The sequence below is a fragment of the Vannielia sp. genome, from assembly GCF_029212645.1.
Taxonomy (GTDB): Bacteria; Pseudomonadota; Alphaproteobacteria; order Rhodobacterales; family Rhodobacteraceae; genus Vannielia.
Map to the genome: position 1 here is coordinate 1 of NZ_JARGND010000007.1, position 55,086 is coordinate 55,086.

Here is a 55,086-nt window from a genome sequence, read left to right on the forward strand (position 1 = left end):
CCTTTGCTGGTCACGCTTTTTCCTCCTCATCGCTTTCCATCCATCCCTTCAGGATCTCGATGGTTTCATCCTGGCGATCTTCGATCATCTGGCGCAAGCGGGTGACGGGATCGTCGCTCATACCGCCTCCAAAGGCGCCGATGTTTGGCAGGCCGTCATCATCGCCAAATCCAAAATCATCATTCACGACAGCCATATCGGGCAGTTCGATACCGCTGTCGTCTATCTCACCCGTGAGGGCTTCGGGCACTGGAGCATTCTCCAGCGGGCCAGCGGCACTTGCCGCAGGAAGCGCCGGAGCAGGCTCAGCCGGGGGAGGAAGCGCCCGGGCCGAGAGCGCGGGTTTCAACACGAAAAGCCCAAGGCCCAGCGCAACCAAGGCAAGGATCGCCAGTTGAATCAAAGTCATGATATTGAGCCCATCCAGGACGGACCCGCCGGCCGTTGTGCCCATCTGCGCGACCGGTTCAAATTCGAGCGACTTGATGGTGATTTGATCGCCGCGATCCGCATCAAAGCCCACCGCACTGGCAACCAACTCGCGCAAGGCCTCAAGTTGCGGCTCTGGTCGGGCCTCCCATGTAGGGTCGCCGTTTGTATCCTCGCCACGCAACCCGTCGACCAGAACGGCCACGGTGACCCGCTTCACCGCACCGGGGGAGCGCAGCAGTTCACGCTGGGTTTCGTTGACCTCATAGTTTGTGCGCTCGCGGGTTTGCGTTTCCTGGCTTTGGTTCTCGCCGCCGCCTGCGGCTTCGCCGTCTGGCAGGTTGGAGGCCACCGTGACGGCGCTGGGATTAGAGCCCCTCGCACTGTTTGACCGTTCTTCCACCTCCGAACTGATCGCCACGCGGCTTTGCGGATCGAAGGTGCGCTCGATGATCTGTTCGCGGTCGGTATGCGTTTCGACGGACACCTCAACCACGGCGTTGCCGGGTCCCACATGGGCCTCCAGCAACCGCTGCACGTTATGCCGCAACGCCTCCGCACGGTCCGCGCCGACTGGATCGCCATTCTGATCGCCGTTCACCACGGCACCGCTGGCACCATCTATGATCGAAACGCTTTCGGGCTCCAATCCGGCAACCGCACTGGCCACAAGGTTCTTAAACGCCTGCGCTTCGGTCCCGTTGATCCGCCCGCTTCTCGCCGTCACCGAAACACTGGCCGAACTTGTATTTTCACGCCCGAATCGCCGCGCGGCAGGGTTTGAAATATGCACCCGCGCCGCGCGGATACGCGGCGAGGCAAGGATCGTGCGGGCCAGCTCACCCTCTTTGGCACGCCAATACGCTGCGTCAAACATCTGGCTCGTGGTGCCAAATCCGGTGAGGCCATCAAGAATTTCGTAACCTTGGCCCCCTGTTGCCGGCAGCCCCTCGGTCGCCAGCGTCATCCTGAGCGAATCACGCTGAGCGCTGTCCACATAGATCGCGCCTCCCTTGACCTCATAAGCAACGCCGCGCTGGTCAAGTGCGGTCACAACCTCACCCGCCGCCGAGGGATCAAGCCCCGCATAAAGGAGTGTCATACCGGGCGCGGTGGCCATTCGGCTCAGCATAAGCACGGCGAGAAACACCGTAACGCTGGCCAGAATCACGGTGATTCTGCGCCGCGCTTCCAAGCCATTCCAAGTGTCGATCAGGTTTTGCACGCGTATTCTCCGCTAACTCCAGGCTTCTGCCCGTCTCCCCATAAATCGCCGATCCGCCTTAACAATCGGTTAGCCACCTTCGGTCTATTAAAGACAGAGACGGATTGAGCAGGAGAACCGCTGCAATGGCCGATGACGAACAGGCAGCAGAAGCCGCCAAAGGCGAAGAAGCGCCCAAAAAGAAATCAAAGAAGGCCTTTTTGTTTGGCCTGCTCCTCGCGCTCGCGTTGGGGGGAGGCGGCTTTTATGCCACTTTCTCGGGGATGATTCTCGGAACGGGTGAGGAGCATGCCGATAACGGCCATAGCGGAGACAGCGCCGAGGCTGAGCCCTTGCCAGCCATCGCCTTTGTCGCAATCGACCCGATCATCATTGCGATGCGTTCGGAGGGTCGCGCAGCCCATTTGAGGTTTCGCGCGCAGCTCGAAGTTGAGGCGGGCACTGAAGACGACGTCACAATGCTGATGCCGCGCATCCTTGACGTCCTCAATACCTACCTGCGCGCCGTCGATATCTCGGAAATCGAGCGCCCAAGCGCGCTTTTGAGCCTGCGGGCACAGATGCTGCGACGCATCCAGATCGTCACCGGAGAAGGGCGGGTAAAAGACCTGCTGGTGACGGAATTTGTGGTCAATTAGGGAGAACTCTTTGTGATGATAAGCCTTTTTTCCGATATTCTACTAACGCTGGCGGCGCTTGGAGCCGGGGGCTATTGCCTTGTGCTGTCGCGCCGCCTTTCGCGGTTCACCGACCTTGAAAGGGGGATGGGCGGCGCAGTGGCGGTCCTCTCCGTGCAGGTTGATGATCTCACCCGTGCACTGAAGCAGGCTCAAAAAACCTCCAACACTTCTGTCGCGCGTCTTGATGCCCTGAATGCGCGGGCCGAGGAGGCCGCCGGGCGCCTCGATATGCTATTGGCCGCCATGCACGACCTCCCGGATCCCGCCGATGTGTCAGCGCCAAAATCGCGGTCCGTAAAGCGCCGTCGCGCGGGCAAGGCCTCTGAGCAGGAGGCTGCCTGATGGGCAAGAAACGCATCGCCACAGCAGGCCGCCGCCCACGAAAACAACGGTTGAAGGTTCGGCTCGGCAAGGGCCTATTGATGACCCTCAGCCTGCTTTTCCTCGCCTCGGCGGCCTTGCGTTTAACCACCGGCACCGGGGCGGCGATTGCGCGCGAAATGGGTGGCATCCTGCACGACGGGGAGCACGACGAAAGCGCGGTTTCTCTTGGAGGCCAATGCGCGCCGGAACCGGAGATCGCGAACCTTCTCAAAGCACTGAATGCCCGCGAAGCGGCCGTCAAATCTCGCGAATCGGCGGTCTCGGAAGAAATGCTTGCTCTCTCTCGCGCCCGCCAGGAAATCGCTGCCGAAATGGAGGCGTTGCGTGATGCCGAGACCGAGCTCGAAGCAACGTTGGCGCTGGCTGATGGCGCCGCTGAGAACGACCTTTCTCAACTGACTGGCGTGTATGAAGCCATGAAACCCAAGGACGCCGCCGCCCTCTTTCAGGAGATGGATCCAAAGTTTGCCGCTGGGTTTCTTGGCCGAATGCAATCCGCTCGCGCCGCCGCCGTCCTGGCAGGCATGGACCCGAAAGCCGCCTATACCATCTCGCTGATCCTCGCAGGCCGAAATGGCTCGGTGCCCACCGATTGATTGGTCGCGGATCAGGGAAAATTAACATGGTTCTGCCATAGTCCCCGGCGGGCAGGGCACCGCCTTGCGGACCCGAACGTCAAATAAGCGAGTGAGAAAAGCATGATCGGAATCGTTGGCATCATCGTCATCTTTGTGATGGTCTTTGGCGGCTATCTCGCCGCAGGCGGCAAGATGGGGATCATCCTCAAGTCCCTCCCGTTTGAGCTGACAATGATCGGTGGCGCCGCCGTGGGGGCCTTTGTGCTTTCCAACGATATGGCCGCCATCAAACACACGCTCAAGGATGTAAAAAAGGTCTTCAAAGGCCCCCATTGGGAACATGATGACTACAAGGATCTGCTCTGTCTTCTGTTCGAGTTGATCCGCCTTGCGCGCCAAAACCCGGTGGCCCTTGAAGAGCATATCGAAAACCCGGCAGAAAGCTCGATCATCTCGAAGTACGAGAAAATTCTGGCGGATACGGAGGCAATCGAGATGATCTGCGACACGTTGCGCTCCGCCTCAATGAACTATGACGATCCCAACCAGGTGGAAGAAGTGCTCGAAAAGCGCATGGGTGCCAACCTTGAGCATGCCATGCACTCCAGCCACGCCATGCAGACCGTTGCCGATGGGCTTCCTGCGTTGGGGATCGTGGCCGCCGTTCTGGGTGTGATCAAAACCATGGGGTCGATCGATCAACCCCCTGAAATCTTGGGAAAGATGATCGGCGGCGCGCTCGTTGGCACCTTCATGGGCGTGTTTCTTGCCTACGGTTTCGTTGGCCCGTTCGCCGAAAAGATCAAATCGGTGATCGCAGAGGATTCGCATTTCTATACGCTGATCCGCGAAGTCCTCGTCGCCAACCTGCACCAGCACGCCACAAATATCTGCATTGAGGTCGGTCGGCAGAACACACCAGGCCATTGCCGCCCGTCTTTCGCTGATCTTGAGGAGGCCCTGAAAAACCTGAAATCGGAGGCTGCATGAAACGCCTCGCCCGTTTTGCGGCGGTGGTGGTGGCCTCGCTCGCCCCTAGCTTCGCTACCATGGCGGAAACTGTGCGGGTGCAATCTGGCGAGCATGGAACCTTCAGCCGCCTCGCTCTTGTCATGGGCGAGCCTACTGATTGGGATTTGGGCCGGATGGACACCGGCTTTGGCCTCAGGCTCACCCGCGAGAATATCACCCTTGACCTCCAGCGCGCCTTTGATCTGATCCCGCGCACGCGCATTCAGGATCTTCGCTGGAATAACGCAGAGGGCGTGCTGGAAATCACCGCCGATTGTGACTGCCACGTTACCGGGTTCATCCTGGGAAACTCGATCCTCGTTGTTGATGTCGTCGACGGCCCTGTCCCACAAGGTACCCGATTCGACACTGCGCTTTTTGGTTCTGAAACGACCACATCTGCGCCTGCCGCCACCACACCAGTCCTCAAGCTTGAAAGCAAGCGCACGGTCACGGATCCCGATAGCGCCCTGCCTCCGCTGCTTCAAAAAACCATGCGCAATCGCTATGACCGGCAAGTGGAAATTGACCGACCCGCTCGGCTAACCAAGCCCAAAATGCAGCGGCCTGATACCACGGCACAAACCACCTTTGCCGAATCGACGGCCCGTCAGCGTGTGTCGGAAATCGAGGCAGAGTTGCTCAAGCAGCTATCCCGCGCTGGAGCCCAAGGCATGATCCAGCCTAGCGCCGAATTTTCTGGCACCAGCGGCCCCACGCTGCAACCGGATGCCAGCACGTTGCCAAATCCCCATCCCGGCGCAAATGTTGATGCCGTTACCGGGGTAGACCGCGCCACCCCGCCAGACATTCGTAGCGGCACCGTCGAGACCACGCGCTGCCATCCGTCCGGTTTTTTCGAATTTCTCGTGATTGAGCCGAAAACCGACCCGCATGAGATGATTGCAACAGCCCGCCAATCGCTCCTGCGAGAATTTGATGCGCCCAACACAAAGGCCGCCGAAGACTTGGTGCGGGCCTATCTATATCTTGGGTTCGGGGCCGAAGCCCGGCAAGTCGTTGATCGTTTCCTTACGGGCACACCCCAGGCTGACCTCTACCGCTCCATTGCCAATGTAATGGATGATACCCCCAACGCCGAAACTGGTGCATTGGCCGGGCAGTCTTCTTGCCCTGGCCAGGTCGCCTTCTGGGCGCTTTTGGCGCAACCCATCCCCGAAACCCTGTCGCTCAATGCACGCGATTCCGTGCGGGCCACAGCATCTGACCTGCCGTTGCACTTGCGCCGCTGGTTGGTGCCCCGGCTGGCGCAAAAGCTGCTTGCCTGCGGTCACGACGACCTTGCCGCAGCCCTTCGGGACGCTCTGCGCCGTGCCGAGGGGGACCACGGCACCAGCTACACGCTGCTTCAGGCCAAACTGGCCGAAGTGGGTGATTACGCAGCCGGTGGAGATGGCCATCCCTCCAAAGCCAGTCGCCTCGCAGCCGAAGGGCTGCTGGAAGAGGTCGCCGACACCAACGATGCCGAGGCCCCCCAAGCCCTGCTCGATCTCATCCGGCTCGAAACCGTTCGCGGTGTGGTGCCGCCCCCTGACCGGATCAACCACGCTGAAGCCCTTATTTTTGAACATGACGATACCCGGCTCACCCGTAATTTTCACATCGCTCTGGCCCCGGCCTACGCGCTGGATGGCCAGTTTCAAAAAGCCTTCGCTCACCTCGATCAGGCCCTCGCGATGACACCGCCCGCCGATCTGGACGATCCGCTCCCGAATGCGCGAAATTCCGTTGGAATCACGCTGACCTCGGATGCCAGTGATGCCGGCTTTCTGCGCATTTTGTTTGATCCGGAGCGCAGCCAAATTGGTCGAGAGGTCTCTGACGAGACAGCCCATTCCATCGCCGCACGCCTTCTGGCTTTGGGGTTTCCCGAGCAGGCGCTTGCCCAGGCCGAGCATCTACCGCCAGAAGATGCCTATCGCTTTACCCGGATCAAGGCGATGATGGGTTTGGGGCGGTATGAGCGGGCGCTGGCCTCGCTTTCCGGCCTGCAAGGGGCCGAATCCGACAGGCTCCGCGCCGAAATTCTGGCGGCCCTTGGCGAGAATGAACGCGCCCATGTGCTTGGTCAGGTCGCCGGTGATGAAGACATCGCCCGCCGCGCCGCTTGGGCCAGCGGGAACCCGCAGTTGATCGCCGAATCGGGGAGCGCGGGGGAGGCCGGATTCGCTGTGAACGTCGCGGCTGAGGAGCCGCCTGTTGCGCCACCCACGCCATCCCTGGGCGGAACCGTCGACCTGCTGGAAAAGATCCGCACCCGCCGCGCAGCGCTGGAGGCACTGCTGGCAGAAAAATCAAAGGAAACAGGAGAGGTTGGCCCAAACGAAGCCATGCCCCAGAAACCCGGCACTTTTGCACCAGACTCGTAAAACGGAAACCAATTGTAAACCACGTGGCCCTAGGATCGTCTCAAACCAGATCAGCAAGAACTGCGATCCCATATGCGCCAAGATGCTTTAGATTTCCATGGTCCTTTCACGCCGCAATGCGGTGAGCGGCCAGCCCCTCCACTGCCGCCAACGGCTGGCAGATCACGGCTGCGGCTCCTCTTTCTTATAGTCTTGGCGCTGCTCACCCTATTGAGCCTTCCACTTCTGGCCGACACCCGCAGTGCCCTTTGTGAAGCTTCTGCCCGCGAAGCTTCTGCGCGCACAGGCGTGCCGCTTTCAGTATTGCGCGGGCTGATGTTCACCGAATCCGGCCGTAAGATCGAAGGACACATGCAGCCCTGGCCATGGACGGTAAGCGCCGCAGGTCGCCATGTGTGGTTTGAAACCGCCGATGATGCCCGCGCCTTTGCTTATCAACAAATCAAGTCAGGCGAGAGAAGTCTTGCGCTCGGATGTTTCGGCCTGAATTACTCTGAACACGAAAAGGGCTTTGCGTCGCTGGAAGACATGTTCAACCCCGGTCTGAACGCCAGTTTTGCCGCCGTCGAACTGGCCCGCCGCGCGCAAACCGCCGGGGGCTGGGGAGCAGCGGTTGCCACTTGGCGCCCGCTGCCTCCCGATGAAGCCAAAGCCTACCTCGATGCCTTTTACCGCTTTCGCAACAGCATGCGCGGCCAAGACCCAGCCGTTGCCACTGCGATGGCAACCGGCCCCTCCGCGCCGCGCCCACCCGCTGAACCCCGGAGCAATTCCTTCCCGCTTTTGGTCAGCTCGCAAGCTCCGCCCAGCCTTGGCAGCCTGGTCCCTGTCAGCCCAGCGCCTGCCAGCGCAGGCTTGTTTAACCCGCAGGAGCCTTGAGCCATGAAACTGGTCGCATCGGAAATCTTCAAACCGACGATCCTGCTCGCGCTGGCATTGATGGGGGTCATCACCATGATGATCCTCCCCATGCCGTCCTGGGTGCTTGATGTTGGCCTCGCCGCGTCCTTCGCGCTGGCGATCCTCATATTCACAGTAACCCTTTTCATCGAACGCCCGCTCGATTTTTCGGCCTTTCCAACGATTTTGCTGGCCTCTCTCATGCTGCGCCTTTCGCTCAACGTCAGTTCAACAAAGCTGATCATCGGCGAGGGCCATACCGGCACGCAAGCCGCCGGCACAGTGATCGAAGGTTTTGCGATGTTCGTCATGGGCGGCTCGGTGTTCCTTGGCCTGGTGGTGTTTGGCGTACTGATGATCGTGAACTTCATGGTCATCACCAAAGGCGCCGCACGCATGGCCGAAGTGGGTGCACGGTTCGCGCTTGATGGGATGCCCGGCAAGCAGCTTGCGATTGATAGCGATATGTCCGCCGGGGCGATCGACCACGCCGAAGCCAAGCGGCGGCGAGAGACCGAGCAGGCCGAAACCACCTTCTTTGGCTCCCTCGATGGTGCCTCGAAGTTTGTGAAGGGTGATGCTGTTGCGGGCCTTCTGATCACCCTTCTCAATCTCGTGATGGGCCTCGTGATGGGATCTGTGGTGCATGGGCTTGATATCGGCACCGCCTTTGAGACCTATGCCATCCTGACCGTTGGCGATGGGCTGGTCACACAAATCCCGGCCGTCGTCATCTCCATCGCCTCCGCGCTGCTCTTAGCCCGTGGCGGTGAAAAAGGGTCAACCGATCTCGCCCTTGTGGGACAGCTTGGCAAACACCCTGCTGCCCTCGGAACAGTGGCTGTGTTGATGGCGCTTTTTGGCCTCGTGCCCGGGTTGCCGATGGTGCCCTTTTTCGTTGGAGCGGCGGCGCTCGGGGCCGCAGCCTTCTATCGCCACCGTTCCGCCAAAGCCGAAGCCCTTGCCGCTGCCCGCGCTGCTCCTGCCGCCGAAGAAACAACCGCGCCCAGCCGTAAATCCATTGGGGATATGCTTGATCTGGATGATATACATGTCGAATTTTCACCCGACCTGGTTTCGATGGTCCTCGACCCGGCCACCGGCCTTGATGCCCGGATCGAGAACATGCGCGCCCATGTCGCCGGAACCTTCGGGCTGATCCTCCCTGAGATACGGCTTACCGACAATGCCGCGCTGCGACCTGGCACCTATGCGATCCGGATCCATGGCGTTGAACAGGCCCGCAACCGCATTCAGCCCGATCAGATCCTGGCGCTTGTCGGTGACACGCCAGAGTTATTGCCACCCGGCGAGGATTGCGAAGAGCCGGTTTATGGGGCGCCCGCGCGATGGATTTCAGAAGAAGCCCGTGAAGACGCCGCGCTTCAGGGCGCAACCGTCGTAAGCCCCGCCGAGGTATTGGCCACCCACTTGCTTGAGGTCATCAAACGCAATTTTGCCCGCCTGCTCACGATGAAGGCGCTGCGCCGCCTGCTTGAGGAACTTTCCAACCTGACCGATCCCACCCGCGCCGAAGCAAACCGCAAGCTGATCGACGAATTGGTGCCCGACAAGGTGCCGATCGATCTTTTGCTCTCGGTCATGCGCTTGCTGCTTGATGAGCAGGTCTCGGTGCGTAACCTGCCGCTTATTCTTGAGGCTATCGCGGAAGCGCGGTCAAGCTATGCGACACCCGAGAGCATTTGCGAGCATGTTCGCCAGCGGCTCGGTTTTCAGCTTGTCTCCGAGCTCAAGCGCGAAGACGGATCGCTGCCATTGCTGCAACTCGCCCCCGAATGGGAAGAGACTTTTTCAGCCCACCAGATTGAAGGTGCGGGCGGCAGCGAGGACATCGCGCTTCCACCCGACTTCTTCCATAAGCTCGCAAGCGGTGTTGCCGACAAGCTCTCGCAAGCCGCAGAAACCGGGATTGCGCCTGCCCTCCTTACCTCGTCACGCCGCCGGCGATTTCTTAGAAAGGTGCTCACCGCCAAGGGCATCGCGGCTCCTGTGCTCTCCTTTGAAGAAATCGGCATGGATGCCCGGCCAGCGCTTTTGGGTGTTGTCCCCGCATGAGCGAGGCGTTGCTTCAGCTTTTGGGGATCACCCAGGAGATGCTGATCACCGGCTTCGTTGTCATGCTTCGGGTGGGCGGCGCGATGGCGACAATGCCAGCCTTGGGCGAGCGCGGCGTGCCAATGCGCGTCCGCCTTGCGGCGACCATTGCGCTCACTGTGATCGTGGCGCCCATGGTCGAAGTGCCGTATTATAGTTCGCTCACCGAGGTCGCCTTTTCGATGACCCTCGCCTCCGAAGCGGGCATTGGCGTGGTCTTCGGGCTTGGCCTGCGATTCTTCATTTTCGTACTTCAGGTTGCGGGCACCATGGCGGCGCAATCCACTTCGCTGTCGCAGATCTTCGGCACATCATCAAACGTTGATCCACAGCCCGCCATGGGCCACCTGTTGGTGGTTTCGGGCCTTACCCTTGCTGTCATGTCCGACCTCCACGTCCAGGTCGCCGCCGCCCTGGCCGAAAGCTACCGCGTGCTGCCGGTGGGTGCGGTGATTGGCGCTTCGGACGTGCTGGAATGGGGCCTTGCGCAGACCACTCGCGCCTTTGGCATGGGGTTCACCCTCGCCTCGCCCTTCATCATCGCATCGTTGATCTACAACATCGCCCTCGGGGTGATTAACCGCGCGATGCCCCAGCTCATGGTGGCTTTCGTCGGCGCGCCAGCTATCACCGCAGGGGGGCTGATCCTGATGTTTCTTGCCACGCCCCACTTGCTGTCGCTCTGGCTTCACGCGCTCAATACCTACCTCGCCACCCCGTTCGGGAGCGGCTGATGGCCGGCCAGGAGGAAGAGGGCGAGAAGCAACATGAGCCAACGCAAAAGAGGCTCGATGATGCCCGCAAGAAAGGCGAAGTTCCGCGTTCCACCGATGTGACAACTGCTGCCGCCTATGGCGGCATCCTCTTGGCGGCCTCCGCCATTGGCGGGGCCAGCCTTTCGGCGGTTGGCACCGTGGGGAGCCAGCTATTGGGCCAGGCAGACCAACTCGCGCCAATGCTCACCTCGCCGGGGTTTGCCGCCCTGTCCGGTGGGCTTATGGGGCGGGTGGTGAGCGCTATGGCTCCGTGGTTTGCCATCCCTGCGGTGGCAACGGTGCTGGCGTTGATCGCGCAACAGGCCGTTACCTTTGCGCCCGATAAAATCAAGCCGAAGCTGTCACGCATTTCGGTCCTTTCGAACGCCAAAAACAAGTTCGGGCGCAACGGGTTGTTTGAGTTCTTCAAAGGCTTCCTGAAGCTCGCCGTGATCTCGATCGTTCTCTTCACCTACCTCGCCTACCGCCTGCCTGAGATGATTTCGGCAACAGCGCTTGATCCGGGCCAGGTAGGGGTGCATCTGGGGCGTCTCTGCCTTGGGTTTCTGGCAATTGTTACGGTTATCGCCGGGATCATCGCCGCTGGTGACTTTTTCTGGCAACGCGCCGAACACCTGCGCAAGAACCGGATGACACACCAGGAATTGAAGGACGAAGGCAAGGAGAGTGAGGGCGATCCCCACATCAAGCAGCAGCGGCGGCAAAAGGCGATGGCAATCGCCTCGGCGCAGATGATGGCCGATGTGCCGACGGCCGATGTCATCATCGTTAACCCTCAGCACTATGCCGTGGCCCTGAAATGGAACCGTGCCACCCTTGGCGCACCGGTCTGTGTGGCAAAGGGAGTGGATGACATTGCCGCGCGCATCCGCGAAGTGGCCAATGAACACGCCGTCCCGATCCACCGGGATCCGCCAACCGCCCGCGCTCTCCATGCCACCGTCAAGATTGGTCAAGAGATTGAGCCGGAGTATTATGCCCCGGTGGCTGCTGCAATCCGGTTTGCCGAGGCGATGCGCTTGAAGGCCAGGGGCAGCTACGCCTCACCACGAGGAAAAACATGAGCCGCAAGGCGCGGGACATGACCCGCCTCGCGGCACTCATGGAAGCCCGTTTCATGGCCGAACAGTCCGAGTTGCGCGCACGGCTGGCGGTTGAGGCACGGGTGAAGGCCTCTCTCGACGGGCTGGATGAAGCGCGCGCCCAAGCCATGACCGACGCGGCAGACCCCGCAAGCTTTTCGCCCGCTCTGGCCCGCGCCACAGGGGCTTGGCTGCGCTGGACAGATGGGCGGAAAGCCGCGCTCAATGGCGATCTGGCCCGCGCCCACGTGGCCACGGCCGCCGCCCGCAAAGGGCTGAGCCGCAGCTTTGGGCAGATGCAGGCCAGCCAAAAACTCTCTGAGAACAAATAAAAGGGCGGCACGGATTGATCCGCTGCCGCCCTTGAGAAACGAGGCTTGGGTTAGCTGTCCTGGCGGACAATGTCCACGATCAACACATCCGAAGCCGTCTCGCCCAGCACCTTGCGGGCCACCTCACGCAGCGCCTCGCTCAAGCGGCGCATCTTGGTGCCATCTGTGAAGTTGCCAGAAAACCCGCCCGAATTCGCATGATCGAACAGCACCTGCAAGAACACATCCCGCAGTTTAGGCTCGCGCCCATAAACCAGTTCGCGCCCGCCGATATCGATCTCGATGCTCAAACTGAGAACCACCATCGACACCACCTTGCCCTCGCGGACCACCGGCACGATGAACTGGTTATTGAGCTTAACAAACTCTTTGGTTGGGTCACCCTCGGTGCCCAACTCTTCGACTTTCGCCTCCGGCGCTTTACTGTGATTTCCGGCCACAAGCATCGGCTGGCCATCGGGGCCGCATGGCGGCAACGCGACCATCTCTTCAGCGTGTGGGCGCAAGAACAACCCGGCCCCCACACCACCACCCAGACCCAAGAGCGCCAGAAAAACAGGAACGAGCAGGGACTTCATCAGCACATCTCCCTCTTAAAACGGCAACAGAATATCGGCGACCTGCTGGCCATAGCGGGGCTGCTGCACGTCCGAAATCTGGCCGCGCCCGCCGTAGCTGATTCGCGCGCCAGCGATCTTGTCATAGGTGATTTCATTGTTGCGGCTCACATCCTCGGGGCGCACGTAGCCCGAAACCAGAAGCTCGCGCAGCTCAAAGTTCACCCGCACCTCCTGATTGCCCTGAATACGCAAAACCCCATTCGCCATTTCCTCCACAATAGTCGCGGCGATCTTGAGCTTGAGCTTTTCCTTGCGGCTCACAGATCCATCGCCAGAGTAGGAGGAGGAAGAATCAGTGCTCACCGCGTCATCCATGCTGGCCCCTTCTGGCAAGCGCTCATCAATGCGCTGCGGAATGCCAAATAGTGACGGAATGCTGACGCTCTCTGATCCGCTGCGCTGGCGATCACTGGCATTGGAGATCGAGGCGCTGTCATCGATCTCGATCACGACCGTCAGGATATCGCCCTGCCGCATTGCGCGCCGGTCTCCGAGCAGCGATTGCCGGTTGCGGCTCCACAGCGAGGCCTGCTCGTGGCCCCGTTTGGAATCCAGCACATCGGGCAGCGGGGTTGAGGCCATGGCGCGGTGTTCGTAATTGCCTTCCTGAGGTGCAAAGGCGGGCGCCTTTCCCACATTTTCCAGCCGGGTACAGCCGGTAAGAGCAGCCATCAAGGCCAGGCCTGCAAAAGTGGCACGCATCATCAGAAATCCTCCAAATCAATCATCATGTCTTGGCTCGGGCCCACCAGAACCCGGCCCCGTTTATCCACGCGGCCCGTTACGGTGCTCCGCGAGCTAAGGTTCATCACCCGCAGCATGTCACCCTCGGCGGCGCGGCCTAACGCGCGGGCCTCTGTGGCGATCAAAAGCGAGCCGCGTTTGTAAACCAGCGTCACCACCTCGTTGCGTTCGATCAGCGCCGGGGCACCCACATCGCCCGCCATGATCGGGCGGCCGGGGTAGATCACCACGCGCGCCTCCATTCCCAGAGCCTCATCCGGGTGCGCAAGGGTGCCTGGCACCTCACCGCCCTGCACCGCCATATCCGCGGCCGTGAGGATGGCGCGGGCCGGAATCATCCGTTTGGCGACCAAAGTGTCAGCGGCGGCTGGCGTGGCGCAGGCGATAAGGAGGGCGAGGAAAACGCGCATATCAGCGAATTTGCGTCGTCGCGCCGAGCATCTGATCGGCAGCGGTGATCACCTTGGCGTTCAGCTCATAGCCGCGTTGGGCCTGGATAAGGTCGGTAATTTCCTTCACGGCATCAACCGAACTGTCCTCCAGAAAACCCTGGCGCAGGGTGCCAAGCCCGTTTTCACCGGGTGTCGTCACCAAGGCAGGGCCAGAGGCCTCGGTTTCGAGGAACAGATTTGACCCCATCGCCTCCAGACCCTTCTCATTTGAGAAATCCGCCAGCGTGAACTGGCCCAGAAGCTGCGGCTCCACCTGATCGGTGAAATAGGCATAAACCTCGCCTGACCCGTTGATCGAAATGGCGCGCGCATCGTCGGGAATGGTGATGTCGGGGACGACGGAATAGCCGTCAGCGGTCACAATCTGGCCATCGGCCGAGCGCTTGAGCGCGCCGTCACGGGTATAGCCGGATGCGCCAGAAGGCAGCGTCACCTCAAGGTAGCCATTGCCCTCGATCGCCACATCAAGATCTCCGCCAGTGGCTCCAAGCGAGCCCTGTTGCAGATTGACCGACACCGATGAAGGCCGCACGCCAAGGCCAATTTGCACGCCGGATGGCAGCACCGTGCCGTCACTGGCGTTGATCGTGCCGGGCCGGGCCAGTTGGCGATAGTGCAGATCGGCAAAATCGGCGCGGCGGGCGTTGTAGCCGGTGGTCGACATATTGGCGAGGTTGTTCGAGATTACGTCGACCCGCATCTGCTGTGCGCTCATGCCGGTGGCGGCGATTTTCAGGGCCTGCATTTGGCTGCTCCGTTCATTCTGGTTATCGCGTGAGGGTTTCGATCATCGAGTCCTTGCGTTTGGACTCGGTATCGAGAAATTTCTGACCCAACTCATAGGCGCGCTGCACCTCAATCATCCGGGCAATTTCGAGCACCGGGTTCACGTTGCTTTCTTCGACATAGCCTTGCAGCACGCTGGCGTTTTCTTCCGGGATCACCGCACCGCCTGGATCAAAAAGCGTGCCACCACGGTGCGTCATCGCGGTTTCATCCGCCGGGGCGACAAGGCCGATCTGGGTGAGCGGCACACCATCCGCAGACAGGGTGCCATCGCCGGCTAGGGCCACCGTGCGTGCACCCGGCGGCACGAACACCGGCGCACCGCCGGCATCAAGCAAGAAGGCCCCGTCACCGTTCACCAATTCTCCTGTCGGGCCGGGCGTGTAGCTGCCCGCGCGCGTCAGGCGCAAACCATCGGTCGTTTGCACCTGGAAAAAGCCTTCACCTTCAATGGCAAAGTCAAAGGTGCCGCCGGTCTGGCTGAGGGTGCCCTGGCTCAGATCCATCGCCCGCACCCGTCCGGTGCCCATCGAAACAGAGCCCGCAGGCCCCTCGGCGGCGCGCACCCATTCAGAAAACACCACGCCCTCGCGCCGGAACCCGGTGGTCGAGATGTTGGCTATGTTATTGGCCACGCTGCGCATCTCGTTCATCAGGCCCGATTGGCGCGTGAGGGTGATATATCCAGTTGTCATTGCATCAAATCCCCGCAATCAGCGGCACGAGAGTGGATTGGAAGAAATCGACCAATGTGCCGGTCATGAAACTCATCGTCAGCCAGAACACCGCGAGGATTGCGGCGAGCTTGGGAACGAAAGTCAGCGTCATCTCCTGCACCGAAGTCAGCGCCTGAACGAGGCCGATGGCCACGCCGGCGACCAGCGCCACCGTCAGGATTGGCATGGCAATCATGACGGCCGCCCAAAGCCCCTCGCGGAGCGTGTCGTAAAAAGTGGCCTCCGGCATCGCTTACACCGGCATCCGCAGGATTTCCTGGTAGGCTTCCACGACCTTGTCGCGCACCGTCACGGCGGTTTCGACCGCCAGTTCCGTTTCCGCCAGGGCCTGGACAAGGGCGTGCGGGTCAGCTTTGCCAACCATCGCATCCTTGGCCGTTTGCTCCGCGTTCTGGAGCATGTCGGCAAAGCCATCCGCCACTTTGGCGAAGGCGTTGCCGCTTTCTTCTCCGCCCGGCTTTGGGGCGGTTACGGGGCGCGCACCTTCGTAAAGGTTTGCGACCTGCGACAGTTTGATATCCATTCTGGACCTCCTCTAACTGGCTGGGTTCACTGCTATTTTCGCAGTATCTCCAACAGACCACGGGTCATTTGCCGGGCCTGATCGAACATTTTTAAGTTGGCTTCGTAGCTACGCTGGGCTTCCCGCGCGTCGGCGATCTCCACCATCACATCCACGTTGGAGCCGGTGTAATAGCCATCATCCCCCGCCATCGGATGGGCCGGATCAAACACCTGTGGCAGCTCGCTGCGATCCAGCTGCACCGGGGCTGCACGCACCTCCCCGGTCACCCGCCCGCCGCTCATTTGCGCCTCGAACGGTGTGAGCTTGCGGCGGTAGCCGGGGGTATCGGCATTGGCCATGTTTTCCGAAAGGTGCCGCAGCCGGGTGGATTGCGCCTTCATCGCGCTGGCGGAAATCGAGAAGCTCTGGAACAGATCGCTCATCGCCCGTTACCCCCGCCCCAGCGTGGCGCGCATCATGCCCAGCGTTGAGCGATAGACACTGAGGGCCATGTCATGCTTGGTGCTGATCTCGGCAGATTTCACCATCTGCGCCTCGATCGACACCGTGTTGCCGTTCGGGTCGCCATCAATCCCGCGCTCTATAAAGCTGCGCGGCGTCTGGCTTGCCTCACCCCTGCCGATATGTTGCACACGGGTTCCGCGCAGCGCCATCGTGCCGCCACTGTCATAGGATTGCGAAAAGGCCGCGATATCGCGGGCCTTGTAGCCGGGCGTATCTGCCTGGGCCAGATTTCGGGCCACAACTTCCTGCCGGGCGGCAGAGTGGCTAGCGAGGCCTCGGGCCATCGAAAGGATCTCGAGCTGATCAAACATCGGGGTTTCTCCCACGGGTTTCAACCTTGGCTTAACCCTGATTCCTTTAGAAACAGTTTCGAGGCGCCGATTCCCGGCCCGATTTGTGGAGAATCCCATGCCCCCCGCTTCCCTCGCCCAACTCACTGCCGAAATCGCCGCCCTGCGCCCTGCCGTTTCTATCGGGCGGGTCTCTGCCGTTGGGCGCGGCGCGGTAGAGCTTACCGGGTTGTCCAGCGCCGCCGCGCTGGGCGATCAAGTGTGGATTGCCACCGCCAAGGGCCGCCTGCGCGGCGAGGTGATCGACCTTGGCCCAGAGCGCGCCATGGTCCTCCCCGATGGCCCGCCCGAGGGGATTCGCCTTGATGATCAGGTCACGCTTCAGGGCCAGGATGGCCTCTCGCCCGATATCTCATGGCTGGGGCGCATCATTGATCCTTATGGCAACCCGCTTGATGGTCGCCCGCTGCCCAAAGGCGGCCACCTGCTGCCCTTGCGCCCCGCCGCACCGCCCGCCACCGCCCGGCGCACCCTTGGCGAACGGCTCGCCACCGGCACCGCTGTATTTGACACGCTGCTCCCATTGGTGCGTGGCCAGCGCCTTGGGCTGTTTGCAGGGTCCGGCGTGGGCAAATCGACCCTGCTGGGCAACCTCGCCAAGGGGCTGGAGGCCGATATCGCGGTGATCGCGCTGGTCGGCGAACGGGGCCGCGAACTGCGCCATTTCGTCGAGGAGGTTCTGGGGGCCGAGGGCATGGCGCGCTCGGTCATCGTTGCCGCCACCTCCGACCAATCCGCCATCTCGCGCCGTCGCTGCATGTGGACAGCGATGACCGTGGCCGAACACCTGCGCGATGCGGGCAACCACGTGCTCTTTCTGGCCGATAGCGTCACCCGCTTCGCCGAGGCCCACCGCGAAATCGCATTGGCGGCGGGCGAGCCTGCCAACCTGCGCGGGTATCCGCCCTCGACCGCGCATATGATCATGTCACTGGCCGAGCGGGCGGGGCCGGGCCTGGAAGGCTCCAACGACATCACTGCCATCTTTTCGGTGCTGGTCGCCGGCTCCGATATGGACGAACCCGTGGCCGATATCCTGCGCGGCGTGCTTGATGGCCATGTGGTTCTCTCGCGCGAAATCGCAGAGCGAGGCCGCTTCCCCGCCGTCGATCTGCTGCGCTCCACCTCCCGCTCGCTGCCCGCCGCCGCTTCGGACTACGAGAACGAGTTGATCTCGCGTGCCCGCCGCCGCCTCGGAGCCTATGACCGCGCCGAGCTGATGATCCAATCAGGGCTTTATACCAACGGGTCCGACCCGGAGATTGACGCCGCCATCCGGGCCTACCCGGCGCTTGATGCTTTCCTCGCTGAAGCCAGTCCCGAAGGCCCACCACGCGCCTTCCGCCGCCTCGCCAGCCTGCTCGGCCCCGCCTGATCCTCCTGTTTACGGCGGGCCGGCCCGTCGATCAGGGCGGACGGATGGGTGGGCTGGGGCCGCCGCGCGCAGCGTTAACCCCTGCCCGATATGTCGGATGACATGTGCATGGGTTGTGCATCCCTTGTGTATCGGTTGTGGCCCTTCGCTTTTTGGGGTTAACGCCCCCTGCCTGGCCTCGGTTTATTGGGATCAGCGGCCTCCCTCGAGAAAGAAACCCGCTGATATCGTCCCGCCGCACTTGCCCCATCTCAACGCGTATTTGCAAAGTACCAAAGCCCTGATTCAGCTGGATCGCCCCGTTGCCAAGCGCATAAAACCGCGGGTCTCGATTGGGCTCCCCGCCAAGCACCTCAAGCCCCGCCCCATAACTGCCGCCACACTCCAATGCACCGAGCATCCCCGCCTCATCCGCCCTGCTTCCCCACGAGATATTCACCCAAATTACGCGCAGCTCTCAAACTCCAAGCCCCTATTTCGTAAGATATTTTCCCCTATCGCACCGAAAGCTACCCGCCACCCCACCGCCATCGCAAAGGGCACGGGACCAGCGTGAAAACTCACCGCCGCGAGTCCTTCCTCGAGCGAGCAAAGTCGTGCGCCTCCATCTTGATAACCGCCAAACGCTCAGCACTCTCGCCGCCATTCCGGCCCAACCCAAGTGTGCCCGCCCCGCCCCCGCTGTTCTTGCTGTTCAGACGATATTCACTCTTTCTGGCCCATGACCCATCCCGTGCCTACCGGAGGCACAAAAGCACCACGCCAACCCCGCGCGATATAGGCCGCCACCGGCGCGCGGGTCATTGCAGAGCAACACCGCCTTCAAGGAGGCAGGCGCAGTACATCCTGGGGCCGGGATCGCGCAGGCAAAAAATGATCAAGCTCGCCGTTACTGGGGCCTAGGACGGTGCGGAGCCTGCCTAAATCAAACTCAGTGTCAGCCACCGGGGCAAGATCACCAAGCGGGGTTTTGGCTGCGTTTACTGGCAGGTCGCGATCGGCCTCAATCAACAGGCAGTGGCCCTCCTGCATGGGCGCGCTAAAGAGGTTCCATTGCTGAGATGGACAAAATTGCAAAGCGTCAGCGCATCGGTCGTGCCACCGGAACCGCCGTGCAGCGCCTTGCCGCCTGCGAGGCGGTTCGCAATGCAGCCCAGGTTTCCGCCAAGTGGCCCATCCCAGCGCTATAGACGGCCAGAAGCGGTGAGCCGAGGACGAGGAACCAGGGCACCACCTCCATCCGCAAATTTTGCAGCGATGCGCCATAGATGACGGTGCTCGCCGTCACCCAACCATAGAAAAGGGCGCGCGCCGCACTTCGGTGCCGCCAGGAACTGTGCCAAATTTTTCCAACCATAGCGACGGGTTACGCCATGAAGAAACAGGTTGCTTGCGGTAGCTACGACGGGAACGGCATCGATGATATGGAGCATGGGAGAACGATCAACGTCGCCTTCGTCTGACGACACGAGCTGTGCCGTATTGGCGTGATGTCGGAGGTATTCACCGCCCACCGCGTCACCATCTCGGGAAACTTCGAGACGTGCGTGCCCAATCTGACCCGCGCACCCCAGTAGGCCCCATTGAGCTTGTGACCGTCGTCACCGCGATGGAGCACGTGTCGCAAGAGGCGGCGACCACGTCGATGCCGCGTACCGGTCCATCAAGGATTCGCACCCCGGGTTTCTGATTATAGCCATTGCCAAAGCGCTCCCTTATGCTGGTTGCTGGCCGACAGGTGCGCCGCATGCAGAAACACGCTTGATAAACGGCTGGTCACTTCGATGGGGTCGGTCTCGGCCACGCTGGTTGCGCCTGCTTCTGAAGATCGCCATTAGCCCCTCGGATTCGGCCCTTGACGGCATTGATGCGATTGCCCCGCAAAGCCAAGAGGTCGCTGGCGCGCAGAGGCGCGGGCAACGGGTATTATGCGACACCCCTCAAAGAAAGGCATCGGCGTGACCTGCTATTTCTTCATCGAAAGCCGCACCTGCCTCCTTGCCCCTCGCCACCCCACTGGTTCCCGATCAAGGGGTCCGGCGGCTGTGAGCGGGGGTTGAACCCGCGCGGATGCGAGAGGATGATGCTCCGCAATATACCGGAGAACACATGAGTCACCCCGCCATAACGCCCGAAATCCTGCCGCTGGGGCAAGACGGCATTGTTGTACGCTTCGCCCGTGCCGTGAGCCCCGAGGCGAGCGCTGCTGTGGCCCGCTTTTCCGAAGCGGCCAAGGCGCTGCCGGTGGTAGAGATCGCCCCCGCGCTGGCCTCGGTGATGCTGCGGTTTGACCCCCGGCAGGAACGCCGCAGCGCGATTGAACCCGCATTGCGAGAGATCCTCGCAGGGGAGTGGACTGGCCTGAGTGATCCAAAACCAAAACGCCGATGGCACATCCCCGTTGTGCTCGACGGCCCAGGATTGACAGAATCAGCGCAAATGGCCGGTGTCACAGTGGAAGATGCCATAAAAGAATTGACGGAACATGAACTCCGGGTCCGAGCGATTGGGTTTGCGCCGGGATTGCCTTACCTTGGCTTCCTGCCCGAGCATTGGAACATCGCGCGACAGCACGACCTCACCCCGCGGGTTGAGTCTGGGGCCTTGGTTGTGGCGGTGCGCCAATTGGTGCTGTTTCCTACCGCCAGTAAAACCGGCTGGCGGCAGGTTGGCCGCGCTGCGTTTCGCCCGTTTCGGCCTGAGGCTCGCGAGCCGTTCTTGTTGCAGGCGGGGGATGCCGTGAGGCTGGAGCAAGTGGCGAAGAGCGAATGGCAATCACTTGAAAATACAGAACTTGGCGGCGCGCACTGTGAGGAATTGGCATGACGGTGTTGACGATCCACAGCGCCGGGCCGGGGTTGACGGTACAGGATTTGGGCCGCGACGGTTGGCGTGCCAAAGGCCTAGCACGTGGCGGCGCGGCGGACCGTTTGGCCCTGCTTGAAGCGGCGGCTTTGCTGGGCCAAACCACCCCCTTGTCCGCGCTGGAAATGGCCGGAATGGGCGGGCGGTTTTCGGTCGATGCGCCAACGCGGTTTGTGCTGACTGGCGCAAGGATGAATGCCTCGGTCGAGGGCCGCGTGGTAGCGAGCAATACGAGCGCGGTTTTGGCCCCCGGAGAGGTGCTGGACGTGCGCGGCGCACAAGCCGGAAGCTATGGCTACCTCGCTTTCGCAGGCGGCGTGATCGGGCCGGAATGGCTGGGCAGCCGCTCGGCGCATCTTCTTGGTGGCATTGGAAACTTTCTGAACGCCGGGACAATTGCGTTAGGGGCCGATCCTGATGTGAGCGCTGGGTTAAAGCGGCTCGCAGTCGCGGATCGGTTGAGTGGCGGGGTGCTGCGGGTGATGCCGGGGCCGCAGACCGAGTTGTTTGATGCGGCAGTTCGAGAACGGTTCTTTGCGACTGTGTTTAAACGGGCGGCACAGGCCAATCGGCAAGGGCTGCGGCTGGAGTTTGAGGGCGAGGCATTTACCAACGAAACCAGAGACTTGGCTTCAGATTTCCTGACGCCGGGCGATGTCCAGATGACCGGAGATGGCCGCCCCTATGTGCTGCTGAGCGAATGTCAGACGGTGGGGGGGTATCCCCGGATCGGCACGGTGATCGCCGCCGACCTGCCAAAAGCGGCACAGGCGGGGGCTGGCGCGGCGCTACGGTTTAGGGCGATTTCACTGGTTGAGGCAGATGCGCTTTGGGAGAGTGAGGCGATGATTTTAGCGCGCCTTGAAAAGGCGGTGGAACCATTGATCCGCAGCCCGCATGATATCGCCAATTTGCATGAATATCAATTGGTTGACGGCGCCACAACGGGCGACGAATTGGAGACAGAATGAGGCGCACGATCGACCTGAATGCCGACATGGGCGAGAGCTTTGGACCATGGAAAATGGGGGCGGATGCGGCGCTTCTGCAGGTGGTGACATCGGCCAATGTGGCCTGTGGTTTCCATGCCGGAGACGCCGATCACATGGCCGCGACCATGGCCGAGGCAGTGAAACGCGGCGTTGGCATTGGTGCGCACCCCGGTTTTGCCGATCTCCAAGGCTTTGGACGGCGCCGAATTTCTCTTACAGAACAGGAGCTTGGCAATCTTGTCACGTATCAGCTTGGGGCCGCGATGGCGATGGCGGCGAAGGCTGGCGGCAAGGTGCGGCACCTAAAGCTTCACGGTGCGCTGGCCAACATGGCCGCGGAAAGTGCAGCGATTTCAGAAGCTTGCTTTAAGGCTGCCTTGAAGGTGCAGCCGGATCTGGTGCTGATGACGATCGCACAGACCGCGCAGCAGCGGGTCGCAGAGCGGCTAAAGGCCCGGTATGCTTGCGAAATTTTTGCAGATCGCGCCTATAATGATGATTGCACGTTGGTGGATCGCTCGCAGCCCGGTGCGATGATTGAGGGCGCTGATGCCGCTGCCGAGCGGGTCCTAAAGATGATTGGGAGCGGTGCCATTTTTTCCTTGTCTGGCAAGGAGATACCGGCGCGGATTGATACCATTTGCCTGCATGGCGACGGGCCGGAGGCGCTGGAGATTGCGCGGGCGGTGCGTGCGCGGCTGGAAGCGGCAGGATGGAGCCTGAAGCCCTTGTAATTTCAAGGGGTTGGAAGGGCGGCGTTGCGCGCGTGCGGGGTGTTAATTGCGAAGCGATTTTTGCCGCTAATTGCAATAAGATCACTTGCACAAAGCATGCACAACCGATGCACATGCCATGCACACGAAGTTTTAACCTTCCTTGGTTAAGTTAAGCCATCGGACGCATCGGCGACGGGGCGCAAGCGGCCTGCGGCGAGGGCGCTGACGAGCACCATCACCGCGGCTGTGCTCAGCGTCATCGCTAGCCCACCGATTTGGTAGGTGAGTCCGGACATGAGCGTGCCAAGCAGCCGCCCGGCAGCATTGGCCATATAGTAGAAGCCCACGTCCATTGTGACGTGCTCGGCCTTGCTGAACGCGAGGATGAGGTAGGAATGGAGCGAGGAGTTGACCGCGAAGATCGCGCCAAAAACCAACAGCCCGAGGATGATCGTCACCGTCAGCCACATCTGCGGCGCAGGCGTGACAGCAGTGGCAACGGCGAGAGTTGCAGGCACGACGCACAAGGCGGCGGCCCAGTGACGGGCGGCGCCGATCAAATCAGCCTCGGGGCGCGATCCGGCCCGCAAGAGGCGCGGTGCCGTGGCCTGAACCAACCCATAGAGGATGATCCAACCCGCCATGAAGCTGCCAATCAGGAAAAACGCGGCGCGGTTGCCCGCCGCGCTGCCGTCCGACGACACGGCGTAGAAATAGATCGGGATGCCCACAACGAACCACACATCGCGCGCGCCAAACAGGAAAACGCGGGCCAGCGACAGCCAGTTGACGTTGGCCGACCTCGAGAAGACTTCGGAAAATTTTGCGCCCCTGCGACCCTTGGGCAAGCCCGGCGGCATAGCGAAAAACACTGCGAGCAGGATCAGCGCCAGAACCGCCGCCATCGCCAGCACCGACCAGGTGAAGCCGAGGCTGGCAAGCAGGGCAGCGCCGAGCAAAAAGCCAAACCCCTTGACCACGTTCTTGGACCCGGTGAGTGCTGCGACCCAGCGAAACAGACCGCCGTTTTCACTTGGGGCGAGCAGCTTGACCGCCGATTTGGAGGACATCTTGGCAAGGTCCTTCGCCACCCCGCTCAGGCCCTGAACCAACATGACGAAGACCACCGAAAGGCCCATCGTCCAGCCCGGATCAAGCTGCGCCAAGGCGAACAGCGCCACAATTTGCAGCGCGAGCCCGGCATAAAGCGTGGTGGTGAGGCCAAAGCGAGCAGCGATCCAGCCAGCAGAGAGGTTGGTGACCATGCCGGCGAGTTCATAAAGCACGAAGAGATAGGCAAGCTGCACCGGCGAAAACCCAAGGGTATGAAAGTGCAACAACACCAACATACGCAACGCGCCATCGGTGAGCATGAAGGCCCAATAGACCGCCGTGACAGCGATATAGGCGGCCATGCCTTCGGGGCGGGCGGCAGCCTTTGTCACAGCGCAGCACCGACCATGAACGCAACATCAACGAGGCGATGCGCATAGCCCATCTCATTGTCATACCACGCATAAACCTTGAGTTGGGTGCCGTTAATGACCATCGTCGACGGCGCATCAATGATCGAGGAGCGCGTATCATTGGTGTAATCGGCGGACACCAGCGGACGGGTTTCATAGCCGAGGATGCCGGAAAGCTCGCCCTCGGACGCGGCCTTGAACAAGCCGTTCACCTGCGCGGCAGTGGTCTCTTGCGCGAGTTCGAAAACGCAGTCAGTGAGCGAGGCGTTCAGCAGCGGAACGCGCACCGCATGGCCATTCAACCGCCCCTTGAGATCAGGGTAGATCATGGTGATTGCCGTTGCGCTGCCGGTGGTGGTGGGGATCAGCGAATTCAGCGCCGAACGGGCGCGGCGCAGGTCTTTCGCCGGGCGGTCAACGATGGTTTGCGTGTTGGTCACATCATGAATCGTGGTGATCGAGCCGTGCTTGATGCCAAGGTTTTCATGGATCACCTTGACCACCGGCGCGAGGCAATTGGTGGTGCAGGAGGCGGCGGTGATGATGCGATGACGTGCGGGATCAAAGGCGGCATTGTTGACGCCGTAGACGATATTGGCAGCATCGCCGTCCTTGACCGGGGCAGACACGATGACTTTTTTGACCCCCGCCGCAAAGTAGGGCGCAAGCGCGGCCTCTGTTTTGAAGGCGCCGGTGCAATCAATCACCACATCCACGTTCGCCAGCGGCAAGGCGGCAAGGTCACGCGTGCCGATGAACGGAATGCGGGTGCCATCAATGGTGACGCTGTGATTGTCATGCGTAAAGTTGGCCTGCCAACGGCCATGCACGGTATCAAACTCAAGAAGATGGGCGTGCATCTCGGGGTCGCCCGCCGCGTCATTGATCCAGGCAATCTGCGCGCCGCGGGCAAGCAGCGGTTTCAGGGCGAGTTTACCGATGCGGCCAAGGCCATTGAGGGCATAAACTGTCATGTTGGGTGTCCGGGTGTGGTGCGACCAATCTCGTCAACCGCGTTTTGCAGCGAAATCCGGTCAAGCGAGGCGAGTGGTAGGGCGGTGAAAGCGCGGATGCGGTTTTGCAGCGCGGCGTAGGTTTGCCGGAAGGCGAGGCTCTTTTCAGCCTCGGTGCCGGTGGCAGCCACCGGATCAGGCAGGCCCCAGTGGGCGCTCACGGGCTGGCCGGGCCAGGCTGGGCAATCCTCGTTGGCGGCCTGATTGCAGACGGTGAATACAAAGTCGAAAGGGGGCGCGGCAGCGGTTTGAAGCTCGGCGATGTGCTTTGAGCGTAAGTGCGAAATGTCATGCTGGTCCTGCGACAGAACCTCCAGCGCGTAGGGGTTTGGCCGAGCGGAGGGCTGGGTGCCAGCGGAGTAGACATTGAAGCGGCCCGCACCTTCGCGGCGCAAAAGCGCTTCGGCAAAGATCGAGCGGGCAGAGTTGCCAGTGCAGATGAAGAGGACGTTATAGGGGCCTTCGGGCGTGCCCTGCGCGGGGCCGGGCGCGGTGGCCGGGGCGCAAAGATCGGGGCGGCCACGGCAGCAATCAAGGAAGAGATACCCAAGGGTGGCGCGCACCTCGGGCATGTTGATCGCGTAGCGCAGGGAGGTGCCGACCCGCTCCTGGGTGATGAGGCCTGCTTGCGAGAGCGCCGCGAGGTAGGCCGAGAGAGTGGAGGATTTGAGCGACAGGGTTTGCGCCAATTCGCCAGCGGCAACCCGATCTGGGAAGCGGCGCATGAGCAGCCGAAAAATGGCCAACCGTTGTGGGTGGCCGAGCGTTGCAAGATGGGAGGGCGCGTCTATTTCCATATTTCATGAATAACGGAAATATAGATTCGGGCAAGAGGCTTTTCGCGCGGCAACGGCGTAGGATTGCACGCAACCGCCGCGACCTGCGCCGCGTGCGTTGCATCAAGATCAAGCTGTGGGAAATGTCGCACCCCGTGGGGGGGGGAATGGTAGCGGAGGAGGGACTTGAACCCCCGACACGCGGATTATGATTCCGCTGCTCTAACCACCTGAGCTACTCCGCCTAAAGCGAGGGCCGATGTAGAGGCGCAGGGCACAGCCGTCAAGGGGGAAAACCGATGTGCTGGCAGGAGGCCTTTGTTTCCGTTTTGGCGCTAATTTGCTGGGATGCCAATGATCGCGCCGCCCCAGACAACAATCGCTGTGGAAACCGCGCCTGCTGCGCTTCCCCGTCCGGGCACAAACGGGCTATCATGGTTAAACCTAGGAATCCGGAGCCCGGCCTTGCAGCACTTGCCCAGTTTGACCCGTGACATCGTTCTGCTCGGCGGGGGGCATGCCCATGCCCTGGTGCTCAGGATGGCGCTGATGGAGCCGATCAAGGGCGCGCGGCTGACGGTGATCAACCCCGGCCCCACCGCGCCCTATTCGGGGATGCTGCCGGGGCATGTGGCGGGGCATTACACGCGCGACGAATTGCAGATTGATCTGGTCAGGCTGTGCCGGGCGGCGGGGGCGCGGCTGGTGCTGGGCCATGCGACAGGGATCGACCGGGCGGCGCAGGTGGTGCGTGTGAGCACCGCCAACGGCGAGCGTGAGATTGGCTATGACATTGCCTCTGTAGACGTGGGCGTAACCTCAGAAATGCCGGGGCTTGAGGGCTTTGCCGAACATGGCACCCCGGCCAAGCCGCTCGACACATTTGCCGACCGTTGGGACAGCTTTGTGCAGGCTGTGGAGCCGGGCGAGAAAGCGCCGGTGGTGGTGATTGGCGCGGGCGTGGCGGGGGTGGAGCTGGCGATGGCAGCGCGCCACCGGCTGATTCAGGCGGGCGCGGAGCCGCAGGTGCATGTGATTGACGCGGCCGAGGCCTTGCCCGGCCTTGGCGGATCGGCACGCGCGCGGATTTTCGAGGAATTGCGCAATCAGCAGGTGTGGGTAGTGGAAAACACCCCCGTCACCCGGCTGATTGAGGGCGCGGTTGTGCTGGAGGGGGGCCGGGAGGTTCCGGCGCGCTTTGTGATCGGCGCGGGCGGGGCGCGCCCGCACGATTGGCTCACCGAAACGGGGCTGGCGCTGGAGAGCGGCTACATCAAGGTGGGCGCCGATCTGCGCAGCCTGACCGACAAGGCCATTTTCGCGGTGGGCGATTGCGCCCATTTCACCCCCGATCCGCGCCCGAAGGCCGGGGTGTATGCGGTAAGGGCGGCGGGCGTTCTGCTGGAAAACCTGCGCCGTGTGGTGGCGGGCAACCCCAAGTTGCGGCGCTTCAAGCCACAGAGCGATTACCTCAAGCTGATCTCGCTTGGCGATAAATCTGCCATCGGTGAGAAATGGGGGGTCGCACTGGCCGGGCCGCGGGTCTGGAAGCTGAAAAACCGGATTGATCAGAACTTTATGAAAAAGTTCACCGATCTGCCCAGCATGGCCGAAGAGGCGGGTGGCGAGCAGGCGCTTTGTGCCGGATGCGGCGCCAAGATTGCCCCCGCCGCGCTGAAACAGGCGTTGAAGGCCCTGCCCCCGCCCGAGCGCGATGACGTGCTTTCGCTGCCCGGAGACGATGCCGCCGTGCTGGCGATGGAGGGCGATTGGCAGGTGATCACCACCGACCATCTGCGCGGGTTCACCGAAGACCTGGCGCTTATGGCGCGGATTGCGGCGGTGCATGCGCTGGGCGATGTCTGGGCAATGGGCGCGCGCCCGCAGGCGGCCTTGGCCACGGTGAACCTGCCGCGCATGGCCCCGCAAATGCAGGCCCGCAGCCTTGAAGAAATCCTGTCCGCAGCCAGCGAGGTGTTTCGCGCCGAAGGGGCGGAGCTGGTGGGCGGGCATTCGGCGATGGGCGCGGAGGTGATCCTTGGCTTTACCGTGACCGGCCTGCGCACCGCTTATCCGGTGGGGCTGGAGGGGGCCAAAGCGGGCGATGCGCTGATCCTCACCAAGCCGATTGGCACCGGCACGATCCTTGCAGGCGAAATGCAGGGCAAGGCACGGGGCGCATGGGTGAGCGGTGCGCTCGAATCGATGGCCAAGCCACAGGGCGCGGCGGCAAAGCTGCTGCGCTCGGCCCATGCGATGACAGATGTGACAGGCTTTGGCCTTGCCGGGCACCTTGCCGCGATTTGCGAGGCCAGCGGCGTGGGCGCGGCGCTGAAGCTTGAGGCGGTGCCGCTGCTGCCGGGGGCCGCCGAACTGGCCACCCAAGGGGTGCGTTCAACCCTGTGGCCCGACAACAGAGGCGCCGCCGCTGGCCGCATCATCCTGCCCGCGCCGCTGCCGCCCGAGGCTGCTCTGCTGTTTGATCCACAAACTGCCGGGGGCCTGCTGGCGGCGGTTTCGGCCGGGCGGGCGAGTGCCTTGATCAAGGAGTTGCGCGATTTGGGGTTTGAGGCGGCAAGGATCGGTCAGGTGGTGGAAGGCGAGCCGTTGATCACCCTGCGGTAACACGCGGTTCGCGCCTTCGGCAGAGATATTTTGCGCAAAAATTCGGCCCTGTTCGGCGCATTTTCTTGCTGTAAATATCCAATCCCACGCCTGCCAGCGCTCACAAACCTGTAAGCTCCTGCACCAGCCTGTCCGCCGCGCGGTTCAGCCCATCGCTGTCGAGCCGGATATCGAGCGCCGCCGCAGGCTCTGTCAGCCGTTCGCGGGATTTGCCGTAGCGCGGGTCGTAATGCTGGGTGCAGAGCGCGGCGGCCAGCGTTTCAACCTCGCCCGCTTCGGCGAGTGCTTGCCACCCCTCAATCACCTCGCGGCCATGCAGGCGGGTGAGCATGGCGAGCAGCCCGTTCAGCGCCCCGGTATCGGCTGCCAGCTCGGCGTAGAGCCGCGCCAGATAGCGAGCGCGATCCTCCAGCGGCGCGGTGACGGTGAACCGGGGCGCAGCGATCATCCGCTTCCAGAGGGACGGGGGCACCAGCACCTCGCCAATCTTTGAGCTTTCAGCCTCCACCAGCACCGGCTTTGAGGGATCAAGCTGCGCAAGGCGCGCCAAAACCGCGGTTTCAAAGCCCTTTTGCGCGGGTTGCGGCCCCATATTGCCCAGCAGCGAGCCGCGATGATTGGCCAACCCCTCAAGATCAAGCACCTGCCCGCCGCGCTCAGCGACCAGCGCCAGAAGGTCCGTCTTGGCGGTGCCGGTGTAGCCATCAAGCAGCACCACACGATGGGGCAATTCGGCCTCGTAAAGCGCTTTCACCACGCCGCGCCGATAGGTTTGGTAACCGCCTTCCAGCTTTTGCACCCGCCAGCCGATCTGCGCGAGGATGGTCGACATCCCGCCAGAGCGCTGCCCGCCGCGCCAGCAATAAACCAGCGGCTGCCATGCGCCATCCATATCCGCCAGAGGCCCTTCGAGATGCGCGGCAACATTGCGCGCCAGGATCGCCGCGCCCACCTTGCGGGCCAGAAACGGGCTTTGCTGAGTGTAGATCGTGCCGACCTGGGCACGCTCGGCATCGGAAAACACCGGTAGCGAGATAGCGCCGGGGATGTGATCCTCGGCGTATTCAGCAGGCGCGCGCACGTCGATCACCGTGTCAAACGGCAGGTCGAGCCCCTGGGCCGGATCTGGAAGCTGGTAGGACATGCCGCCTGCTACCGCGTCCGGCGCGCCGAGAAAAGGGCGCAACGGGGAAGCTTGGCCCAAATCAACAAGGGAATGCGCCCGCAAGGGCGCGATTTTATCGCAGCAGCCCCGCTCATTCGGCAGAACGCAGCACGCGGGCGGGGGGCTGCGCGAGCGGGCGCAGGGCGAAGAGCAGGCCTGCGATGAGCGTGGCGGCAACGCCGCCGGTGACGATGGCCAGCGCCGAGAGCGGCTCGAAGGTGAAATCGCCCTCCATCACAAAGGTCGTGACCGCCCAGCCTGCCAACCCGCCAGCAAAGATCGCCACAAGCCCTGCCGCAAACCCGAGGAGCGCGGCGCGCAGGGTGAGGTAGGCCAGCACGCGGCGGCGTTCGGCCCCCACGGTCTTGAGCACGGCGGCTTCAAACTCCCGCGCCGGTTGGCCCGCGGCGGCGGCACCGATCAGCACCACGCCACCGGTGATCAGCGAGGCCATGGCGCCATAGGTGATCGCCGCCGTGATGCCCTCGATCAGCCCAGCCACGCGGGAGATCGCATCGCGCACCCCGATCCCGGTGATGTTGGGCCATGTGCGGGTGACATCGCGCAGGATCGCGTTTTCCGCCTCCGGCGCGGAATAGACGGTTGAGATATAGCTATGCGGCGCGCCTTTCAGCGCAGCCTCGTTGAAGGTTATTACGAAGTTGATGCCCATGGTCGAAAAATCCACATCGCGCAGGTTGGCCACGCGGGCGGTGATCTCGCGGCCGAGCACGTTCACCGTGACCTCGTCGTCGACCTCAAGGCCGATCTCCTCGGCCTCTTCGCGCGCAAAGCTCATCAGCGGGGCGCCGGTATAATCCTCGGGCCACCACGCGCCCTCGGTGACGCGTATGCTGGAGGGTTGGGCGGCGGCATAGGTGAGGCCGCGATCCCCGCGCACAACCCAGTGGTTGCCTGCCACCTTCTCGGCATCCTGCCCGTTGATCCGGGTGATCACGCCGCGCAGCATCGGCGCGGTATCCACCCGCGTGACCTGCGGATCGCCTTCGACGCGGGCGCGAAAGCCGTCGATCTGGGTGGGCTGGATATCAATGAAGAAGAACGAAGGCGCGACCTCGGGCAGGTCGCCTTCGATAGCCGCCTGCATGTTGGTTGAAACCTGCCCCACCGCCGCCAGCACCGAAAGGCCAAGGCCGAGCGACAGCACCACCGCGCCCGCCTCCTGCCCCGGACCGCCCACAGAGCCAAGCGCGAGGCGCAGGGCCGACCAGCCGCGCACCATGCGGGCGCGGGCCAGACGGCGGGCCAGGCGGCGGATGCCCCATGAGGCGGCGAGCAGCAGCAAAAGGGCGGCGGCCACGCCGAGGGCGGCCCAGAGGGTGAGGGTCACAAGCCCCGAAAAATACGCCGCAGAAGCGATCAGCGCCGCCACAAGCGCCACGGTCAGGACGATGACGGGCCAGCGGGGCAACCGCCAGGTGGCGCTGTCGGTGATGGCCCGGAAGAGTTGCGCGGGGCGGATCTCTTCGGCACGGGAGACCGGCCAGAGGGTGAACACGAGGGCGGTGAGCGCGCCGTAGAGCGCGGCCTCGGCCAGCGGGCCGGGGTAGATGGTGAACTCGGTCGGCAAAGGCTGGCGGGCCTCAAGCAGCGGCGCGATGGCGAGCACCGCGAGCGCCCCCAGCACGAGGCCGATCACGATGCCGAGCGCCGCCAGAACGCCGATCTGGATCAGGTAGGCCCAAAGGATGGTCGCGCGGGTTGCGCCCAGCGTTTTGAGGGTGGCGATGACCGGGGTTTTGCGCTCCAGATAGGCGCGCACGGCCGCTTGAATCCCCACGCCACCCACCGCAAGGCCCGCAAGCCCCACCAGCACCAGAAAGGCGCTGATCCGATCCACAAAGCGGTTAAGCCCCGGCGCGCCATTGCGGCTGTCGCGCCAGCGCACGCCGGCATCGCGAAACTCGGCCTCGGCGGCGGTTTTCATCGCCTCAAGGTCAACCCCTTCGGGCAGGGCGAGGCGATAGCGGGTTTCAAACAGGGTGCCGGGGGCAAGCAGGCCCGAGCCTTCAAGAGCGGCGCGGCGCAGCAGGGTGCGCGGCCCAAGCGAAAAGCCAGAGCCAGCGGCATCCGGCTCTAGCGTGAGGGCGGCAGACAGGTGGTAGCTGGCGGTGCCAAGCTCAAACGTATCTCCCACCGAAAGGCCAAGCTGGGCGATCAACGCCGGGTCCATCACCGCGCCGGGCAGGCCCCCTGCCCCATCAAGTGCTGCGGCCAGCGCCATGGGCGGATCAAGGCGCGGGGTGCCATAAAGCGGATAGGCGGCATCAATACCCTTCACCTGGGTCAGCGCGGTGTTTTCCCCCGCGCGCACCATCGAGCGGAAATCGACAACTTCGGAAACGGCCGTGGCGCGGGCCTCCATCCAGCTGCGCTCGGCCCCATCGGCGGTGCGGTAGGTGAAGCGCATCTCGGCGTCGCCGCCCAGCATGGTGGCGCCTTCGCGCATCAGCCCGCCTGTGAGGCTTTCCTGCACAAGGCCCACGGCGGCAATTGCGGCCACGCCGAGCGCGAGGCAGGCGATGAACACGCGAAAGCCCGAAAGCCCGCCACGTAGCTCACGCCGGGCGATGCGCAGCGCGTGGCTGAGGTTCATTCTGCGGCCTCGGGGGAAGGCTGCGCCGCATCAGCGGCTTCGGGGGCGATCAGCCCGTCGGCCAGCCGGATCACCCGCGAACAGCGGGCGGCCAGTTCACGGGAGTGGGTCACAAGCACCAGAGTGGCGCCGCGCTCGGAGGAGAGTTTGAACAACAGGTCGGTCACAAGTGCGCCAGTGGCGGCATCAAGGTTGCCGGTGGGTTCATCTGCCAGCAGGATATCGGGGCGCGGTGCAATGGCGCGGGCCAGGGCCACCCGCTGCTGCTCCCCGCCCGACATTTGCGCCGGGTAGTGATGGGCGCGGTCGCCAAGCCCCACCGCATCAAGCTCGGCCTCGGCGCGCTCAAAAGCATCTGCCGCGCCGGCCAGTTCGAGCGGGGTTGCAACATTTTCCAGCGCGGTCATGGTGCCAATAAGGTGGAAGGATTGGAACACCACCCCCATATGCTCAAGACGGAAGCGGGCCAGCGCGTCTTCATCCATTGCGGTGAGGTCCTGGCCCAGCGCGGTGACGGTGCCGGATGTGGCTGTATCAAGCCCGCCCATCAACATGAGGAGTGACGATTTGCCAGACCCTGACGGCCCGATGAGCCCCAGCGTTTCCCCCTTTTCGACCGAGAGCGAGATGCCATGCAGGATCTCGACCCGCCCTGCATTGCCGTCGAGCGCGAAGGTGAGGTCTTTGAGGGAGAGGATCGGATCGGTCATGGCACGGCCTTTCGTTTCATTTCGATATGGTGCCAAGAGGTTGGCCTGCAAGGGGATTGCTGCAATTTGGCTGGTTTCTGCGCCCTTTGCCGCAGCCGCCGAGCCGGTGGTGGTGGCTGCATTGGGCGATAGCCTGACAGCGGGTTACGGGTTGCCAAGGGCCGATGGCTTTGTGCCGCAGATGCAGGCCTGGCTTACAGAACAGGGTGTTGAGGTAGAGGTGCGCAACGCCGGTGTGAGCGGAGATACCACCGCAGGCGGCCTCAGCCGGGTGGATTGGACGCTCACCGATGACGTTGACGCGATGATTGTGGCGCTGGGCGGCAATGACCTGCTGCGCGGGCTTGATCCGGCTGTGAGCCGCCGCAACCTTGATGGTATTTTACAGGCCGCCAAGGCAAAGGACGTGCCCGTGCTGCTGGTGGGTGTGGCCGCCTCGATGAACTACGGCGCCGATTACAAGGCAGCGTTTGACGGGATGTATGCGGAGCTGTCAGCGCAATATGAAACGCTGCTCTACCCCGATTTCTTTCGCGGCCTCGCGGAGCTGCCCGATAGGGAGGTAGCACGGCGCGAGCATTTGCAGGGTGATGGGATTCACCCCGATGCGAGCGGCGTGGAGATATTGGTAGAGGCCATGGGGCCAAGCGTTTTGGAGCTGGTCAGGCAGGCGCAGTAAGCGGCGTTTTGGGCGGTGGCGGGGCGTCAGCGCCAGTCAAAGAAGCCATCGTCAGCGCGGGCCAAAAGCTCGGCGGCGAGGTCTTCGCCCATCATACCCCCGTCGGCGATGGGGCCGGAGCGGCTGCCAACCAGCGCCTCGGTGCCATCGGTGCGCAGGATTTCCCCGCGCAGGGTGAGGGTGCCGCCATCAATCTCGGCCAAGCCGCCGATGGGGGTTTCGCAAGAGCCATCCAGCGCGGCGAGGAAGCTGCGCTCGGCGGCGAGGCGCATGTGGGTTTCTTCATGGCGCAGCGGCGCGAGCAGGGCTTCGGTTTCGCTGTCACCGATGCGCCGTTCGATGCCGATAGCGCCCTGGGCGACGGCAGGCAGCATATCATCCGGCGAGATCGGCGTGCGCGGAATTGCCATGGCATCCAGCCGGTTGAGGCCCGCCATGGCAAGGAAGGTGGCATGGGCGATCTTGGCTTGCAGCTTTTTCACGCGGGTCTGCACATTGCCCCGAAACTCAACCACCTTGAGATCAGGCCGCTTGTGCAAAAGCTGGGCCTTGCGGCGCAGCGACGAGGTGCCAACGACCGCGCCATCCGGCAGATCGGCCAGGGTGCCGCCTTCAAACGAGATGAAGGCATCACGCGGGTCTTCACGCGGCAGGTAACAATCAAGCATCAAGCCGTCGGGCTGGGCAACGGGCATGTCTTTCATCGAGTGCACGGCCACGTCGATACCGCCCTCAATGAGCTGGTCTTCGATCTCCTTGGTGAACAGCCCCTTGCCGCCAATCTCGCGCAGCGCCCGGTTTTGCACACGGTCGCCGGTGGTGGTAATCACCACGATTTCGAACTGTTCTTCGAGCATCCCGTGGGCCTTCATCAGGCGCGCGCGGGTTTCGATGGCTTGGGCAAGGGCGAGCGGAGAGCCGCGGGTGCCGATCTTGAGCGTCTTGGTCATACCCGTGGGGATAGCCCGCAGGCACGGGGGTGACAATGCGACACTTGACTTTAGCTGCCCCGCAAGAGACCAAACCCCGCACCAAGGAGGCAGGTCATGGCGGAAAAGAAAAGCATTCTCAAGGCACTAGCGGGTGAGGCCCAGGAAGTTCCGCCGATCTGGATGATGCGCCAGGCCGGGCGCTACCTGCCGGAATACCGCGCCACCCGTGCCAAAGCCGGGGATTTCCTGAGCCTGTGCTACAATTCAGAGTTGGCCGCCGAGGTCACGCTGCAACCTATACGGCGCTATGATTTTGATGCCTCGATCCTGTTTGCCGATATTCTGCTGCTGCCTCAGGCGCTTGGCGCGGATCTGTGGTTTGTCACCGGGGAGGGGCCGCGGCTTTCCACCATCGAAACCCATAGCGACTTTCAAAAGCTGAAGCACGCGGGCGATGTGCATGAGCATCTCGCCCCGATCTACGAAACCCTGCGCATTTTAGGCCGCGAGCTGCCCGAAAAGACCACGCTGATCGGCTTTGCCGGGGCGCCTTGGACGGTGGCAACCTATATGATCGCCGGGCGCGGCACCCCCGACCAAGGGCCAGCGCATAAGCTGATGGTCGAAAATCGCGCGCTGTTTGACGCGGTGATGGACCTGCTCACCGAGGCGACGGTGGAATACCTGAGCGCCCAGATCGAGGCCGGGGCCGAGGTGGTGAAACTGTTTGATAGCTGGGCTGGGAGCCTTGAGGGCGATGAATTCACCCGCTACTCGCTTGAGCCGCAACGCAAGATCATTGCCGCGCTCAAGGCGCGCCACCCCAACACGCCGATCATCGCCTTCCCGCGCGGCGCGGGCGAGCGGTTTGAAGGCTTCGCCAAGGCAACAGGGGCCGATTGCGTAGCGCTGGATGATGGCGTGACCCCGGAATGGGCTGCCAAGCATGTGCAAAAAGACGGCTGCGTGCAGGGCAACCTCAAATCATCGCATATGGTGACCGGAGGCGAGGATCTGGTGCGCGAGACGCGCCATATCGTTGAGGCGTTCAAGGGCGGGCCGCATATCTTCAACCTCGGCCACGGGATCACCCCGGATGCCGATCCCGACAACGTGCAATTGATGATCGACACGGTGCGCGGCGGCTAAGCCCCCGCCCATCCGGGCACGCAACCGCAGGCTGTTTCCGCGCTGCGGCGTGTGAAATAGGCGATTCGGTGGCATAATCAGCGGCATTTCAGGGGGAAATCTGATGCCGGATGATGAGATCACAGTGAGTCCGTCAAACCTGTCTGACGCGGCCAACGGAAAAACCGATACAATTGTGGTGACCCACGGCCAACAGGGCGGGCGTAAGGTGCGCGGGCAAGACCTGCCTGCGGTGTTGCAGCAGGCCGGGGTGAAGAAAGATTGGAAAGGCACGCTGGTGGTGGCCTTTCCAGACGTCTGCAAAACGCCCTCGCCAGGGGGGCCGGTGCCGATCCCCTACCCTTCGATCTCGACCGAGCCGGCAAACGGCAAGAAGGTGAACCTCAAGGAGGCGATCTACCGCGCCGGGTTCAAAAGCGTGACTGTGGCCAGCCTTGGCGACGAGCCGGGTGTGATGGGAGCAAAGGCGCATACCAAGGGGGCGTTCACCGGCTACTCGTTTGATGTGAAGGCAGAAGGCAAGCACCTGTTGGGCCATGAGTTGACCCATACGGTGCAGCAAAGCCATGCGCCCCATATCGTGCCGTCCCAAACCAAGGTGATCGTGACCGCGCCCTAAGGCGAGGATCGCGCCTGGCCCTGAAGGGCTAAACCCATTTTGCCAGCGGCGGCAGGCTCATCAGCACGGCGTTGGCGTCATGCCCGGTGGCGAGGCCAAACTTGGTGCCGCGATCGTAGACAAGGTTATATTCGGCGTAGAGGCCCCGGTGGATGAGCTGGGTGTTCTTGTCGGCCTCGCTCCACTCAGCACCCATGCGCCGCTCGGTCAGGGGCAGGAAGGCGGGGAGGAAGGCGCGGCCAATGTCTTGCGTCAGCGCGAAATCAGCCTCCCAATCGCCGGAATTGCGATCATCCATGAAGATGCCGCCCACCCCACGGGCGCGTTTGCGGTGGGGGATGTAGAAATACTCGTCGGCCCATGATTTGAGCGCCGGGTAAAGATCATCGCCATGCGGGTCGAGGTGGCGCTTTTGGGTCGCATGAAAGTGCGCGGTGTCTTCCTCATACTCGATGCAGGGGTTCAGATCGGAGCCGCCGCCAAACCACCAGGCCGAGGGCGTCCAGAACATGCGGGTGTTCATGTGCACCGCCGGGGCGTGGGGGTTTTGCATATGCGCAACAAGGCTGATGCCAGAGGCCCAGAAGGCCGGGTTTTCGGCCACGCCGGGCACGCCGCGGGCCGCCATGGCCTTTTGCGCCGCGTCGCCAAGCGTGCCGTGCACGGTGGACACGTTGACGCCCACCTTCTCGAACACCCGGCCCCCGCGCATGACGCTCATCAGCCCGCCGCCCGCATCGGAGCCATCATCGGAGGCGCGTTTGGTTTCGCTCACCTCGAAGCGGCCTGCCGGAGCGGGAGCGGTGGTGAGTTTGTCTTCCAGCCCCTCGAAGGCGGCGACGATCTCATCACGCAGGGTGCGAAACCATGCCGAGGCGCGGGTTTTTTCGGCGTCCATCCTGCTGCTCATCGGGGGCGTCCTTCCTGCAATATCATCGTGATTTGGCGAATCTTGCCGCGCAGCCTATCCTTGCGGTCAAGCCATTGAAAGGACACCTCCATGCGGCATCTCGCGCTTCTCTTCCTGCTCACGTTCCTGGCGGCTTGTGCCACCCCGCAGGAGGCCTGCATCGCGCGGGTGACCAAGGACTTGCGCGCGGTGAACGAGCTGATCGCCACCACCGAGGCCAATCTGGCGCGCGGTTACGCGATAGAGCAGGAGGCCTACACAAGCTTTGAATCCTACCAATGCAACGTGGAAATCGGCACCAAGGACGGGCCGCGCGTTATTACCAAGTGGTGCCACCGCCCGGCGACGCGCTATCGCGACAAGGCGGTTTCCATTGATCCGGCGGCAGAGCGGCGCAAGCTGGCCGGGCTGAAGACCAAGCGCACCGAGTTGATTGCCCAGGCCAGGCGTGAGGTTGCAGCCTGCAAGGCGGCCTACCCCGAGGAGTGAGGCCGGCACAGGCCGCAGGCGGATCACGTGTTGCAGATCGCCGTCAGGGCCGATAGGGCACTCGGCTTACAGATATCGCCCTGAGCGCGCCCAAGACGCGCCGGGCCAAGCCACCCCCACCCCGCCGGATCGGCCAAAGGCCCAGCCCGCAAGACAGGCCAAAGGATAGCGCATGCTGCTCTCGATTGATGTTCGGATGACCTACCGGTTTTCGCGGCCCAATACGGTGTTTCTGGCGCTGGAAGCGGCGCAAACCGAGGGGCAGGTGATTGTGGATCAACACATTGATCTTGGCGCGGCACAGGTGGACCGGATCACCGGGGATGGCTATGTGGGTGAGCGGATCTGGGCGCAGGTTCCGGGCTATGAGATGGTGCTTTTCTACCGCGCCACGGTGGATGTAACCCGCCCGGCGGTGCAGCTTGATGGGCTGGAGGCGATGCCGCTGCACCGGCTGCCCGCAGATGTGGCCCCCTATCTGCGCCCCTCGCGCTACTGCCAGTCTGACAAGTTCTTCGCCTTTGTGGCCAAACGCTTTGGCGATGTGACGGGCGGGCGCAAGATTGCCGCGATCCGCGACTGGATCGAAAGCAACCTCACCTATGTGCCGGGCGCTTCGGACGCCGATACCAACGTGCTGGAAACCTTCGCCGGGCGCGAAGGTGTGTGCCGGGATTACGCGCATCTGTTTTGCACCATGGCGCGCGCCGCCAAGATCCCTGCCCGCATGGTTGCCGCCTACAGCCCCGATGTGTACCCACCCGATTTTCATGCCGTGACGCAGGTTTGGCTGGATGATGCCTGGCACCTGGTGGACGCCACCGGCATGTGCGCCGCCGACTCGCTGGCAGTGATCGCCGTGGGGCGGGACGCTTATGACATTGCCTTCATGGATTCCGAGGTGCCTGCCGAGTTTGTGGCGCAGGGGGTTTCGGTGGTGCGGGTATAGGGTTGGTTTGAGCGGGAGGCCCCTTGCCGCTTTTTGAGATACTGGAGACAACGTCCAATCGGTGGAGCCCGCGTATGGGCTTTATGGATGGGCTGGGGAACGTGGTGATCGAGCCGCAGTTCCACCAGAACAGGAGCGTGATGGGGCGCTACTTTTCTGACGCGGGCTATGCGATTGTTGTGCGCCACGGGGAACGCCAGAAGATCGTGATCGACGAGAGCGGCGAGACGGTTCTTGAAATTCCCGAAGAGTATCAGGTGGGGCCGTTCACGCGCCCGGACGAGAACGGCATTTTTCAGGCGACACGGCTGATAGATGGCGACAATGCCGCCCTTTGGGAGCTTGTTGGGCGGGACATCATTTTCACCGGTGAAACCCGCTATTACGCAATGCGGCTTGATGGTTCTGTCGCCTTTCGGGCCTATTTCACGAGCTCCTGCCACGGGCGATATGTGTTTCACGAGGGCTCTCAGTGGAAGGGCAAAAAGGGGCTGATGGACCAGCACGGCGAGATCATCCTGCCCGCGATCTACGATCACATCTCCCTTTCACCGACGGACCCTTTTGCGACGGTCGTGCGCGAAGGGCGGGTGAATGTGGTGACCCTTGAGGGCACGCCTGTCTTCAAGCAGGAATTTGAAGTGCAGGGTGAGGGTATTCAAAGCGCTGTGCAGGACGGTTTCTGGATTGTGCGCAATGCTGCCAAAGACCGCGCCGATGTGTATGACATTGCCTCCGCCGAAGTGATCGGCACGCTCCCGCTGACCTATTGGTCCCCCTCAATTCCAAAGGCCTGCCCCTCGCTCTCTGGCGGGGTGGCCTCAATCACCCATCCCCGGAAAGGCACGGCTTATTACCGCCCCAATGGCAAGCCTGCGATGCCGGGGATTTTGGGGCGGCCTCGTTGGTTTAGCCCCGAGATGCGGACGGGCTACTTTCATGACGGTCGCGCGAGCTTCAAGCTGGGCGATCTTTGGGGCTATCTGGACCTGTCGGGCAAGCACGCCATAGCGCCGCAATTCGGCTCGGACCTTCCGTTCAGGGATGGGCTGGCCAAAGTGCGCTATCCGGCTGACGGAAACGCGTGGCACCGTTTTTCCTACGTCGACCGGGATGGCGCGGTGGTTTGGCACCAGGAGGAATAGGCTTTGCGCGGTGGGGCAAGGTGTGCCCCACGCGCGGTGGTTCAAGGCTTAGAGCAGCCCGGCATCGTGGAAGATGTCACGCAAGGGGCGTTTGGGGCGCGGGCCGATGTGGCGGATCACTTCGGCGGCGGCTGTCACCCCCATGAGGCCCGAGGTTTCGAGGCTGGCCCCGGTGGCCATTCCATAAAGGAATCCGGCGGCAAACTGATCGCCCGCGCCGGTGGCATCAACCGGGACAACCGGGGTGACGGGCACTTCCACCTGCTCATCTTCATGGCGCAGCAGCACCGATTTGCCGGACCGGGTGCACACCAGCGTGGGGCAGATCATGGCGGCCTCGCCCATGGCGACCTCAAGGCTCTCGGTCTGGTAGAGGGAGAGCCACTCTTCCTCGTTGCCGATCACGAAATCCATGTCGTTTTCGATCAGGGCGCGGAAGCTGTCACGGTGGCGGTCCACGCAGAAGGGATCAGACAGGGTGATGCCCGCCTTGCCACCCGCGTGGCGGCAGGCATTGGCGGCGGCGGTGAAGGCGCGTTTGCCTTTGTCCTTGTCGTAAAGGTAGCCCTCAAGGAAGAGGTAGCGGGTGTTTTCCAACACCGAAACATCCACGTCGTCCTCAGAAAACTCGGCCCCGCAGCCAAGATAAGTGTTCATCGAGCGCTCGCCATCGGGGGAGACAAAGATCATCGAGCGGGAGGTGGGCGGCTGGCCGGCGTCATCAACCGGGCCGTTGGGAAAGACGGTGCCTTCAAGCTCCATCTTTTCGGCGTAAAAGCGGCCCAGCGCATCATCTTTCACCCGGCCAACAAAGGCGGTGTTCAGCCCCAGGGTGCCGATGCCTGCCAGCGTGTTGGCAACAGAGCCGCCGGGAGTTTGCACCCGGTCGCCCATGGCGGCATAGAGCACTTCGGCGCGCTCGCGCTCGACCAGCTGCATGATGCCCTTGGTGATGCCCATGTTCTCCAGAAAGCTGTCATCGCCATGGGAAATCACATCAACAATCGCGTTTCCGATGCCGACAACGTCATAATTGGTGGTCACAGGGTCTTCTCCTCAAAAAGGCAAATGTCACGGATCAGGCAGGCGGCGCATTGCGGTTTGCGCGCCTTGCAGGTGTAGCGCCCATGCAGGATGAGCCAATGGTGGGCGTGTTGCTGATACTCGGCCGGGACGCGGTCTTCCATGGCGCGCTCAACCGCGTCTACATCCTTGCCGGGCGCAATGCCGGTGCGGTTGCCCACGCGAAAGATATGGGTGTCGACCGCCTGCGTGGGTTGGTGGAACCACATGTTCAGCACCACATTGGCGGTTTTGCGGCCCACGCCAGGCAGCGATTGCAGGGCCTCGCGCGATGAGGGCACCTTGCTGTCAAAGCCATCGACCAGCATTTGCGACAGTTTGATCACGTTTTTGGCCTTTTGGCGGAAGAGGCCGATGGTCTTGATATGCTCGGTCACGCCCTCAAGGCCCAGCGCCAGCATTTTCTCGGGCGTGTCGGCCACGGCAAAGAGGCCGCGCGTGGCCTTGTTGACCCCGGCATCGGTGGCCTGCGCCGAAAGCGCCACTGCCACCAGAAGCGTGTAGGCATTGGTATGCTCCAGCTCGCCCTTCGGTTCCGGCTCGGCGGCCTGAAAGCGGGCAAAGCACTCGCAGATTTCTTGATATGTCATGGCGCGGCGCATCGCCGCCTCCTATGCCAAGCGCGGCGGCGCGGGGCAAGAGCGCAGGTGGGGGCGGCGAGGCAGGATGGCGGCAAGCCTGTGCCGTGGCGGCGGCAAGGTGCGGGCGCTCGGGGGGGCAAATCCGCATGAACCGGGTCGCATCGCCGCCGCCGCGCCGTTAGCTTATGGAGCAAGAAGGAGGCTCAAGATGTCCCATAACCCGCCTGTGCCAGACGCGCCCGACAACAGCGAAGACGGCTACCACTACCAGGTGATGCGCCGTGCGCTTGATGTGATCGACGCCGCCGAGGGCCAGTTGACGCTGGATGGGCTGGCCGGTGAAATGCGCATGTCACCCGCGCATTTCCAGCGGGTGTTTTCGCAATGGGTGGGGGTAAGCCCGAAGCGTTACCAGCAATATCTGACGCTCGATCACGCCCGCCGCCTGCTGGCCGAGCGGCACACCACGCTGGAAGCCGCCGCCGGGGCGGGGCTTTCGGGCGCGGGGCGGTTGCATGATTTGTTTATCACCTGGGAGGCGATGTCACCGGGGGAGTATGGCCGGGGCGGCGAGGGGCTGGTGATCAGGTGGGGCTGGTTTAAAAGCCCCTTTGGCCCCGCCCTTGTGATGGGCACCGAGCGGGGGCTGTGTGGCATAGGCTTTGCCGCCGAAACCGGCGAGGCCGCAACCATGGAAGACCTCACATCGCGCTGGCCCAAGGCCGATTATGTGGAAGACCCGCAGGCGTTGCGGCCATGGGTGCTTTCGGCCTTCGGGGCGCGGGAGGCGGGCACGCCAACGCCGCTTTACCTGATCGGCGCGCCCTTCCAGATCAAGGTGTGGGAGGCGTTGTTGGCAATTCCAACGGGCCATGTCACCACCTACGCCGAGATTGCCGAGGCGATCGGCCACCCCAAAGCCTACCGCGCCGTGGGCTCTGCCGTGGGGCGCAACCCGGTGTCATGGCTGATCCCCTGTCACCGGGCGCTGCGCAAAGGCGGCGGATTGGGCGGCTATCACTGGGGTTTGCCGGTGAAACGCGCCCTGCTCGCCTGGGAAGCGGCCCGCAGCGAGGCGGGTTGAGGGCAGTGCACGCCAGTGTGCCGTGAGGGTCTGAAACATTCCGCAACCAAATTTGGCAACTTTCCGCGCATCTACCCGCGATAGGGCGGGCGAAACCTTGCCGAAGCGCCTATATAGCCATGGAACCCCGCCCGCACAGAAGGCGTTGTGGTCAAAAAGAACCCATGGGAAGACCCAAGGCAGACAAGGATAGAAGCAGATATGTTCCGCACACCTCTGGCCATCGCGGCCATCACCTCCATCACCCTCGCAGGCTGCACCGACGGCCAGATGGGGGACAAAACGAAATCCGGTGCCATCACGGGCGCGCTGATCGGCGCAGCCACCGGCATTGTGGCTGGCGACGATGCAGAAGCCCGCCGCCGCGGTGCTGTGATCGGTGCCGCTGTGGGCGCTGGCGTTGGCGGTGCCATCGGCCAGCAGCTTGATAAGCAGGCGCAGGAGCTTGACCAAGACCTTGACGGGCGCATTTCGGTGCAAAACACCGGGGACCGCCTGATCGTGACCATGCCGCAGGATATTCTGTTTGCGGTTGACAGCGCCTCGGTGAGCGGCGCGCTGGAGAACGATCTTTACACGCTGGCCGAAAGCCTCAACGACTATCCCAACACCACGGTGCAGGTGATCGGCCATACCGATAACACCGGCGCGGCGGCCTATAACCAGGAGCTATCGGAGCGCCGGGCGCGCGCCGTTAAAGCGGTTCTGGCCAACGGTGGCGTCAGCTCTGGCCGGGTGCAGGCGATAGGCCGCGGCGAAAGCCAGCCCATCGCCACCAACCAAACCTCGACCGGGCGTCAGCAAAACCGCCGGGTTGAGATCATCATCATCCCCAACACCTGATCGGGGCCTGATGCTGACAATCGGTCAAGCCGCCGGGGCCGTCCCTCCCCGGCTGGCTTGCCCTGCCCCTCGGGAAGTGGTCATATGAACTGACCAATTTCCGGGGGCCTTTTTATGCCTGTTTGCCATGCCATTTGAGCCTGTCGCCGCGGCCCGCCTTTCAAGCGCGGTGGTCGAGCAGATCGAAACGCTGATCCTGCGGGGCATCCTGAACCCGGGTGAGCGGCTGCCTGCCGAACGTGAGCTGGCAGAGCGGCTTGAGGTTTCCCGCCCCAGCCTGCGCGAGGCGCTGGCCGAGTTGCAAAAGCGCGGCTTGCTGGAAGCGCGGGCCGGGGCGGGGGTTTTTGTGGCCGAAGCGCTCGGCGCGGCCTTTCCGCCCGCTTTGGTGCGGCTGTTTTCAAGGCACAGAGAGGCGGTTTATGACTACATCGCCTTTCGCCGTGATCTGGAGGGGCAGGCCGCAGCGCGGGCGGCGGTGCATGGCACGCCCTCCGATCTGAAGGTGATCAAAGCCGCGCTAGAGGCGATGGAAGCTGCCCACCGCGCCCGCCCGGCCCCCGAGCGCGAAGCCGAGTTGGACGCCGCCTTTCACCTCGCCATTCTGGAGGCGAGCCACAACGTGGTGCTGCTGCATATGATGCGGGCGATGTATGAATTGCTGAAGCAGGGCGTGTTTTACCACCGCCAGGTGATGTTTCGCCAAAAACCCACCCGTGACACGCTGCTTGACCAGCACCGCGCCATCAACGCTGCCATTCAGGCCCGCGATCCCGAGGCCGCAAGAGAGGCCGTTGAGGCGCATCTGGGCTTTGTGGAACGCGCGCTGACAGAGCAGGACAAGGCCAAAACACAGGAAGCCATTGCCAGGCAACGGCTGGAACATGCGAGGGCGCGTTAGCGCGGGGTGAAGACGGACGTAACCCCGGCCCACCCGAGCGCAGCGAGGCTACGGAGGCCGCATACCGGGCGTAGCGAGGCTACGAAAAGCGAGGTGCGCAGCAACCGTTACTTGCCGAATTTATCCTGCCAGGTTGGCAGGTCGTCCCCCTTTGCGGCGCGGGCAAGGTAGACGCCGCGCGCGATAGCGCGGGCGAGGCAGGTGGCGGCAGCGTGGCCGATGCGCAGAATGTCCCACTCCGGGTCTTTCATGGCTTTGCGCCCGGTCGCGGCAGAAAACACCAGATCGCCGTCAAACGGGGTGTGCGAAGGCACCAGCGAGCGGGCCATGCCATCATGCGCGGCAATGGCCATGCGTTGCGCTTGCGGGCGGTCCAGCGCGGCGTCGGTCGCGACGATGGCGATGGTTGTCGCCTCGCCGACCAGCTTTTCGAGCGAAGGTTCAAAGCCCGCATCGGTGACCTTGGGGCCGCCCATGCCGCCAAATTCCTCGGCCATTTCCCAGGCCCCGGCCCAAAAGCGCGGCCCCCCATCGGCGACAGCCGTGCCCACCGCGTTGACGCCAACAATGGCGCCCACGGTGATGCCGCTGTCCAGCACCACCGAGGCCGAGCCGAGCCCGCCTTTCAGGTTGGCGGTGGTTGCACCGGTCCCGCAGCCTTCGGAGCCCATCTTGAAGCTCTCGCCCGCCGCATCCAGCGCCATGCGGCCCATGGCTTTATAGGGATTGTCTTTCCAGCTTTTGTCACCGCCGTTCAGCAGATCGAACAGGATCGCTGAGGGAACAATCGGCACCCGCGCCTCACCCACCTGATAGCCGCGCCCTTGGCTGCGCAGCCCGTCGGCCACCCCGGAGGCGGCATCAAGGCCAAAGGCGGAGCCGCCGGACAGCACCAGCGCATCCACCTTTTGCACCAGCTTGTCAGGCGCCAGAAGATCGGTTTCGCGGGTGCCGGGCGCGCCGCCCATCACATGCACCCCCGCAATGAAGGGATCGTCGCCCACCAGGGCCGTTACGCCGGATTTCACAACCGCATTGGTGGAGTTGCCCACCTTCAGCCCGGCCACGTCGGTAATCAGGTTTCTCGGCCCCGGTTTCATAGGATTCCTCTTCACTCGTCCGAGTTGGTTCAACCCCACCTCTGCCACAAAGGCAAGCCCGAGCGATGTTTGCGCGCCTTGCGGGGATCAGGGAGCGGTGACCAGAAAGGCCCCGAGGTAGCGCAGCTTGGGCGTGTCATGCAGGCGGAAGGGCACGCCGCCCAAGCCCTCTTCGGGAAGGAGCGCCAGCGTGTCGAAGGGCGAGGTGATATGCACCGCGTCCATCAGCGCCTCGCCGCGAAAATACTCCGCCAGCAGCGCCTCCTTGCCGATCCCCCATGACATGCGCACGAAGTCGGCGTTGACGAAGGCATCGGGCAGATCAACCGTCATCGGGGCGGGGGCGTCGATCAGGTCCACCTCGACGGGGCCAAAGAGGTAATCCCGCGCCGCCGCTTCAGAGCCGAAGATGCCGCCAAAGAGGTGCAGGCGCATCATGCCCTCGGGCAAAGGGCGGGCCGGTTCGGCGCGGGGCTTGCGGCGAAAGATCGAGGTAAAGAGCGAGAAGGGTGTGAGCATGACCAGAGGTTAGCCGCACCAGGCGATGCGGTCTATCCGGCGGGAGCGGCGGGCGCGGGGTGGCGAGCTTAAATGCATCGCCCGCCGTCCACCTCAAGCCCGACACCGGTGACCATGCTCGCCTCGTCCGAGCACAAATAGCAGGCCGCGTTGCCAAGGTCTTCGGGCGTGGAAAACCGGCCCATTGGGATGGTCGAGAGGAACTTGGCGCGCATTTCCGGTGTATCCTCGCCCATGAAGCTGGCCAGCAGCGGGGTTTCTCCGGCCACCGGGTTCAGCGCATTTACCCGCACGCCATGGGGGGCCAGCTCAACCGCCATGGCGCGGGTGGCGGTGATGACCCAGCCTTTGGAGGCGTTATACCAGTTGAGATTGGGGCGCGGCGATACCCCCGCCGTGGAGGCGACGTTCAGCACAGCGCCCATGCCGCGGGCCTTCATCCCGGCCACCACCGTGCGCGCCGAAAGGTAGATCGACTTGCCGTTAACGGCAAAGACCCGGTCAAACTCTTCTTCGCTGACCTGCTCCATGGGCTGCGGCAGGTGGGTGGTTCCGGCGTTGTTGACGAGGATATCCCACGGGCCTTGGGCGGCGAGGCGCTCCCAATCGGCCAGCGAGGTCACATCCATGGTGAGCGGCGTGCCCCCGGTTTCGGACGCGACCGCCTGGGCGGCGTCGGCGTTGATATCCGCCACCGTAACGCGCGCGCCTTCGGCGGCAAACTTGCGCACGATCCCTGCCCCAAAGCCAGATCCGCCGCCGGTGACGATGGCCGTTTTTCCGTTGAGCCGCATGATTGATCCTCCTTTTGCTCAGCGGACTATGGGGCGAAGTTGGCGGAGGGTCGAGAGGGGGCGGCGCGGGGCGGGCAGAAAGCGCTCAACACCCCGTCCGGAGGAGGCCGCGGCCATGGGCGGAGCGCTCTCTTCGCCAAGTGGGCGCCCAACAAGGGGCGTGAGGCGGCAGGGAGGGTGCGGTATCACCGCTTAACCGACCCCTTCAAGCGTGGGCGCGGCGGCGATGAGCTGGGCGGTGTAGGGGTGGCGGGGCGCGGTGAAAACCTGCTCGGTTTCCCCCTCCTCCACGATCTTGCCGGACTGCATCACCAGCACACGGTCGGTCACGTTGCGCACGACCGAAAGATCATGGCTGATGAAAAGGTAGCTCAGCCCGCGCTCGGCCTGAAGGCGCGCCAGCAGATCAAGGATCACCGCACGAACCTGCACATCCAGCGCCGATACGGCCTCATCCAGCACAATGAGTTCGGGGTGGGTGATGAGGGCGCGGGCGATGGCGATGCGCTGGCGCTGCCCGCCGGAAAACTCATGCGGGTATTTATGGGCATCGTCTGGAGACAGGCCAACCGCCGTGAGAGATTCGGTAATCCGCGCGGGCAGGTCTGCCGGGCGCCCGGTAAGGTGGAACGGCTCGGCGATCAGCCGGGAAACGCGGTGGCGCGGGTTGAAGCTGCCGTAGGGGTCCTGAAACACCACCTGCACCCGGCGGCGCAGCTCAAACCCCATGGCCGGGCTGACCGGCTGGCCATCAAGGCGGATCGCGCCGCCTTGCAGCGGATCAAGGCCCAGAATGGCGCGGGTGAGGGTCGACTTGCCGCAGCCCGACTCGCCCACAAGGCCAAGGCTTTCGCCCTGGCGCAGGGTGAAGCTGACCTCATCCACCGCCCGAAACGCCCCAGAGCGGCCGGAATACTCGCGCACCGCCCGCTCGACCGACAGGAGCGGCACCTCGCGCAGTTGCGTGGCGGCGCGGTCTGGCTGGTGGCCGGAGGCCGCAAACAGCGCCTCGGTATAGGGGTGCGCGCGCTCGCGCAAAACCTGAGCGGCAGGTCCGGCCTCTACCACCGCGCCTGCCCGCATGACGGCGATATCATCGGCCATTTCGGCCACCACCGCGAGATCATGGGTGATGAGCAGCAGCGCCATGCCCTCATCGCGGACCAGCTCGCGCAACAGGTTGAGAATTTGCGCCTGTGTCGTGACATCAAGCGCGGTTGTCGGCTCATCGGCGATCAACAGGCGGGGCCGCAGGGCGATGGCCATGGCGATGCACACGCGCTGGCGCTGCCCGCCCGAAAGCTCATGCGGGTAGCGGTGCATCGGGATCGCCTCAAGCCCCACACGATCCAGCTTTTCACGGGCGATCCGGCGGGCCTCGCGGCGCGAGGCGGCGCCGTGGATGCGCAGGGTTTCGGCCACTTGCGCGCCGATGGGCTGCATCGGGTTCAACGCGGTCATCGGTTCCTGGAAGATCATGCCGATCTCATTGCCGCGAAGCTGGCAGAGGCGGCGCTCGGCGGCGGTTGTAAGCTCTTCACCCTCCAGTGAGACCGAGCCGCTGAGCGCACTGCCCTGCGGCAAAAGCCCCATCAGCGACAGCGCTGTCATCGACTTGCCCGAGCCACTTTCCCCGACAAGGCCAAGGATATGCCCCGGCACCAGCGTGAGCGACACATCACGCAGGATCGGCGTGCCGTGGATTTCAAGCGAGAGGTGGCTGAGCGAGATCATTGGCGGGCCACCCGGCGCAGGCGCGGATCGAGCATGTCGCGCAGCCCGTCGCCCATGAGGTTGAGGCCCAGCACCATGGCGATGATGCAGCCAGCGGGCAGCATGGCAAGGCGGGGGTAGCCGTAATAAAGCGTTTGCGCCTCGGCCAGCATTCGCCCCCATGACGGGGTGGGCGGCTGCGCGCCAAGGCCCACATAGCTGAGCCCCGCCTCAGCCAGAATACCGAGCGAAAACTGGATGGTGGCCTGCACCACCAGCAGGTTGGCGATATTGGGCAGGATATGCTCGGCGCTGATCCGCAGCCGTGTTTTGCCTGCCACGCGGGCCGCAAGGATGAACTCGCGCTGCCAGATCCCCAGCGCCGCGCCCCGCGACACGCGGGCAAACACCGGGATGTTGAAAATCCCGATGGCAAGGATCGCATTCACCGCCGAGGGGCCAAAGGTGGCGGTGATCAGGATCGCGATAACCAGTGAGGGGAAGGCGAAGATCAGATCATTGCCGCGCATCAGGACCTCATCCAGCAGCGAGCCGCGCCATGCGGCGGCGATCAGGCCAAGGGGCACCCCGATGCCAAGGCCAATCCCCACCGCCACAAGCGCCACCGCCACAGAGGTGCGCCCCCCCGCCATGAGCATCGAGAGCATATCGCGGCCCAGATGATCGGTGCCAAGCCAATGCGCCGGTGACGGCCCTTGCAGCTTGGTGGAGATCGACAGTTCGAGCACGGAATGGGGGGTCCAGACCAGCGAGAGCAGCACCAGTGCCGAGAAGGCGAGGGTGAGCGCCGCGCCGATCCACATTTGCGCCGGGAGCCTCATTTGCGCCTCCGCAACCGAGGGTCCGCGAGGCCATAGGCGATATCGGTCAGGAAGGTGACGGTGATAACGGCAAAGACCAGCAGCATCACCGCGCTTTCCACCACGATCAGATCACGCTGGTTGATCGCCTGAAAGATCAGCCGCCCGAGGCCGGGCAGGTAGAACACGTTTTCGATGATGATCGCCCCCGCCAGCAGGAAGGAAAATTGCAGCCCGAGGATGGTGAGCACCGGCACCAGCGCATTGCGCAGCGCGTGGCGGGTGAGCGCCTGTGTGCGCGACAGCCCCTTGGCACGGGCGGTGCGGATGAAGTCTTGCGAGAGCACCTCGATCACCGCCGAGCGCATGACGCGGGCAAGGATAGAGGCTTGCGGCAGAGCCAGTGCAATGGCCGGGAGGGTGAGCGCCCTGAGGCCCGCCCAGAACCCCGCGTCCCACCCCGGAAAACCGCCGGAGGGAAAGAGCTTCCATGTGATTGCAAAGCCCAGCACCAGCAGCATCCCGAACCAGAAGTTGGGGATGGCGATGCCAAGCTGGGTCAGCCCCATGATGCCGTAATCCGCCACCGTGCCGCGCAGCGCCGCCGCCAAAAGGCCCACCGGAATGGCGATGAGCGTGGACAGAAGCAGCGCATAGCCCGCCAGAGGGGCCGAAACGGCGATCCGGGCGCTGACAAGCTCCTGCACCGGCACGCGGTAGGTATAGGAAATCCCCATTTCGCCGCGCAGCAGGCCGGTGATCCAGCGCAGGTAACGCTCGATCGTGGTGCCATCGAGGCCAAGCTCGGTGCGCAGCGCGGCCACGGTATCGGGCTGGGCATTGATCCCCAGCATAAAGCGGGCCGGATCGCCCGGCAGCACCTCCAGCATTAGGAAAATCACCGCGCTGGCCACAAGAAGCGAGAGGGCCAGCGAGAGCAGGCGCGAGGCGAGGTAGCGGATCATGCGGCCACGCTACGTGATTGGCTGGGCTGGGGAAAGCAGGATGCGGTGCATCTGGCGCGTCGCCTGCATCTGGCATCTTCACAAGGGGGCCGCCCCGTGGCAAAGCTGGTCTTGCCCGGAGCGATGGCGTCGCTCACCCTTGGGCCCTGACCGTCCTGCACGCCGGGACCTTTCTGAAATGAAAGGGCCGCGCGAGGCCCGGAAAGGTTGCACATGACGAACCGTCCACAGTTTTACCGCTTCGAGAATGGCCCCAAGGCCCCCCTGCCCTTTAACGGCGAGGAATATGACCAGCGCCTCGCCCGGCTGCGCGCCTTGATGGCCGAGCATGGCATGGAGGTGGCGCTTTTTACTTCCATGCACAACATCGCCTATTATTCGGGCTTTCTCTATTGCAGCTTCGGGCGGCCCTATGGGCTGGTTGTTACTCCCAAAAGCGCGGTGGTGATTTCTGCGGGAATCGACGCGGGCCAGCCGTGGCGGCGCTGCCACGGCGATGCGATCACCTACACCGATTGGGAGCGTGACAATTTTTGGCGCGCGCTGCGCGAGGTTTCGGGTGAGGGGGTCCGCCTTGGCTATGAGGAAGATCACCTGACGGTGGCGCTGCTTGCCAAGCTGAAGAGGTTCCTGAAGCCCGCCGCGCTGGCCGATATCGCCGCCCCGGCGATGACCCAGCGCATGGTGAAAAGCCCCGCCGAGATTGCGCTGATCCGCGAAGGCACCCGCATTTGTGACCTTGGCGGCGAGGCGATCCGCGAGGCCATCCGCCCCGGTGCCACCGAGATCGAGGTGACCATGGCCGGGCGCAACGCGATGGAGGCCGAGATTGCCCGCGCCTTCCCCGATGCGGAATACCGCGACACCTGGGTTTGGTTTCAATCCGGGCTCAATACCGATGGCGCGCATAACCCTGTGACCTCGCGCAAGCTGGAGCGGGGCGATATCCTGTCGCTCAACTGTTTTCCGATGATCTCGGGCTATTACACCGCGCTAGAACGCACGCTTTTTGTGGGCGAATGTGACCCTGCGTCGCGCAGCTATTGGGAAGCGAATGTGGCGGTGCATGAGCTGGGCCTGTCGCTGCTGAAACCCGGTGCGCGCTGCTCGGAGGTGACGGCAGAGTTGAACGCCTGTTACGAGGCCCGCGACCTGCTGCAATACCGCAGCTTTGGCTATGGCCACAGCTTTGGCATCCTGTCGCATTACTATGGCCGCGAAGCCGGGCTGGAGCTGCGCGAGGACATCGACACGGTGCTGGAGCCGGGGATGGTGATTTCGATGGAGCCGATGCTGACGATCCCCGAAGGGATGGCGGGCGCGGGCGGCTACCGCGAACACGATATTCTGGTGATCGGCGAAGACGGCGCAGAAAACATCACCGGTTTTCCGTTTGGCCCAGAGCACAACATCATTTGAGTCAACGTGCATTGGCCCCACCCTATCCGTAGGGTGGGTGCAACCCACCGTCTGCCCCCGCCGCCAAAAATTTTTGCTTTTCTTTTACCATTGCCCCGGTATGATCACCGACATGATGCAACAGCGCCGCCAGACCGCAGAGGCCCGTGCCCTGCCCCACGCCAGCCAGCTTTCGCTGGGCTTGGCGGCTGCGCTGCCGCTTGCTGGCTTGCTGCTTCTCCTTAGCTGCCTCTGAGCGTGCCTTTCCGGCGCGACCGCTCAGGGGTATCGCCGCGCCAAAGGACATCAGCCGCTAAGGACACATCACATGAAACCGATAAACCTGCCTGACAAGCTTGCGCTTTTCAGCAGCCACTGGAACCCCAAGGCCATTGCCGCATGCAATGACAACGAGGCCATGGTGGAAGAAGGCAAGGGCGCGTTCCCTTTTCACATGCATGATACCAGCGACAATCTCTTCCTCGTGCTGGAAGGCTCCACGGTGATGGAGTATGAGGAGGCCGCGCCGGTCACGGCGGGCCCCGGTGAGCTTGTCATCGTGCCCCGTGCCGAGGAGGAGGGGATGGCCCTTCTGATCGAGCCGAAGGGTGAACCCAATTCCGGGGATTCAGGCACAACGCCTGCCCCGCAAAACCGAATTTGAGGAGGGGCCAGATATGTCTGACCGTGTATTGATTTTTGACACCACCCTGCGTGACGGCGAACAAAGCCCCGGCGCAACCATGTCTCACGACGAAAAGCTCGAGATCGCCTCGCTGCTTGACGAAATGGGCGTGGACATCATCGAAGCGGGCTTTCCGATAGCCTCCGAGGGCGATTTTGCCGCCGTCAACGAGATTGCCAAGGCCGCGAAATCCGCCACGATCTGTGGCCTTGCGCGCGCCAACTACGAGGACATTGATCGCTGCTGGGACGCGATAAAATGCGCCAAAAGCCCGCGTATCCACACCTTTATCGGCACCTCGCCGCTGCATCGCCAGATCCCCAACCTGACGATGGACGAGATGGCCGAGCGCATCCACGACACGGTGACCCGCGCGCGCAATCTGTGTGACAATGTGCAGTGGTCTCCGATGGACGCCACCCGCACCGAGTGGGATTACCTTTGCCGGGTGATCGAGATTGCCATCAAGGCCGGGGCCACCACGATCAACATCCCCGATACCGTTGGCTACACCGCGCCGCGCGAAAGCGCCAATCTGATCCGCGGGTTGATCGAACGGGTGCCGGGCGCCGACGAGGTGGTTTTTGCCACCCATTGCCACAACGATCTGGGCATGGCGACAGCCAACAGCCTTGCCGCTGTTGAGGCGGGCGCGCGCCAGATTGAATGCACGATCAACGGTCTGGGCGAGCGGGCCGGCAACACCGCGCTGGAAGAGGTGGTGATGGCGATGAAAACCCGCCATGACATCTTGCCCTTCGACACCGAGATCGACACCAGCAAGATCATGCATATCTCGCGCCGGGTTGCCGCTGTGAGTGGCTTTGCGGTGCAGCCCAACAAGGCGGTTGTCGGCAGAAACGCCTTTGCCCATGAGAGCGGCATCCACCAGGACGGGATGCTGAAGAACCCCCAGAACTTTGAGATCATGCGCCCCGAGGATGTGGGCCTCAGCGCGACCAGTCTGGTGATGGGCAAGCACTCGGGCCGTGCCGCGCTGCGCTCAAAGCTGGCCGATCTTGGCTTTGATCTGGGCGACAACCAGCTGAAGGACGTGTTCGTGCGCTTCAAGGAGTTGGCGGATCGCAAGAAAGAGGTGTTTGACGACGATCTCGTGGCGCTGACGCGCGACAGCGGCGCCGACCCGGCAGAGGAGCACCTGAAGGTGAAGTTTTTGCGGGTGGTTTGCGGCACGCAGGCGCCGCAATCGGCAGATATCACGCTCACCATTGATGGGGTGGATCAGCAGGCAACCGCGCAGGGCGATGGCCCGGTGGATGCCACCTTCAATGCGGTGAAAGAGCTTTATCCGCATAAGGCAAAGTTACAGCTTTATCAGGTACATGCCGTAACCGAGGGCACCGATGCGCAGGCCACAGTGACCGTGCGGATGGAGGAAGATGGCATTCTCGCCACCGGTGAATCTGCCGACACGGATACGGTTGTGGCTTCTGCCAAGGCTTACGTTGCCGCGCTCAACCGCCTGCGCACCCGGCGCGAAAAGCTGGGGGGCAAGGAAGTGCGCGAGGTCAGCTACAAAGACGCAGGCTGAACCCGGCGGAGTAAAACAAGGGGGCGCGGCAGGAGACTGCCGCGCCTTTTTTGTGCGGTGCCGTGGGGCGGCGCGCGATCAGGCTTCGAGCGCCTTGATCATATCGACGCGGGTGCCATGGCGGCCGCCTTCGAACGCGGCATCGAGGAAAGCATCAACGATATCAAGCGCCAGCCCCTCGCCGATCACCCGTGCGCCCATGGCGAGCATTTGCGCGTCGTTGTGCTGGCGGATCATCCTGGCGGAGAAGGTATCGTGGCACACCCCGCAGCGGATGCCTTTCACCTTGTTGGCGGCCATCATGATGCCCTGCCCGGTGCCACAAAGGACAATGCCCAGCGCGCAATCACCGGAGGCGACGCGCTCGGCGGCCTCGGCCCCGCGTTCGGGATAATGGGTGCTTTCGGGCGTGGTGGGGCCAAGATCGACCACCTCCCAACCCTTTGCGGCGATATGCTCGGCGATGGTCTGGCGCAGCGCGATTGCGGCGTGGTCGGAAGAAAGAACGATACGTTTGCTCATTGGAAGGGTCATCCCCGTGTTGCTGGTCCGCTGGGTTTGCAGCCTTGGAGCAAACCGCGGCGCATTCGTCAATTCAATCCGTTCGCTTTGCTGCGGCGGGGGCGAGCGCCTTTGCACCATTTGGGGTGAGGCCATAGACGCCCACCTCGACCCGCTCGAACCAGCCATAGTGATCGTCGCGCATCATCCGGGTGGCCACCTCAACCCCGGTTGCCTTGGCCACGGCGGCGCCTTTGCAGGGGCCGTGGCTGGCGAGATGGGCGGCAAGGCGCAGGCAATCCTGGCGATAGGCGGTCATCATCGCGCCGTTGCGGGCAGCGCCACCCACCTGCGGATCGCCCTCGCGGCGGGCAAACTCGCGCAGCAGTCGCGCTTTGCGGGGCTTTGATTTGCGCGGGGTGTAGGGGGCCGGATCAAGCGCGATTTCCACATGCCCGTCCTTCAGGCGCACAAGGATCAACCCCAGCCCGAGACGGCGCAACAGCACCTTCATTTGCTTGAGCGCCCCCAGCCAGCGCCGCCCCTGCCCGCGTGGCACCGCGAGATAAACTGCATCTGTGAGCGCTTGGCGGGCCACCCCCTGGTGCACCAGCGCAAGGCTGAACCCCAGCTTCAACTCCACCACGACCGGCTCCTCGCCGGCCCGGCGGGCAACCACATCTGCCGCGCCCACCTCTCCCTTCACCTCGTAACCCTGCGATTGAAGGAGGGATTT

56 protein-coding genes and 1 tRNA gene (1 of these 57 only partly in view) are annotated in these 55,086 nt (G+C 63.1%); 28 read left to right on the forward strand and 29 right to left on the reverse strand.

The genetic code is table 11. The annotated features are described in order from the left end of the window. Positions 1-10 precede the first annotated feature (10 nt). Positions 11-1,654, reverse strand: a complete 1,644-nt coding sequence (gene fliF, locus P1U55_RS03625) for a flagellar basal-body MS-ring/collar protein FliF (protein ID WP_301046139.1) — start codon at positions 1,652-1,654, stop codon at positions 11-13. A 125-nt stretch (positions 1,655-1,779) separates the two neighbouring features. Between fliF and P1U55_RS03630 the strand changes: the two genes are divergently transcribed. The 10 genes from P1U55_RS03630 (at position 1,780) to P1U55_RS03675 (ending at position 11,902) form a co-directional block, all read left to right on the forward strand. Continuing rightward, positions 1,780-2,292 carry a flagellar basal body-associated protein FliL gene (locus P1U55_RS03630; protein WP_301046140.1) on the forward strand — a complete coding sequence of 171 codons (513 nt, stop codon included), beginning with the start codon at positions 1,780-1,782 and terminating at the stop codon, positions 2,290-2,292. A gap of 18 nt (positions 2,293-2,310) precedes the next feature. Then, positions 2,311-2,676 carry a hypothetical protein gene (locus P1U55_RS03635; RefSeq protein ID WP_301046237.1) on the forward strand — a complete coding sequence of 122 codons (366 nt, stop codon included), beginning with the start codon at positions 2,311-2,313 and terminating at the stop codon, positions 2,674-2,676. Continuing rightward, positions 2,676-3,314: a hypothetical protein gene (locus tag P1U55_RS03640; RefSeq protein WP_301046141.1), complete on the forward strand. Its 639-nt coding sequence runs from the start codon at positions 2,676-2,678 to the stop codon at positions 3,312-3,314. The genes P1U55_RS03635 and P1U55_RS03640 overlap by 1 nt, the downstream gene beginning before the upstream one ends. A 102-nt stretch (positions 3,315-3,416) precedes the next feature. Beyond that, a complete protein-coding gene (gene motA / locus P1U55_RS03645; protein WP_301046142.1) occupies positions 3,417-4,286 on the forward strand; it encodes a flagellar motor stator protein MotA in 870 nt (289 codons plus the stop codon). Then, entirely contained in the window at positions 4,283-6,697 is a 2,415-nt protein-coding gene (locus P1U55_RS03650) for a hypothetical protein (RefSeq protein WP_301046143.1), read from the forward strand. The genes motA and P1U55_RS03650 overlap by 4 nt, the downstream gene beginning before the upstream one ends. Positions 6,698-7,012: 315 nt before the next feature. Continuing rightward, a complete protein-coding gene (locus P1U55_RS03655) occupies positions 7,013-7,576 on the forward strand; it encodes a hypothetical protein (protein WP_301046144.1) in 564 nt (187 codons plus the stop codon). Positions 7,577-7,579: 3 nt separating this feature from the next. Then, a complete protein-coding gene (flhA, locus tag P1U55_RS03660) occupies positions 7,580-9,673 on the forward strand; it encodes a flagellar biosynthesis protein FlhA (RefSeq protein ID WP_301046145.1) in 2,094 nt (697 codons plus the stop codon). Beyond that, entirely contained in the window at positions 9,670-10,446 is a 777-nt protein-coding gene (locus tag P1U55_RS03665) for a flagellar biosynthetic protein FliR (RefSeq protein WP_301046146.1), read from the forward strand. Before flhA ends, P1U55_RS03665 begins: the two co-directional genes overlap by 4 nt. Next, positions 10,446-11,552, forward strand: coding sequence for a flagellar biosynthesis protein FlhB (locus P1U55_RS03670; protein WP_301046147.1), 1,107 nt, complete (start codon positions 10,446-10,448; stop codon positions 11,550-11,552). Before P1U55_RS03665 ends, P1U55_RS03670 begins: the two co-directional genes overlap by 1 nt. A gap of 17 nt (positions 11,553-11,569) precedes the next feature. Next, positions 11,570-11,902: a hypothetical protein gene (locus P1U55_RS03675; protein ID WP_301046148.1), complete on the forward strand. Its 333-nt coding sequence runs from the start codon at positions 11,570-11,572 to the stop codon at positions 11,900-11,902. Between the two features lie 50 nt (positions 11,903-11,952). Here the strand turns inward: P1U55_RS03675 and P1U55_RS03680 are convergent, their stop codons facing one another. Genes P1U55_RS03680 through P1U55_RS03720 form a run of 9 tightly spaced genes read right to left on the reverse strand, consistent with a single transcriptional unit; the run spans position 11,953 to position 16,582 of the window. Then, the gene (locus P1U55_RS03680) at positions 11,953-12,480 is read right to left on the reverse strand and encodes a flagellar basal body-associated FliL family protein (protein WP_301046149.1); all 528 of its coding nucleotides are present in this window, start codon (positions 12,478-12,480) and stop codon (positions 11,953-11,955) included. A 15-nt stretch (positions 12,481-12,495) separates the two neighbouring features. Further along, a complete protein-coding gene (flgH, locus tag P1U55_RS03685) occupies positions 12,496-13,194 on the reverse strand; it encodes a flagellar basal body L-ring protein FlgH (protein WP_301046150.1) in 699 nt (232 codons plus the stop codon). Positions 13,195-13,226: 32 nt separating this feature from the next. Continuing rightward, positions 13,227-13,676: a flagellar basal body P-ring formation chaperone FlgA gene (gene flgA / locus P1U55_RS03690; protein ID WP_301046151.1), complete on the reverse strand. Its 450-nt coding sequence runs from the start codon at positions 13,674-13,676 to the stop codon at positions 13,227-13,229. 1 nt (position 13,677) lies between these two features. Next, complete coding sequence (gene flgG, locus P1U55_RS03695) at positions 13,678-14,463, reverse strand: flagellar basal-body rod protein FlgG (RefSeq protein WP_301046152.1); 786 nt, start codon at positions 14,461-14,463, stop codon at positions 13,678-13,680. Positions 14,464-14,485: 22 nt separating this feature from the next. After that, positions 14,486-15,199 (reverse strand): flagellar hook-basal body complex protein, encoded by a 714-nt coding sequence (locus tag P1U55_RS03700; protein WP_301046153.1) that lies wholly within the window; start codon positions 15,197-15,199, stop codon positions 14,486-14,488. A gap of 4 nt (positions 15,200-15,203) precedes the next feature. Beyond that, positions 15,204-15,470 carry a flagellar biosynthetic protein FliQ gene (locus tag P1U55_RS03705; protein ID WP_301046155.1) on the reverse strand — a complete coding sequence of 89 codons (267 nt, stop codon included), beginning with the start codon at positions 15,468-15,470 and terminating at the stop codon, positions 15,204-15,206. 3 nt (positions 15,471-15,473) lie between these two features. Continuing rightward, complete coding sequence (fliE, locus tag P1U55_RS03710; protein ID WP_301046156.1) at positions 15,474-15,764, reverse strand: flagellar hook-basal body complex protein FliE; 291 nt, start codon at positions 15,762-15,764, stop codon at positions 15,474-15,476. A 32-nt stretch (positions 15,765-15,796) separates the two neighbouring features. Further along, on the reverse strand, positions 15,797-16,189 hold the full coding sequence (gene flgC / locus P1U55_RS03715; protein ID WP_301046157.1) for a flagellar basal body rod protein FlgC: 393 nt from the start codon (positions 16,187-16,189) through the stop codon (positions 15,797-15,799). A gap of 6 nt (positions 16,190-16,195) precedes the next feature. Then, positions 16,196-16,582 (reverse strand): FlgB family protein, encoded by a 387-nt coding sequence (locus P1U55_RS03720; RefSeq protein ID WP_301046158.1) that lies wholly within the window; start codon positions 16,580-16,582, stop codon positions 16,196-16,198. Between the two features lie 97 nt (positions 16,583-16,679). On the opposite strand from P1U55_RS03720, the gene P1U55_RS03725 reads away from it, so the two are divergent. The 4 genes from P1U55_RS03725 to P1U55_RS03740 all read left to right on the forward strand — a co-directional run bounded on the left by P1U55_RS03725 (position 16,680) and on the right by P1U55_RS03740 (position 22,587). Then, entirely contained in the window at positions 16,680-17,996 is a 1,317-nt protein-coding gene (locus P1U55_RS03725) for a FliI/YscN family ATPase (RefSeq protein ID WP_301046159.1), read from the forward strand. Between the two features lie 2,109 nt (positions 17,997-20,105). After that, a complete protein-coding gene (locus P1U55_RS03730) occupies positions 20,106-20,822 on the forward strand; it encodes a carboxyltransferase domain-containing protein (protein WP_301046160.1) in 717 nt (238 codons plus the stop codon). Further along, a complete protein-coding gene (locus tag P1U55_RS03735) occupies positions 20,819-21,832 on the forward strand; it encodes an urea amidolyase (protein ID WP_301046161.1) in 1,014 nt (337 codons plus the stop codon). The genes P1U55_RS03730 and P1U55_RS03735 overlap by 4 nt, the downstream gene beginning before the upstream one ends. Further along, a complete protein-coding gene (locus tag P1U55_RS03740) occupies positions 21,829-22,587 on the forward strand; it encodes a LamB/YcsF family protein (RefSeq protein WP_301046162.1) in 759 nt (252 codons plus the stop codon). Before P1U55_RS03735 ends, P1U55_RS03740 begins: the two co-directional genes overlap by 4 nt. 146 nt (positions 22,588-22,733) lie before the next feature. Here P1U55_RS03740 and arsJ read toward each other — a convergent pair whose 3' ends face one another. From arsJ to P1U55_RS03760, 4 genes are all read right to left on the reverse strand, one after another. Continuing rightward, positions 22,734-24,014, reverse strand: a complete 1,281-nt coding sequence (arsJ, locus tag P1U55_RS03745; RefSeq protein WP_301046163.1) for an organoarsenical effux MFS transporter ArsJ — start codon at positions 24,012-24,014, stop codon at positions 22,734-22,736. Beyond that, positions 24,011-25,009 carry an ArsJ-associated glyceraldehyde-3-phosphate dehydrogenase gene (locus P1U55_RS03750; protein WP_301046164.1) on the reverse strand — a complete coding sequence of 333 codons (999 nt, stop codon included), beginning with the start codon at positions 25,007-25,009 and terminating at the stop codon, positions 24,011-24,013. The genes arsJ and P1U55_RS03750 overlap by 4 nt, the downstream gene beginning before the upstream one ends. Further along, a complete protein-coding gene (locus P1U55_RS03755) occupies positions 25,006-25,845 on the reverse strand; it encodes a helix-turn-helix domain-containing protein (RefSeq protein WP_301046165.1) in 840 nt (279 codons plus the stop codon). The genes P1U55_RS03750 and P1U55_RS03755 overlap by 4 nt, the downstream gene beginning before the upstream one ends. A 147-nt stretch (positions 25,846-25,992) precedes the next feature. Beyond that, positions 25,993-26,069 (reverse strand) — tRNA-Met (locus P1U55_RS03760). Positions 26,070-26,298: 229 nt separating this feature from the next. On the opposite strand from P1U55_RS03760, the gene selD reads away from it, so the two are divergent. Beyond that, a complete protein-coding gene (gene selD, locus P1U55_RS03765; protein ID WP_366943011.1) occupies positions 26,299-28,449 on the forward strand; it encodes a selenide, water dikinase SelD in 2,151 nt (716 codons plus the stop codon). A gap of 100 nt (positions 28,450-28,549) precedes the next feature. Here the strand turns inward: selD and mnmH are convergent, their stop codons facing one another. The 3 genes from mnmH to P1U55_RS03780 form a co-directional block, all read right to left on the reverse strand. Continuing rightward, on the reverse strand, positions 28,550-29,593 hold the full coding sequence (gene mnmH, locus P1U55_RS03770) for a tRNA 2-selenouridine(34) synthase MnmH (RefSeq protein WP_301046167.1): 1,044 nt from the start codon (positions 29,591-29,593) through the stop codon (positions 28,550-28,552). Between the two features lie 112 nt (positions 29,594-29,705). Further along, positions 29,706-32,231: an FtsX-like permease family protein gene (locus tag P1U55_RS03775; RefSeq protein ID WP_301046168.1), complete on the reverse strand. Its 2,526-nt coding sequence runs from the start codon at positions 32,229-32,231 to the stop codon at positions 29,706-29,708. Then, the gene (locus P1U55_RS03780) at positions 32,228-32,941 is read right to left on the reverse strand and encodes an ABC transporter ATP-binding protein (protein ID WP_301046169.1); all 714 of its coding nucleotides are present in this window, start codon (positions 32,939-32,941) and stop codon (positions 32,228-32,230) included. Before P1U55_RS03780 ends, P1U55_RS03775 begins: the two co-directional genes overlap by 4 nt. Between P1U55_RS03780 and P1U55_RS03785 the strand changes: the two genes are divergently transcribed. Continuing rightward, positions 32,940-33,620: an arylesterase gene (locus P1U55_RS03785; RefSeq protein ID WP_301046170.1), complete on the forward strand. Its 681-nt coding sequence runs from the start codon at positions 32,940-32,942 to the stop codon at positions 33,618-33,620. The genes P1U55_RS03780 and P1U55_RS03785 overlap by 2 nt on opposite strands. Positions 33,621-33,646: 26 nt before the next feature. Here the strand turns inward: P1U55_RS03785 and hemC are convergent, their stop codons facing one another. Next, entirely contained in the window at positions 33,647-34,570 is a 924-nt protein-coding gene (gene hemC / locus P1U55_RS03790; RefSeq protein WP_301046171.1) for a hydroxymethylbilane synthase, read from the reverse strand. A gap of 96 nt (positions 34,571-34,666) precedes the next feature. Here hemC and hemE point away from each other — a divergent pair, with 96 nt between their 5' ends. Then, a complete protein-coding gene (hemE, locus tag P1U55_RS03795) occupies positions 34,667-35,701 on the forward strand; it encodes a uroporphyrinogen decarboxylase (protein WP_301046172.1) in 1,035 nt (344 codons plus the stop codon). Positions 35,702-35,804: 103 nt separating this feature from the next. Further along, positions 35,805-36,320, forward strand: a complete 516-nt coding sequence (locus P1U55_RS03800) for a PAAR-like domain-containing protein (RefSeq protein WP_301046173.1) — start codon at positions 35,805-35,807, stop codon at positions 36,318-36,320. A 28-nt stretch (positions 36,321-36,348) separates the two neighbouring features. Here the strand turns inward: P1U55_RS03800 and hemF are convergent, their stop codons facing one another. Next, entirely contained in the window at positions 36,349-37,230 is an 882-nt protein-coding gene (gene hemF / locus P1U55_RS03805; protein ID WP_301046174.1) for an oxygen-dependent coproporphyrinogen oxidase, read from the reverse strand. A gap of 90 nt (positions 37,231-37,320) precedes the next feature. Here hemF and P1U55_RS03810 point away from each other — a divergent pair, with 90 nt between their 5' ends. From P1U55_RS03810 to P1U55_RS03820, 3 genes are all read left to right on the forward strand, one after another. Continuing rightward, the gene (locus P1U55_RS03810; RefSeq protein WP_301046175.1) at positions 37,321-37,719 is read left to right on the forward strand and encodes a hypothetical protein; all 399 of its coding nucleotides are present in this window, start codon (positions 37,321-37,323) and stop codon (positions 37,717-37,719) included. A 172-nt stretch (positions 37,720-37,891) separates the two neighbouring features. Further along, on the forward strand, positions 37,892-38,668 hold the full coding sequence (locus P1U55_RS03815) for a transglutaminase family protein (RefSeq protein ID WP_301046176.1): 777 nt from the start codon (positions 37,892-37,894) through the stop codon (positions 38,666-38,668). A 74-nt stretch (positions 38,669-38,742) separates the two neighbouring features. Further along, entirely contained in the window at positions 38,743-39,813 is a 1,071-nt protein-coding gene (locus P1U55_RS03820) for a WG repeat-containing protein (RefSeq protein WP_301046177.1), read from the forward strand. A 48-nt stretch (positions 39,814-39,861) separates the two neighbouring features. Here the strand turns inward: P1U55_RS03820 and P1U55_RS03825 are convergent, their stop codons facing one another. Further along, positions 39,862-40,857: an adenosine kinase gene (locus P1U55_RS03825; protein ID WP_301046178.1), complete on the reverse strand. Its 996-nt coding sequence runs from the start codon at positions 40,855-40,857 to the stop codon at positions 39,862-39,864. Continuing rightward, complete coding sequence (gene nth, locus P1U55_RS03830; RefSeq protein WP_301046179.1) at positions 40,854-41,486, reverse strand: endonuclease III; 633 nt, start codon at positions 41,484-41,486, stop codon at positions 40,854-40,856. Before nth ends, P1U55_RS03825 begins: the two co-directional genes overlap by 4 nt. Positions 41,487-41,685: 199 nt before the next feature. Between nth and P1U55_RS03835 the strand changes: the two genes are divergently transcribed. The 3 genes from P1U55_RS03835 to P1U55_RS03845 all read left to right on the forward strand — a co-directional run bounded on the left by P1U55_RS03835 (position 41,686) and on the right by P1U55_RS03845 (position 44,302). Beyond that, entirely contained in the window at positions 41,686-42,561 is an 876-nt protein-coding gene (locus P1U55_RS03835) for a bifunctional helix-turn-helix domain-containing protein/methylated-DNA--[protein]-cysteine S-methyltransferase (protein ID WP_301046180.1), read from the forward strand. Between the two features lie 201 nt (positions 42,562-42,762). Continuing rightward, positions 42,763-43,404 (forward strand): OmpA family protein, encoded by a 642-nt coding sequence (locus tag P1U55_RS03840; RefSeq protein WP_301046181.1) that lies wholly within the window; start codon positions 42,763-42,765, stop codon positions 43,402-43,404. A 127-nt stretch (positions 43,405-43,531) separates the two neighbouring features. Beyond that, entirely contained in the window at positions 43,532-44,302 is a 771-nt protein-coding gene (locus P1U55_RS03845) for an FCD domain-containing protein (protein ID WP_301046182.1), read from the forward strand. A gap of 107 nt (positions 44,303-44,409) precedes the next feature. On the opposite strand, the gene P1U55_RS03850 is transcribed toward P1U55_RS03845, so the two are convergent. The 6 genes from P1U55_RS03850 to P1U55_RS03875 all read right to left on the reverse strand — a co-directional run bounded on the left by P1U55_RS03850 (position 44,410) and on the right by P1U55_RS03875 (position 50,214). Next, positions 44,410-45,402 (reverse strand): P1 family peptidase, encoded by a 993-nt coding sequence (locus P1U55_RS03850; protein WP_301046238.1) that lies wholly within the window; start codon positions 45,400-45,402, stop codon positions 44,410-44,412. Positions 45,403-45,489: 87 nt separating this feature from the next. Beyond that, positions 45,490-45,921: a hypothetical protein gene (locus P1U55_RS03855; protein ID WP_301046183.1), complete on the reverse strand. Its 432-nt coding sequence runs from the start codon at positions 45,919-45,921 to the stop codon at positions 45,490-45,492. Positions 45,922-45,989: 68 nt separating this feature from the next. Further along, entirely contained in the window at positions 45,990-46,715 is a 726-nt protein-coding gene (locus P1U55_RS03860; RefSeq protein ID WP_301046184.1) for a glucose 1-dehydrogenase, read from the reverse strand. 192 nt (positions 46,716-46,907) lie between these two features. Continuing rightward, on the reverse strand, positions 46,908-48,449 hold the full coding sequence (locus P1U55_RS03865) for an ABC transporter ATP-binding protein (protein WP_301046185.1): 1,542 nt from the start codon (positions 48,447-48,449) through the stop codon (positions 46,908-46,910). Beyond that, on the reverse strand, positions 48,446-49,270 hold the full coding sequence (locus tag P1U55_RS03870) for an ABC transporter permease (protein ID WP_301046186.1): 825 nt from the start codon (positions 49,268-49,270) through the stop codon (positions 48,446-48,448). Before P1U55_RS03870 ends, P1U55_RS03865 begins: the two co-directional genes overlap by 4 nt. Then, the gene (locus P1U55_RS03875) at positions 49,267-50,214 is read right to left on the reverse strand and encodes an ABC transporter permease (protein ID WP_301046187.1); all 948 of its coding nucleotides are present in this window, start codon (positions 50,212-50,214) and stop codon (positions 49,267-49,269) included. Before P1U55_RS03875 ends, P1U55_RS03870 begins: the two co-directional genes overlap by 4 nt. A 213-nt stretch (positions 50,215-50,427) precedes the next feature. Between P1U55_RS03875 and P1U55_RS03880 the strand changes: the two genes are divergently transcribed. The 4 genes from P1U55_RS03880 (at position 50,428) to P1U55_RS03895 (ending at position 53,849) form a co-directional block, all read left to right on the forward strand. Further along, entirely contained in the window at positions 50,428-51,633 is a 1,206-nt protein-coding gene (locus tag P1U55_RS03880) for an aminopeptidase P family protein (RefSeq protein WP_301046188.1), read from the forward strand. A gap of 100 nt (positions 51,634-51,733) precedes the next feature. Continuing rightward, positions 51,734-51,868, forward strand: a complete 135-nt coding sequence (locus P1U55_RS03885; protein WP_301046189.1) for a hypothetical protein — start codon at positions 51,734-51,736, stop codon at positions 51,866-51,868. A 72-nt stretch (positions 51,869-51,940) separates the two neighbouring features. Further along, positions 51,941-52,276, forward strand: coding sequence for a cupin domain-containing protein (locus P1U55_RS03890; RefSeq protein ID WP_301046190.1), 336 nt, complete (start codon positions 51,941-51,943; stop codon positions 52,274-52,276). A 13-nt stretch (positions 52,277-52,289) separates the two neighbouring features. Then, a complete protein-coding gene (locus tag P1U55_RS03895) occupies positions 52,290-53,849 on the forward strand; it encodes a 2-isopropylmalate synthase (RefSeq protein ID WP_301046191.1) in 1,560 nt (519 codons plus the stop codon). 78 nt (positions 53,850-53,927) lie between these two features. Here the strand turns inward: P1U55_RS03895 and rpiB are convergent, their stop codons facing one another. Both rpiB and P1U55_RS03905 read right to left on the reverse strand, forming a co-directional pair. Beyond that, complete coding sequence (gene rpiB, locus P1U55_RS03900) at positions 53,928-54,371, reverse strand: ribose 5-phosphate isomerase B (RefSeq protein WP_301046192.1); 444 nt, start codon at positions 54,369-54,371, stop codon at positions 53,928-53,930. Positions 54,372-54,444: 73 nt separating this feature from the next. Further along, positions 54,445-55,086, reverse strand: the 3' portion of a protein-coding gene (locus tag P1U55_RS03905) for a DUF2161 domain-containing phosphodiesterase (RefSeq protein WP_301046193.1). 45 nt of this gene lie beyond the right edge of the window; 642 of the gene's 687 nt are visible here — the last part of the coding sequence; its start codon lies off the right edge, out of view; the stop codon is at positions 54,445-54,447.

What these genes read in the sequence shown, in the direction of transcription:
- P1U55_RS03630 (WP_301046140.1), top strand. Translation starts at nt 1,780, where the DNA reads ATGGCCGATGACGAACAGGCAGCAGAAGCCGCCAAAGGCGAAGAAGCG.
- P1U55_RS03640 (WP_301046141.1), top strand. Translation starts at nt 2,676, where the DNA reads ATGGGCAAGAAACGCATCGCCACAGCAGGCCGCCGCCCACGAAAACAA.
- motA (WP_301046142.1), top strand. Translation starts at nt 3,417, where the DNA reads ATGATCGGAATCGTTGGCATCATCGTCATCTTTGTGATGGTCTTTGGC.
- P1U55_RS03650 (WP_301046143.1), top strand. Translation starts at nt 4,283, where the DNA reads ATGAAACGCCTCGCCCGTTTTGCGGCGGTGGTGGTGGCCTCGCTCGCC.
- P1U55_RS03655 (WP_301046144.1), top strand. Translation starts at nt 7,013, where the DNA reads ATGTTCACCGAATCCGGCCGTAAGATCGAAGGACACATGCAGCCCTGG.
- flhA (WP_301046145.1), top strand. Translation starts at nt 7,580, where the DNA reads ATGAAACTGGTCGCATCGGAAATCTTCAAACCGACGATCCTGCTCGCG.
- P1U55_RS03665 (WP_301046146.1), top strand. Translation starts at nt 9,670, where the DNA reads ATGAGCGAGGCGTTGCTTCAGCTTTTGGGGATCACCCAGGAGATGCTG.
- P1U55_RS03670 (WP_301046147.1), top strand. Translation starts at nt 10,446, where the DNA reads ATGGCCGGCCAGGAGGAAGAGGGCGAGAAGCAACATGAGCCAACGCAA.
- P1U55_RS03675 (WP_301046148.1), top strand. Translation starts at nt 11,570, where the DNA reads ATGACCCGCCTCGCGGCACTCATGGAAGCCCGTTTCATGGCCGAACAG.
- P1U55_RS03680 (WP_301046149.1), bottom strand. Translation starts at nt 12,480, where the DNA reads ATGAAGTCCCTGCTCGTTCCTGTTTTTCTGGCGCTCTTGGGTCTGGGT.
- flgH (WP_301046150.1), bottom strand. Translation starts at nt 13,194, where the DNA reads ATGGCTGCTCTTACCGGCTGTACCCGGCTGGAAAATGTGGGAAAGGCG.
- flgA (WP_301046151.1), bottom strand. Translation starts at nt 13,676, where the DNA reads ATGCGCGTTTTCCTCGCCCTCCTTATCGCCTGCGCCACGCCAGCCGCC.
- flgG (WP_301046152.1), bottom strand. Translation starts at nt 14,463, where the DNA reads ATGCAGGCCCTGAAAATCGCCGCCACCGGCATGAGCGCACAGCAGATG.
- P1U55_RS03700 (WP_301046153.1), bottom strand. Translation starts at nt 15,199, where the DNA reads ATGACAACTGGATATATCACCCTCACGCGCCAATCGGGCCTGATGAAC.
- P1U55_RS03705 (WP_301046155.1), bottom strand. Translation starts at nt 15,470, where the DNA reads ATGCCGGAGGCCACTTTTTACGACACGCTCCGCGAGGGGCTTTGGGCG.
- fliE (WP_301046156.1), bottom strand. Translation starts at nt 15,764, where the DNA reads ATGGATATCAAACTGTCGCAGGTCGCAAACCTTTACGAAGGTGCGCGC.
- flgC (WP_301046157.1), bottom strand. Translation starts at nt 16,189, where the DNA reads ATGAGCGATCTGTTCCAGAGCTTCTCGATTTCCGCCAGCGCGATGAAG.
- P1U55_RS03720 (WP_301046158.1), bottom strand. Translation starts at nt 16,582, where the DNA reads ATGTTTGATCAGCTCGAGATCCTTTCGATGGCCCGAGGCCTCGCTAGC.
- P1U55_RS03725 (WP_301046159.1), top strand. Translation starts at nt 16,680, where the DNA reads ATGCCCCCCGCTTCCCTCGCCCAACTCACTGCCGAAATCGCCGCCCTG.
- P1U55_RS03730 (WP_301046160.1), top strand. Translation starts at nt 20,106, where the DNA reads ATGAGTCACCCCGCCATAACGCCCGAAATCCTGCCGCTGGGGCAAGAC.
- P1U55_RS03735 (WP_301046161.1), top strand. Translation starts at nt 20,819, where the DNA reads ATGACGGTGTTGACGATCCACAGCGCCGGGCCGGGGTTGACGGTACAG.
- P1U55_RS03740 (WP_301046162.1), top strand. Translation starts at nt 21,829, where the DNA reads ATGAGGCGCACGATCGACCTGAATGCCGACATGGGCGAGAGCTTTGGA.
- P1U55_RS03750 (WP_301046164.1), bottom strand. Translation starts at nt 25,009, where the DNA reads ATGACAGTTTATGCCCTCAATGGCCTTGGCCGCATCGGTAAACTCGCC.
- P1U55_RS03755 (WP_301046165.1), bottom strand. Translation starts at nt 25,845, where the DNA reads ATGGAAATAGACGCGCCCTCCCATCTTGCAACGCTCGGCCACCCACAA.
- mnmH (WP_301046167.1), bottom strand. Translation starts at nt 29,593, where the DNA reads ATGTCCTACCAGCTTCCAGATCCGGCCCAGGGGCTCGACCTGCCGTTT.
- P1U55_RS03775 (WP_301046168.1), bottom strand. Translation starts at nt 32,231, where the DNA reads ATGAACCTCAGCCACGCGCTGCGCATCGCCCGGCGTGAGCTACGTGGC.
- P1U55_RS03785 (WP_301046170.1), top strand. Translation starts at nt 32,940, where the DNA reads ATGGCACGGCCTTTCGTTTCATTTCGATATGGTGCCAAGAGGTTGGCC.
- P1U55_RS03780 (WP_301046169.1), bottom strand. Translation starts at nt 32,941, where the DNA reads ATGACCGATCCGATCCTCTCCCTCAAAGACCTCACCTTCGCGCTCGAC.
- hemC (WP_301046171.1), bottom strand. Translation starts at nt 34,570, where the DNA reads ATGACCAAGACGCTCAAGATCGGCACCCGCGGCTCTCCGCTCGCCCTT.
- hemE (WP_301046172.1), top strand. Translation starts at nt 34,667, where the DNA reads ATGGCGGAAAAGAAAAGCATTCTCAAGGCACTAGCGGGTGAGGCCCAG.
- P1U55_RS03800 (WP_301046173.1), top strand. Translation starts at nt 35,805, where the DNA reads ATGCCGGATGATGAGATCACAGTGAGTCCGTCAAACCTGTCTGACGCG.
- hemF (WP_301046174.1), bottom strand. Translation starts at nt 37,230, where the DNA reads ATGAGCAGCAGGATGGACGCCGAAAAAACCCGCGCCTCGGCATGGTTT.
- P1U55_RS03810 (WP_301046175.1), top strand. Translation starts at nt 37,321, where the DNA reads ATGCGGCATCTCGCGCTTCTCTTCCTGCTCACGTTCCTGGCGGCTTGT.
- P1U55_RS03815 (WP_301046176.1), top strand. Translation starts at nt 37,892, where the DNA reads ATGCTGCTCTCGATTGATGTTCGGATGACCTACCGGTTTTCGCGGCCC.
- P1U55_RS03820 (WP_301046177.1), top strand. Translation starts at nt 38,743, where the DNA reads ATGGGCTTTATGGATGGGCTGGGGAACGTGGTGATCGAGCCGCAGTTC.
- nth (WP_301046179.1), bottom strand. Translation starts at nt 41,486, where the DNA reads ATGACATATCAAGAAATCTGCGAGTGCTTTGCCCGCTTTCAGGCCGCC.
- P1U55_RS03835 (WP_301046180.1), top strand. Translation starts at nt 41,686, where the DNA reads ATGTCCCATAACCCGCCTGTGCCAGACGCGCCCGACAACAGCGAAGAC.
- P1U55_RS03840 (WP_301046181.1), top strand. Translation starts at nt 42,763, where the DNA reads ATGTTCCGCACACCTCTGGCCATCGCGGCCATCACCTCCATCACCCTC.
- P1U55_RS03845 (WP_301046182.1), top strand. Translation starts at nt 43,532, where the DNA reads ATGCCATTTGAGCCTGTCGCCGCGGCCCGCCTTTCAAGCGCGGTGGTC.
- P1U55_RS03850 (WP_301046238.1), bottom strand. Translation starts at nt 45,402, where the DNA reads ATGAAACCGGGGCCGAGAAACCTGATTACCGACGTGGCCGGGCTGAAG.
- P1U55_RS03855 (WP_301046183.1), bottom strand. Translation starts at nt 45,921, where the DNA reads ATGCTCACACCCTTCTCGCTCTTTACCTCGATCTTTCGCCGCAAGCCC.
- P1U55_RS03860 (WP_301046184.1), bottom strand. Translation starts at nt 46,715, where the DNA reads ATGCGGCTCAACGGAAAAACGGCCATCGTCACCGGCGGCGGATCTGGC.
- P1U55_RS03865 (WP_301046185.1), bottom strand. Translation starts at nt 48,449, where the DNA reads ATGATCTCGCTCAGCCACCTCTCGCTTGAAATCCACGGCACGCCGATC.
- P1U55_RS03870 (WP_301046186.1), bottom strand. Translation starts at nt 49,270, where the DNA reads ATGAGGCTCCCGGCGCAAATGTGGATCGGCGCGGCGCTCACCCTCGCC.
- P1U55_RS03875 (WP_301046187.1), bottom strand. Translation starts at nt 50,214, where the DNA reads ATGATCCGCTACCTCGCCTCGCGCCTGCTCTCGCTGGCCCTCTCGCTT.
- P1U55_RS03880 (WP_301046188.1), top strand. Translation starts at nt 50,428, where the DNA reads ATGACGAACCGTCCACAGTTTTACCGCTTCGAGAATGGCCCCAAGGCC.
- P1U55_RS03885 (WP_301046189.1), top strand. Translation starts at nt 51,734, where the DNA reads ATGATCACCGACATGATGCAACAGCGCCGCCAGACCGCAGAGGCCCGT.
- P1U55_RS03890 (WP_301046190.1), top strand. Translation starts at nt 51,941, where the DNA reads ATGAAACCGATAAACCTGCCTGACAAGCTTGCGCTTTTCAGCAGCCAC.
- P1U55_RS03895 (WP_301046191.1), top strand. Translation starts at nt 52,290, where the DNA reads ATGTCTGACCGTGTATTGATTTTTGACACCACCCTGCGTGACGGCGAA.
- rpiB (WP_301046192.1), bottom strand. Translation starts at nt 54,371, where the DNA reads ATGAGCAAACGTATCGTTCTTTCTTCCGACCACGCCGCAATCGCGCTG.